Below are 42511 nucleotides of genomic sequence, written 5' to 3' on the forward strand. Positions count from 1 at the left end.
TGTTCTATCCAAAGCCGCCGCCTTGATATTTTTATGCAGTGTTTTTACGCTGTGTTTTTATGCCAAACCTTTAGAGCTCAGTAATTTCTTCTGCCACCGGGCCGTTGTACTCGGTGGGCAGTTCAGTGGGCACACCGGTTACGATGCTGACAATAGTGTTCAGGACCTGCTGCACGGACTTCTCGCCCACCCACAGGTGCTTGCAACCCTCGAAGGGAATTACCCGAGTACGCGGTACAGCCGCGAAACGCTCACGCGCTGCCGGAGGCTGCAGGTAGTCGTCATGCTCGGGCACCAGCGCGTACAGCGGGTTCGAGATCTTGTTCCACTCGTCCAGCTCAGCCGGGTGCACGCGGTGCAACGGCGGGGAGAGCAGAATGGCGCCGGTGAACTCGTTCGCGTATTCGGGCGCGTACTTGAGCACCAGCTCGGTGCCGAAGGACCAGCCGACCAGCCAGGGGTTCGGCAGGGCACGCTCGCGTACAAACTTCAGGATTGCGTCAAAGTCCTTCTTCTCGGCAAAGCCGCCGTCAAAGACACCTTCGCTGGTGCCGCGAATCGAGGAGGTGCCGCGAGTGTTGAAACGCAGCACCGCGATGTTCGACAGCGCCGGCAGGCGGAAGGAAGCCTTCTTGTACACGTGCGAGTCCATGTAGCCGCCGTGGGTGGGCAGCGGGTGGAAGGTCACCAGGGTTGCCTTGACTTCGCCTTCGGGCAGGGCGAGTTCACCGACGAGGCGCTTGCCGTCCGCGGTGGTGACGGTGAAGTTCTCGCGGCGTGCCGGAAGCACAGTACGTGCCTTAATGGGGGTGGGCTCAGCGGCGGTGCTGAAGACGTAGCGGGCGGGATCGAATTCCTGCTCGCGGGTGATATCGGCGGTGTTGCTCATTGCGTTCCTTCAAGAAATGGATTCGAGAATGTGGTTTTGGTCAAGAATGTAGTCTTAGGCTGCACCTCAAGTGCAGTGTTCAGCCTATTTGCGGCGGGTGCGCCAGCAATGCTGATGCCAGTGCCTGCGCTCGTCAATGGCGCGGCTACGGCCCATCGTGTGGCTTTCTTGCCACACCACCAGGTGCGCTGTTCTGGGCGGAATCGGGCGGTAGCATTCGGGGCAGGTGTAGGTTTTTTGGGCGTTGACGGCGGGAATGTATTGCACCAGCCAGTCACCGTATCGGTCACGTTCCAATCGGGGCGCAGGGTCGAGGATCCTGCTGATATCACGCCCTGCGGGTGCTTGACGGTGCCACTTATCGCTGGTGGTGCCGGATGCTCGCCTGCCGGGATGATTCTTACGTGCCATGAGCCCTATTCTACCGCGCCGCTCAGCTATCTCTACCTATCGGTCCTGCCGCTGTTCGCTCTACGCTCTTCCACATACTGGCGTGGTACTCATGTTGAGGCGGTACTCCCCCGCTCTGTGCCGTACTTCCCTGCTGTGCCCCGTCCGCGACCTGTACCAAGCTCAGGTTCCCTATCTCATACCCTCACCTGCTAGAGCCAAACACTCGTACCTGCTAGAGTGGACGGATGCGTATTGTCATTGCTGAATGCTCCGTAGATTATGAGGGCCGCCTCCGCGCCCACCTGCCCCGCGCTACCCGCCTGCTGATGGTCAAGAATGACGGCTCCGTCCTCATTCACTCCGACGGCGGTTCCTACAAGCCTCTGAACTGGATGAGCCCTCCCTGCTCCCTGCTGGTGGCTGAGCGTGAGGACGTTCCGCAGAGCATCCGTGAGGACCTAGAGTCCGATGTTCAGCAGCTGTGGACCGTTCAGGCAGCTAAGAGCGATGACCGCCTCATGATTCGCATCTACAAGATTGAGCACGAGCACGCCACCGACCTGGGTGTTGATCCCGGCCTCATCAAGGACGGTGTGGAGGCTGATCTGCAGCGTCTGCTCGCAGAGCAGATCCACACTCTCGGTGAGGGCTATTCGCTGGTGCGCCGCGAGTACCCGACCGCTATCGGTCCGGTAGACATCATGGCGAAGGATGCGCACGGCGTCTCCGTGGCGGTTGAGCTCAAGCGTGTGGGCGATATTGACGGTGTGGAGCAGCTGACCCGTTACCTGGAGTTGCTCAACCGTGACCCGCTGCTGGCACCGGTGCGCGGCGTATTTGCGGCACAGACGATTAAGCCGCAGGCACGTACCCTGGCTGAGGACCGCGGTATCCGCTGCGTGAGCCTGGACTACGATGCGATGCGCGGCGTGGACGACTCCGCTGACCGTCTGTTCTAGCTGACCGTCTGTTCTAAACGGCTCTAGGCTAAGCAGCTGCACATAGCTTGAGGGGCGCCTCCCGACCATGGGAGGCGCCCCTTTTCAGCCCATCATCTTTCTGCCCGCGCTCTTTCGGCGCACGCGTTCTTTCTGTGCACACTCTCGTTCTGCGTAAACAATCTACCCCCGGATACACCAATCGCCGGTGCCCCTCCCCTTTCAGGGTGGAACACCGGCGAGGTGTACACAGTGGCTAATTCCCGCTGAGGGGAACCAGCTTTAGATCTGTGCGTGCTTTGCAACGATGGTCACGTGATCGTTCGAGACGGTCAAGAAACCTGCGTTGAGGATGGTCTTAATGGGCTCACCATCAACGGGTTCAATGAGCAGCTCGCCGTCCTGTGCCAGCAGCGTGCAGGTGGGGATCATGCCCGGCAGGATGCCGAGGTCACCGCTGACGGAGCGTGCACGAACGTACTTCGCTTCGCCAGTCCACACGACGCGTTCGCGGGAAACAACTTCAACTTTCAGAGCCATGATTACTTAGCTCCAGTCTGTGCCTTGATTTCCTCGTAGCGGCGCATAACGTCGTCCATACCACCAATGTTGTAGAACGCCTGCTCGGGGATGTGGTCGACATCGCCGTTGCAGATCATCTGGAAGGACTCGATGGTGTCCTTCAGCGGAACGGTCGAACCCTCGACACCGGTGAACTGCTTTGCAGTGTAGGTGTTCTGGGAGAGGAACTGCTCGATACGACGTGCACGTGCCACGACGATCTTCTGCTCCTCGGAGAGCTCGTCCACACCCAGAATCGCGATGATGTCCTGCAGTTCCTTGTTTTCCTGCAGAATAGCCTTCACACGAATTGCGGTGTCGTAGTGCTCCTGACCGATGTACTGTGCGTCCAGAATTCGGGAGGTGGAGGACAGCGGGTCAATTGCCGGGTACAGACCGCGCGATGCGATTTCACGAGAGAGCTCGGTGGTCGCATCCAGGTGCGCGAAGGTGGTTGCCGGCGCCGGGTCGGTGTAGTCATCCGCAGGCACGTAAATTGCCTGCATGGAGGTGATGGAGTGACCGCGGGTGGAGGTAATACGCTCCTGCAGCAGACCCATTTCGTCCGCCAGGTTCGGCTGGTAACCCACTGCGGAGGGCATGCGGCCCAGCAGGGTGGAAACCTCAGAACCTGCCTGAGTGAAACGGAAGATGTTGTCGATGAACAGCAGCACGTCCTGGTTCTGAACATCGCGGAAGTACTCCGCCATGGTCAGACCGGTCAGTGCCACGCGCAGACGGGTTCCCGGGGGCTCATCCATCTGGCCGAACACAAGAGCGGTGTCCTTCAGAACGCCTGCTTCTTCCATTTCGACCCACAGGTCGTTACCCTCACGGGTACGCTCGCCAACACCGGTGAACACGGAGGTACCACCGAAGTTACGAGCCACACGGGTAATCATTTCCTGGATCAGCACGGTCTTACCCACGCCTGCACCACCGAACAGACCAATCTTACCGCCCTTGATGTAGGGGGTCAGAAGGTCGATGGACTTAATACCAGTCTCCAGCATTTCGGTGGAGCCTTCCAGCTCTGCGAAGCCGGGAGCGGCACGGTGGATCGGCCAGTAGGTGTCAGCCTTGATCTCGGAGTTCGGCACGTCGAGTGCGTCACCGAGAACGTTGAAGATGTGGCCCTTCACGCCGTCACCAACGGGGACGGAGATCGGTGCGCCGGTGTCGACTACAGCCTGACCGCGGACCAGGCCGTCAGTCTGCTGCAGGGAGATAGCGCGAACGATCGAGTCGCCCAGGTGCTGTGCGGTCTCGAAGGTGATGGTGCGGGTGCGACCGTCGAGGGTCAGCTCGGTGGTCAGAGCGTTGTAAATCTCGGGGACCTGACCGGCGGGGAACTCGACGTCGACCACGGGGCCGATGACGCGGGCAATACGACCCGTTGCGCCCTGAGTCGGTGCGGAGACCGATTCGTTGTAGGTGGCAGTCATATTTCTCACTTACTTAGAAAGTTTGGACAGTTGATGGCTTCGTTGGCGTACAAGTACTAGGAGCCGAGGGCGTCTGCGCCGCCCACGATTTCGGAGAGCTCCTGAGTAATTTCCGCCTGACGTGCGTTGTTCATCAAACGGGTGTACTTGGTAATCAGCGTCTCAGCGTTGTCACCTGCGGTCTTCATCGCGCGCTGGCGGGATGCCAGCTCACTTGCTGCTGCCTGCAGGAGGCAGGAGAAGATACGCGATGCAATGTAGCGCGGCAACAGCGCGTTGAGCACTTCCTCGGCGGAGGGCTCGAACTCGAAGGATGCCGCCTGCTCGTACTCAGCCTTGGTCAGTTCCTGGTCGGGAACGATTTCCTCGCCCATAGCCTTTGCGTCACCCACGTGGATGGGCAGCAGGCGCAGGATCTTGGGTTCCTGAACAACCATCGACTTGAACTCGGTGTATACGATGTGCAGTTCGTCCACGCCGCCCTCTTCGAAGGGCAGGTCGTAGGCTTCGAGCAGCGCGTCACGAATTTCGACGGCAGTTTCAACACGAGGTGCATCGGTGTGCCCCTCCCACGCACGGGCGTAGGGGCGCTCACGGAACTCGAAGTAAGCCTTTGCCTTACGGCCAACCAGGTACAGCTGTACCTCCTGGCCGTTAGAGCGCAGCCTCTCAATCAGAGATTCGGTACGACGCAGGATAGCGGAGGAGTACGAACCTGCCAGACCGCGGTCACTGGTAACAACCAGGATTGCGGAGCGACGGTGTTCGTAGGTTCCGAACTCGTGCGGCTTGTGAATCAGCGGGTGCTTAATACCGTGCTGAGTCGCAACCGCAGTCACCACGCGGGTCAGAGCGTTCGCGTAAGGGCCGGCTGCCTGAGCAGCGTTACGAGCCTTGTTAATGCGGGAGGTCGCGATCATCTCCATCGCCTTGAAGATCTTCTTCATAGACGACGTCGAAGCAATCTTCTGTCGGTAAACCCTAATCTGGGCTCCCATAGAGCTTCCTTTCTCCTTGCTTTCTGCCCCGCCCCAGCCTCATAGCTGAGGCGGGGAGAAGGCGAGGACTAATCGCTAACCGATGGTTTCCTGAGTGATGTCGCTATCGCGAGCTGCCTTGTGCTCCTCGTGACCTGCGTCGACGAGGTGGCTGCTGCCCTCAGACTTGAAACCCTGCTTGAAGTCAGTAACTGCGGACTTCAGAGCTGCAACGGTGTCATCCTCAAGCTTGCCGGAGGAAGCGATATCGGTCAGTACCGAGGTCTTGTGACGCAGGTACTCGATGAAGCCTTCCTCGAAGCGCAGCACGTCGGAAACCTCAATGTCGTCGAGGTGACCGGAGGTACCAGCCCAAATGGAGACAACCTGCTCTTCAACTGCGTACGGGGTGTACTGCGGCTGACGCAGCAGCTCGGTCAGGCGAGAACCGCGGGTCAGCTGTGCCTTGGTAGCGTCGTCCAGGTCGGATGCGAACATTGCGAACGCTTCCATTGCACGGTACTGTGCCAGCTCCAGCTTCAGGGTACCGGAGACCTTCTTCATAGCCTTGGTCTGTGCGGCACCACCAACACGGGAGACGGAGATACCGACGTCGACTGCCGGACGCTGGTTAGCGTTGAACAGGTCGGACTGCAGGAAGATCTGGCCGTCAGTAATGGAGATGACGTTGGTCGGAATGAAGGCGGAAACGTCGTTTGCCTTGGTCTCAATGATCGGGAAGCCGGTCATCGAGCCTGCGCCCAGGTCGTCAGAGAGCTTAGCGCAACGCTCCAGCAGGCGGGAGTGCAGGTAGAAGACGTCACCGGGGTATGCTTCACGTCCCGGCGGGCGGCGCAGCAGCAGGGACACAGCGCGGTATGCTTCTGCCTGCTTCGACAGGTCGTCGAAGATGATGAGGACGTGCTTGCCACCGTACATCCAGTGCTGGCCGATAGCCGAACCGGTGTAGGGTGCCAGGTACTTGAAGCCTGCTGCGTCGGATGCGGGAGATGCCACGATGGTGGTGTACTCCAGCGCGCCGCGAGTCTCAAGGGTGTGGCGGACAGCTGCAATGGTGGATGCCTTCTGGCCAACAGCCACGTAGATGCATCGAACCTGCTTGTTGGGGTCACCCGAAGCCCAGTTGTCCTTCTGGTTCAGAATGGTGTCGATCGCGATAGCGGTCTTACCGGTCTGGCGGTCACCAATGATCAGCTGACGCTGACCGCGACCGATCGGAATCATCGAGTCGATTGCCTTCAGACCGGTCTGCAACGGCTCGTGAACCGACTTACGCTGGGTCACGCCGGGAGCCTGCAGCTCCAGTGCACGGCGACCTTCGGACTCAATGGGGCCCAGGTCATCGATCGGGTTACCGAGGGGGTCAACAACGCGACCGAGGTACGCGTCGCCAACGGGCACCGAGAGGACCTCACCGGTGCGGTGTACGACCTGGCCCTCTTCAATACCGGTGAAGTCACCCAGGACAATCACACCAATATTGCGGGTATCCAGGTTCTGTGCGAGGCCGAGGGTGCCGTCTTCGAAACGAAGCAGCTCATTCGCCATAACCGAGGGAAGGCCCTCGACACGAGCGATACCGTCGGAGGCCGATACAACTCGACCCACCTCAACACGTTCTGCATTGCCGGGTTCGTAAGACGCTGCAAACTCGTTCAGCGCATTACGGACATCTTCGGCATTGATGGTCAGTTCGGCCATCTTGTGTCCCTGCTCTCTCATTGTGGTTGCGTTCCGTCAACGGAACCAACCGAAACTTGCAATTCGGGTTGAACGGGCGGGCAATGCCGCCGCTTCTGCGAAGGAGGCATCAGCCACGCACCCGCTACCCGAGGTATCTTCTAAATCACCGTTGCGACGAACGGTTCAGCGTCGCTAGCTTGAGCCGCTAGCCGATGGAACGAGTCAGGTCGGACATGCGGGTCTCGACGGTACCGTCGATCACCTCGTCGCCCACCTGAACACGCAGACCGCCCAGAACGGCGGGGTCCACCGAAACGTCGAGCTTCAGCTCACGGCCGTACACGGCGTTGAGCGCGCGACCGAGACGTTCAAGCTGTGCCTGCGACAGCGCAATCGCGCTAGTTACTCGCGCAATGTAACGGTTCTGTCGCGTGACGATGATTTCTGCGAACTCATCGGCTACCCGTGCAGCGTGACGGCCGCGGGGGTTGGAGCCAACTCGTTCGAGCAGAAGCACACCTTCGGCGGTGGTGGCGGGGCCACCGAGCGCCACGGCGAGCTTCTTCTTTGCTTCTTTGCTTGCCTGATGGTCGGACAGCGCTTCCTGCGCCTGAGCGTTGGAATCAACGGTACGCACAAAGGTGAGTAGTTCGTTGAGCACCTCGTCCAGGGCATCCACGCCACCGCGAGACTGAGCCGATGCGGTCACGGCGAGCACTGCTGCACGTTCCAGGGCGTTCGCCAGATCAGCATCATCAGACCAGCGCTGAGCCACCGCATTGGTGAGCACAGCCATAGCCTGCGAAGAGATCTTGCCGCCGAAGACGGTGTTAGCGATACCCTGACGTGCTGCTGCATCACGCGAAGAATCGGTGACAGCACGGCGCAGGGTGCCGTTGTGGTCGAGAACATCAACCACAGCGAAAAGCTCGCTCGCCAGGTTCAGGGGCTGCAGGGAAGCGTGAGCTTCCAGCACCTCTTCCACCTTGCTCAGTGATTCAGTAGATACTCCTGCCATTACCGAGCCGCACCTGCGTTCTGCTTCTCGGTTTCAAGGTCAGCAAGAAAACGATCTACCACACGGGCCGATCGCTCATCATCGTTGAGGGCTTCGCCCACAATCTTGCCGGCAAGGGTCGTAGCAAGAGTGCCAACCTCGGAACGGAGGGACACTGCTGCTGCCGCACGCTCTGCCTCGATAGCCTTTGCTGCATTATCGCTAATGCGCTGAGCCTCAGCGGTTGCACGCTCGCGAGCATCGGCAATGATTGCCTCGCCCTCTGCGCGTGCCTCTTCACGAATCTTCTGAGCCTCCAGTCGAGCGCTTTCGAGCTGCTGGGTGTACTCATCGCGAGCCGCTGCAGCCTCTGCCTGTGCCTTCTCGGCCTTGGCAAGGCCACCTTCGATTGCTTCCTTACGGTCCTGGTAGATCTTCTCGAACGCCGGGACAACGTACTTAGCAACGATGTAGTAGAGGATCAGGAATCCGATGAGGGTAATGACAATTTCCCCGACGTCGGGAATCAGGGGGTTCGAAGTTGCCTCCGCTCCCCCTTCGCTTGCCAGATAAATCATGGAGGGAATCCTGTTCTATGGGATGGGTCGTTTAGGATGTGGCAGAGCCGGTTACTTGATGAAGACGAGAACCAGGCCCAGAATTGCCAGCGCCTCGACCAGTGCGAAGCCCAGGAACAGCATGGGCTGCAGGGTCTTCTGGGACTCGGGCTGACGAGCAACGCTGGTCATGTATGCCGCGAAGATCAGACCCACGCCGATGCCGCCGCCAATAGCTGCCAGACCGTAGCCAACCGCAGTGATGGAACCAACCATTATTTTTCCTTTCAACAGTGTTCGACCGGGAACATACCCGGACCGAACAGAGTTTGATTTGAGTTAATAGCCCGCACAGTGAACGTGTGGGTTGCTTTATTCACGCCCAATGACGAACGCGAAAACCTAAAAAACTAGAGAGTTTAGTGTCCCTCGGAAACCGAGCCCTGCAGGTACACAGCCAGCAGCAGAGCGAACACATAAGCCTGGATGCACTGAATCATGAATTCCAGGAAGTACAGGAACAGGCCCAGAGCACCGGGAGCAATAGCAGCCAGGTAGCCGATACCACCCAGGGTCTCAACCATGTAGGTCACCATGCTGGATGCAACCATCAGCGCCAGGTGACCACCGAACATGGTCGCGAAGAGACGTAGCGCGTGAGTTGCGGGACGAATCAGCAGGTTCGAGAAGAACTCGATCGGGATCAGGATGGGGTAAATCCACACCGGCAGACCCGAGGGCATGGTGATGTCCTTGAAGAAGCCGCCCAGGCCCTTGCGCTTGATACCAACGCCAACCCAGGTCAGGTACGCTACGCCAGCCAGCGCGTAGGCGCTACCGGGGTGCGAGAAGGTGGGCAACTGAACAAACGGAATCGAACCGTAGAGGTTGTTCACCAGAACGAAGAAGAAGGAGGCGAACAGAATCGGCACGAACGGCTTGTAGTGCTGTACGCCCAGGGTTTCCTTACCGAGGGAGTTACGAGCAAACATGTAGCCGGACTCAGCGATGAACTGAGTCTTGCCGGGAACCATGGCGCGCTTACGTGCTGCGGTGAGGAAGAAGACCGCGATAATCACCACGGACAGCAGAATCAGTACGTTCTGCTTACCGAAAGCGAAATCACCAATGGTGAAGAAGGGTGGCAGATGCATGTCTTCGGGGGTCGGCGGCACATAGGCTTCCGCGAGGATCAACCCGTTCTCGATCAAAGCAAGTCCTTTCTTGCTACTAGTGGCTATCAAGAGCCCATGTCTGCCTATAAACGACTGACATGCTAACTACATGGATGAATGTGTGACCTGGCGGTCCGCGTTCAATGACCTAACGGTCTTTATTCTGCCTGGTCATGTGGGTAAAGACGAGGGTCAAACCTCCAATAGCGCCAATCAAGACGCCAACCCACACCAGCCAGGTGGTGGAGAAGACCAGGTCACCGAGGTAACCGATGCCTCCCCACACTGCTACACCGATGATCAGATAGAGAATCGACATGACTGCACCGGAGAGACCTCCGTCAGATACCAATTCTCCGGTGGTGCGGAGCTTTTTATCTCCGTCCCACCACTTCTTCTCTTCGGCCAAACGTTTTTCCTTTCAAACACCGATCGTGTTACCGACCATGGTCTTCCGAGTCGGTGTCGAAGTACAAAATTCTCAGTCGTGCGATGCTAACTGTTTCAATAACAATCCACAGAATCACGCCGGTACATGCGCCTGCGAGAGTCCAACCGTGCCTCAGATTCTCGGGGAACGGCACAAACATCAATACCAGACCGAGCAGAGCAATCTTCACGAGGTAGCTCACCACCAGCGATTTGGGTACACCCCAGTCGAAAATGGGAGCAACCAACATAACCAATACGCCCAGAGTGAAGCATATATAGATTATCAGAAAGCCCAATGTTATTCCTAGCGCGCCCACGGGGCCCGCAAACAGGTACGCACTCATCATACCGCCCAACCAAGCCAGCAGAGAGTAAGCCGATACCCTGTAGAACAAAAATTTCCAGGAAAGCTCTTGACTCTCGAAAGAAGAGGCCTTCAAACCTGCTTGAGCACGCTCTCGGCGGTGTTTCTGCTGCTTCTTGCGCTCCGCCGGCGGATACCACAGAACGTCCACCACGCGCCTCCAGAGAGGCTCTGCAGGAGCCTGAGATTTAGGCTGCTCAGAAGCCATTAGTGTTTCTCCCCACGGTTGCGATGAGAAGAAGGCTGAACAGAGGAGCGAGCAGCAGAAGAGCTATCTGCACGGTCTTTCACGGAATCCGGCATGATCGGCTCCGGATGCAGCGAGGTCGGCTCTACGTTCTCAGGAGTCGCCGGAACGCCAGTCGCCGAGGTCAAAGAGCCGGTAGCAGGCTCTGCAGTTGCCGACTTCGCCTTCGGCGCCGAACCCTTCGAATCCGCCGCAAAGCGCTTCGACAGGTCAATCGCAGAAGTAGGTGCCTCACCGCCAAAGAGCTGCGGCATACGCAGGTACACCACCAGCACGGCAAGAGCCACAAGAACCACACCAACAGCCGCCAGCACGGCGCCCGAAGCAAACAAATCAGAGGCAAACGCCAGCAGCACCCACACCAGAATGGTCGTACCGGTCACCACGGCGGTCGAACCAAGGTGGCTGAAACCAACATCCGTCAGACGCTGATAAGTGTGAGTACGGTGCGGCTTGTACCACTGCTCCCCCGCCATAAAACGACGGAACAGAGTCGTACCCGCGTCCGCCAGATACGTCATCAGCGGAGCAAAAGCCAACAGGAACGGAACATCCGCAAACCACGCGCCCACAGCCAACGTGCCCAGCGCCGCGCCCAAAACATAAGAACCCGCATCGCCCAAAAACACGTTCTTACCAGGGCGCACATTCCACGGCAGGAACGCCGCAAAAGCACCGGCAACAGCCACACCAGCCAAAGCCAGCCACGGAAGGTTCACCATCCAACCGGTCAGCGCATACGCCAAACCAGCCACCAGACCGTGAGCACCAGAAATACCGTTAATGCCGTCCATAAAATTCGCCACGTTAATGTAGCCGGCAACAAAAATCGCGCCCAGAATCAGCAGCAGAATGTTCGTGCCCTGCACCGTCGCAAAGCTCACGCTCACCAGTACGCCAATCACCAGCTGCAGGCCCGCACGACGCACAATGCTCACGCCGCGAATATCCTCAAGCCAGCCCAGGGCAAGAGCACACAGAATCGCCGCGGCAATCGTCACCGCCAGCTGCAAAGACTCAGCAGAACGGTACGTCCAGCCGAACAGGGTAGCCGCCACAAACGCCACAAAGGTCGCAGCCGCAGTCGCCAAACCCATACCGCGGTAGGTCGGAGCAGTATGCGAAGAACGCTCATTAGGAACATCCACCATGTTGTAGCGGTGCAAAATCGGGCGCACCGCAAACGGCAAAAGGGCACCCAAAACAAAAGCAAGAGCAAAAATGCTCAACAGCTCAGAAAAGGAGGTCATACCAGCTCCAAGGCATTGGCGCCGCTCCCCTGGACGCAAGCTCCAGAATTGCAGCTAAGGGACGATGTGTGCGTAGTGTGTGTGTGTTTACTTCGTATTCTATAGAACTCTTCAGTAGCCCGGGACTAAACATTACAGATTCTCTCCATACGTTCTGCATATTCTGCGTCCTGAAATGTTCTACACCCGAGAAAGAGAAAACACCGGATACCGCACCCGCCACGCAAGTGCAGCATCCGATGTCATTCCCTAAAGATTAGAACGTCTGCGCATCCGCCAAAGTACGCGGATCAGGGGCACGCTCCAGGCCATGACGCTCATAGCCACTGTGCTCCCGATAGTTCTGAATCCACAGCTCATAATCGAGCTCATCAGGGTCAAGCGCCGGAGCACTCGACCGGGAAATATACCGGTTCTCCTCACTAGGTACCAGCTTCTCGGTACCGCCGAAGAGAGCCTCATCCAGCTTCTCACCCTTGCGAAGACCAATCTCCTTGATCTCCACGTCATACCGCTCATACGCCTGGCGCATCGCCTTCGCAACGTCCAGGATCTTGACCGGCTGACCCATATCCAGCACCATGACCTCACCCGGGCGACCAATCGCACCGGCAAGCATCACCAGCAAGCAGGCATCGGTAATCAGCATGAAGTAACGGGTCGCGCGCTTATCCGTCAGGGTAATCGGACCACCCGAGAGGATCTGCTTCGTAAAGAGCGGCTTAATCGAACCGCGCGAACCAAACACGTTGCCAAAACGAACCGACACGTAGGTGTTGCCGGTCTTCTCACCAAAGTACGCAGTCAGACGCTCCGCCACACGCTTGGACTGACCCAGCGCAGTCTTCGGATCCGCAGCCTTATCGGTCGACACGTTCACGAAGGTCTTCACGCCCACCGCCTCCGCGGCACGCAGCACGTTCAAAGTGCCCAGGGAGTTCGTCTTCCACGCCTCCTGCGGGTACGCCTCCAGCGCCGACACATGCTTCAACGCCGCAGCGTGGAACACCACCTCGGGGCGACGCTCACGGAAAATCTCCAGCAGGTTATCGCCCTCACGAATATCAGCCAGAATGATGCGGTCATCGTCCAGGCTCGACTCGTGAGTAATCGAAACCTTCGTTTCCATCAGCAGAGTCTCATCATGATCAAGCATCATGAGGGTCTCCGGCTCAAACTCGCTAATCTGACGGCACAGCTCAGAACCAATCGAACCGCCCGCACCCGTAACCAGTACACGCTTACCGTGCAGGTACGAACGCAGAATATCGCGGTCAATATCGTAGTTAATCTCGCCACGAATCACGCGCATCAGGTCGTTATCGCTCGCGGTAATCAGACGCTCGCCCATCAGTCGAGCATTCGCGCTACTGATACGCTGAACCTCAACCTTAAGCTTACGCATGCGGTTGCAGAAGGACTCGAAGTAATCCTCCGGCATATCCGAAATCGTCACCAGAATCTTACGGGTACCCGACTCACGAATCACCTGCTCCAGCTCGCGGTAAGTCGTAATCACCGAAATGCCGTGGAACTTCGTACCAGCCTTCAGCTGGTCATCATCGAAGACCGCAACCGGGCGAAGCTTCGCATCCTCATCGTGCAGCATCGAATCCATGACCATGCCGCCGATAAAGCCAGCACCGTACACAATCACCGGCTCACCGGTCAACTCACGCACAGCACCGCGCTCAGTGTAGACGCGCTTCGCCATGCGGGCGCCCGCCATCATAATCAGGCTAAATGCCGCCGCAATCGCAGGCACACTATGCGGAATATGCGGCAGACCCAACAGCTCATCCACAAAGGAGAAAGCAGTCAACGCCGCACCCGCGCTCAAAGCAGCCGCGCCGGCACGCCACGACTCGTCAAACGAACCGTACGAATACACGCCGTTATAAATCTTCACGCCCGCCAGACCAATGACCAGGTGCAGAACCACAGCCAACGTAGCGGTCATCGTCAACGACGCCGGGTGAATAATATCGAACACCGAACCGTTACTGAGCAGCACACTATAGCGGAGCATGTACGCAAACAAAACCGCCAGAACCCAGGCACTCGAATCAATCAGCGCCTGCGCAATCAGCCACCACGGCTTACGCTCATACAGGCGGTTCACCAGCATCGTGCCAGAGTCACCCTCCGTCACCATCGTGCCGCGCTGAGCTGCCTTCTGCATCACCACATGAGCGTGAGGTTTCAACTGAGCCACTACATGCCTCCTTCAGATGCGGTACCAGAAGAACGAGAAGAAGCACGAGCCGTCAAAGACGACAACGCACGAAACGCCGAACGGCGCGCCTGCTCAGGAACAAAACGGTACACACTCCGCACCGCCATATTCTGAGCCCACTGAAGCTTAGAAATACCGTGACCGGTGTACAGTCGACGCTGAATCGCCACATCCTGCAACCAGGCGTCCACTCCCCCGCGCTTCGTGTACGCGCCCGCACCCACGCGGTAACGCACCAGAGCCTCAGGGATATTACCCAGACGATAGCCGGCATCGCGCAGACGCATCCACAGCCACCAATCCTCAGCGCCGGGCACGAACTCGTAACCGCCCAGCTGCTGCACGGCACTCTTCACGAACGCCACGGACGGGTGATAAATCGGGTTACGCGAATCCATCGCGCTGAGCAGACGCGCAGAATCAACAATCGCCTCGCGGGTCGACTCCACCGAAGTATTGCTCTCATTCACCTCAAGCATGGCAGAGCCCAGCACCGTGTAGCCGCCCTGCACCAGGGCAGGAATCAGACGCGCAAAACGAGTCGGCTCAGACAGATCATCAGAATCAGCACGAGCAACCAGCTCATACAAACACGCCTGCAGACCGGCGTTCAGCGCCTCCGCCAAACCAACATTCTGAGCCAGATCCACCACCTGAATCGGCGGGCAATCCAGATTCTCGGCGCGTTGAACCCAGCGGTCCACCACGGCATCCAGCTCGGGGGTCAGCGGACCATCCTTCACCAAAACCAGCTCGGAAGGACGCACCGTCTGGTTCAGCAGATTCGACTCCAACGCCTGATCCAGATAGGAGGGGTTCTCCTTCGCGTACACGCTCATCAGCACCGAAAAATCGGGTACGGAGCTCACGCAACCGCGCGCCTTCTCAGAATCAGCGGGGCTTTCAGCGGATGCCGGCACGCCGTAGCGGCCGGGGAAAGTCAGCGGGTAAATGCCCTCAAGCACCTGAGCATTCGGGCGAGGCGCACGCAAACCATCACGCACACCATTGAGGAAATACCCCAGGTAGGTGCGGCGGTCATCAGTACGCAGAACAGTAGAAATCCACAGGCGCGCCGACGAGCCACCGTACAACAGCTTCTCCAGCGGGTTCAGGGTACGCGAACGGGTAAAGACCCACAGCTTATTGCGCACATCGTTATAGAAACGCGGGCCCGGGTCAGCGTTCGTCGTACCAAAAGTCTTCGTGTGGTGCTTAGCCACAGAAGAAGGCACCGCAATGCCGTCACGGTGATGAATCAGACGAGTCGAAAACTCGAAGTCATCATTCCAAATGAAGAACTCAGCAATCGGCAAACCACCATTACGGCGAATAGCCTGCGCGTCCATCAGAATCGACACGAACGAGGCGCTACGAATCGGACGGGCACCCACCGCGTGCGCACGATTATGACGCTGCTCCCCCGCCGCAAACATCGTGCGCGGAGTGTTCATCGGATGGTCCTCGCCGTTCGTCCACACCACACGAGAGGCCACCACCGCGGGGCGCTGCGAAGGCACCGGCGAATAGTTCAGCCAGGCGGCAACCGCCTCCGACAGGGTGTTCTCGGTCGGCTCGGTGTCATCATCCATAACCCACACCAGATCCGGGTTATGGCGTTCCAGGGCTCGGTCAATACCCACCGCGAAACCGCCAGCGCCTCCCATATTGCTCTCCAGGCGGATGCAATCCACCGGCAGCTCATAGTCCAGGGCGCGCAAATACTCGGCAGTACCGTCCGTGGAGGCGTTATCAACGATCACCACCGCCGCAGGCACACGCTCACCAGAAGCGATACCAGCGAGGGTCTTCGGCAGCAGGTCCTCACGGTTATAAGTCACCACCACGGCGACCGTGCGGGGATACTCGTTCAAAGAATCGCGAGAAGAAGACTGATCGGAAGAAGGCTGGGCAAAAGCGGTCACGTCGCTGTACTTTTCTGCCATAAGTTCTCCCTCCGTGGCGCGATGCGCCTGAATCAGCCGGTACGCGATATACCCATACCGAGCTGGGCGCTTATGGTGTTTCTCGCGCCCGCGGTATTCAACCGTGTGGATATATCACTCAAAGAAAATATTCTACCTGCGGTCTCCACTAGAGAGTGAACCATCACCTCAAAAGACGCACTTTATGACAAATAAACAACCGAATTCAGTTGATTTATCCGCATAGCGGACGCACCCGCACACCCAGTTTTGGGTATCCATCAAGCTACCAGCTTCACAGCCTGTGTTTGCGCTGTGCACCCCGTGCGAAAAAACGACCAGAGACCGAATAAAAACCCACAAATTCCCCATAAACTGTTCAAATATGGGAAAGTTGAAATGACCCCATTTTTCCCCGCAACGTACGCGGGCTCGTGAGAGGTAAAAGAGATGTCCGAATCCAAGTGGAAAGTCATTGGCGCCAGCGGCTTCGTTGGTTCCTCCATCGTCGCGCGTCTAAACGCAGAAGGTATCAGCGTCGACCCCATTGAGGCACCTCGACTCGCAACCCGAGCCCTCGACGTAGACAGCATCATCGACGAAGCAGACCAGCTTGAAGGCATCATCGACTCCCTCGCAGAAGCCTTCGCAGGCGCGCAGGTCGTCGTCAACGCTGCGGGCCTCGCAGCGCCCAATATGCAGGATCTACCTCCGCTCGTCGGCGCAAACGCCCTGCTTCCCGCCGTGATTGCCATCGCCGCGCAGCGCACCGGCGTGCGCCGCGTCATCCACCTCTCCTCCGCAGCTGTGCAGGGCCCGCGCCTCGTGCTAGATGCTTCCGAAGAGACCAACCCGTTCAGCGCCTACTCCTTCTCCAAGGCACTCGGCGAAGAAGCGCTGCTCGACCTGCAGGACTACTTCCTCGAAGGGCACCCCGACTGCGCACCCGAACTGTGCATCCTGCGCGCAACCAGCGTGCAGGGCCGCGGCCGACGCACCACCGAGCTCTTCGCCAAGATGGCCTCCTCCCCCTTTGCCTCCGTTGCCGGTGCTGGCACCGGCAAGTCCCCGGTTTCCAGCGTGCACGCCCTCGCAGAATTCGTGGTCATGCTCGGCACCTTCCCCGGCGAGCTACCCACCATCGTGCTGCAGCCCTGGGAAGGCGCAACCGTTGCCTCCGCGTCCGTGGATGCTGGTCGCCGCCACCCGCGCCGCCTGCCCGAGTGGCTCTGCCGCGCAGCCGTCAAGGCGGGCTACACCGTCTCCGAGCTGATGAATGACAAGTTCGCAGGCTCCGTGCGTAAGGTCGAGGTCATGTGGTTCGGCCAGGGCATCGACGACTCCTGGGCACGCGAAAACAACCTTCTGCCCACCCCTCGCGTGCGTGAAGTACTGCGCAACGCCCACACCGCGCTGGGTAAGAAGAAGGACCGCCGCTTCGACAAGAACTAGGTAGCGTACGTGCGCCCCTAGCAGCGCACAACCTGAGGCACGCAGCCCAGGAGCGCATAACCTGTAGGACTCATAACGAAAGGGAACCCCCGATATATCTGAACGATATATCGGGGGTTCCCTATACGTTTTTATGCTCCGAGCTTTATAACTCGCAGAGGTTTAGAGGTGATCCTCCGGGGCATCCTTCTGCTCAGTCTTTACCTCAGCATCAGTCTTGGTAGCCTCAGTCTTAGCTTCTGCCGACTTAGCCTCATCCTTAGCGGCAGTCTCAATCTTCGACGCGCCAAAGACCAGCGCGCGAGCAGTATCAGCAGGAACCGGGTGGGTCTGCGGCTCATCCGCACGAACTGGCTTCGGAGTGTTGTCACGGTAGCCGCGCGAACGCTCCTGATCCACGCCGGTGCTGAAAGCAGAAGACAGAGCCGAAGTAGCGCCCAACAGGGACGCAGCGACAGAACCGGCAACCGGTGCCGAAGCGCGACGAGCAGGCTCACCGCTCACGGTGTGGGTGCTGTCCCACTGCTCGTACGCCTCATCCAGGTCAGCCTGCTCATCCAGAGCACGCTCAGAAGGAGTCGACTCAGACGGCGTGGAAGAAGCAGCCTCAGCTTCCTCAACCTTACGAGCCGCCTGCTCGTCAGCCTCCGCACGAGTCAGAATGGTCGGAACGACCTCGCGCAGCTCCTCCACCGAAATCGCGCCCTCACGAACCACCACGTAGGGGAAGGAGGTGCAATCCAGAATCGTCGACGGTGCCGGGTCACGCTCAGTCACCACGACCACGCCGTCCTCATTCGGCTCAGACTCAAACGGCTTAGGACGAGCGCCACCGTCAATCACCACGGCAACGTCCTCGCCCAGGGAATCCATGGCGGTCTGTGCGTCCAATGCGGCTTCCTGACCGGTCTTATTCGCGCTCGAAACCGCCAGCGGACCGTGCTCAGTCAGCAGCTTCAGGGCGAACTCATCATCGGGAACACGCACGGCAACAGTACCGCGGGTCTCACCCAAATCCCAGCTCAGCGACGGGTACGCATGAAGAATGATAGTCAGCGCGCCGGGCCAGAAGCGACCACCCAGATCGTAAATATCGTCCGGAACGTCGTCGACCACGCCAGCGAGCGCAGCAAGATCAAAGATCAGCACGGGCGGCGGCATGGTGCGGTCGCGACCCTTATCTGCCAGCAGCTTGGCAACGCCCTGATGCGAGAAAGCATCGGCGGCAATACCGTAGACGGTATCGGTGGGCATCACAATCGTGTCGTGCGCCTTCAGCGCCTCGCGGGCAGCTTCGATGGCCTCGCGGGTCTCAGTTTCAGTCGTTACGGGGTACAGCTTTGCAGTCACGGGTCTTATTCTCTCATGTTTTTCTGGATGCGGCGAGACACCGGCACCCACAACGCGCCATGTGGAAGCACTCTTCCGGGGGTTCACCGTATTTCGCCGGCTCTGAGCTGGCTACTGAGCTGACTACTGGGGCGGACGCGTTGCCTTCATGCAGCCCGGCACGGGCTAGGTGGTGCATTTACTAGTCTAAAGGCTCTAGTGGGCGCGGTTTATAACCGACGCTATGACGCGGACGATTATTCAGGTCACGCACCGGGTAGCAGTCCTCGAAGCCGACACGTGCCAACAGCTCGGCGACGGCTTCTTCCTGGGTGTCGTCGTGCTCCATGATGAACAGACCGCCGGGGGTAAGAAGTTCGAAGGCGCGGGCGGCAATCGCGGAGGGCATCTGCATGCCGTCCTCTCCCCCGCCGTACAGAGCCATGTCCGGGTCGTGCAGGGCGGCTTCCGGGTCGGCGGGTACGTTCGCCGGCGGAATGTACGGAGGGTTCGAGAGCACCGCGTCGAAGGTTCCGGAAAGTTCGGGCAGGGCGGTGAGGGCGTCCCCCTGAACCAGGTGTACGCCGAGCGGCTCCAGGTTCTTACGGGTGTAGGGGATGGCGTCTTCGGAGAGTTCCACCGCGAACACCTGGGCGTTCGGCAGTTCGCTCTTAATTGCCGCCGCGATAGCCCCGGAGCCGGTGCACAGGTCGACGATGCGCAGCTGACCGGTTGTCGAATCGGTGCGTGCGGTCAGCACCTTGAGGGCTTCTTCGACGAGTAGCTCGGTCTCGGGGCGGGGTACGAACACGCCCGGTCCGACTGCCAGTTCTAGGCGGTAGAAGGGAGCGGAGCCGGTGATGTGCTGCAGCGGTTCGCGGTAGGCGCGGCGGGCGACCAGCGCCTCGTACTCTGCGACCTGTGCGGGGGTGAGCCGCTCCCCCATGAGCGCGGCGTGCTGTAGGCGCGAGCGCGAACCGTCGTAGAGCAGGTGCGCGGCGAGGAGCTCGGCGTCCACGCGGGGGCTGGGCACCTGCGCCAGTGCCGCGGTGGCGCGCGTGAGTACCTGCGCGAGTTCTTCCCCGCGCGGGTCGTGCACATTCACCTTCATGAGCTCTCCTTACGCTCTCTCAACAGCTCAAAACCTGTCACAGCATATGGCTAAGGGGCTCCACCGCCGTAGCGGCGAGCCCCTCACCAACATCTCACGTCGATTCAGTGAATCGACAAGAGTCTATATACAGAACCTACGTCTGCACAGAACTACTTCTGCTCCTGGCCCACCTGAGCGAGGCGGTGCGCCTCATCCATCTCAATAGCGGACTGAACCACAGGCTCCAGGTCACCGTTCAGCACAGCGTCCAGGTTGTACGCCTTGTAGCCGGTACGGTGATCCGCAATGCGGTTCTCCGGGAAGTTGTAAGTACGGATACGCTCCGAACGGTCCATGGTACGCACCTGCGAAGCACGGTGTGCCGCGTTCTCAGCGTCAATCTGCTCCTGCTGGTGAGCCAGCAGTCGCGCACGCAGAACGCGCATCGCAGCTTCACGGTTCTGCAGCTGAGACTTCTCATTCTGCATCGCCACCACAATACCGGTCGGCAGGTGGGTAATACGCACCGCCGAGTCGGTGGTGTTCACCGACTGACCACCGGGGCCCGAAGAACGGTACACGTCAATCTTCAGGTCGTTCTGGTTAATCTCGATTTCTTCCGGCTCGTCCACCTCGGGGAACACCAGCACACCGGCGGCGGAGGTGTGAATACGGCCCTGAGACTCGGTCGCCGGAACACGCTGCACGCGGTGCACGCCGCCCTCGTACTTCAGGTGTGCCCACACGCCCTCAGCAGGCTCGTTCGAGGAACCCTTAATAGCAATCTGGGCGTCCTTGTAACCGCCAACATCGGTGCTGGTCGAGGAAATAATCTCAGTCTTCCAGCCCTTGTTCTCGGCGTAACGCATGTACATGCGCAGCAGGTCACCAGCGAACAGAGCCGCCTCGTCACCACCGGCACCAGCCTTCACTTCAAGAATGACGTTACGGCCATCATCCGGGTCACGCGGAATCAGCAGGCGGCGCAGCTTCTCCTGAGCAACCTCCAGCTCCTCCTCCAGACCGGGAATCTCCGCCGCGAAATCCGGATCCTCATCAGCCATCTCGCGAGCAGCCTCAAGGTCATCCTTCAGCGAAGTGTACTTGTTGTACGCAGTCACAATACCGGTCAGCTCCGCGTAGCGGCGGCCCACACGGCGTGCCTTACCCTGATTCGCCTGCACGGCGGGGTCAGCCAGCTGATTCTGCAGGTCAGCGTGCTCATCCAGCAGAACCTGAATAGATTCAAACATTCTGTTCTCTCTTCCATCTCCCGCACTTTACGCCGCACGGGCAGGCACTAGACATCTCACACCCCTCACAACGGGGATGCACAAAACGAACGTCTCACGCGCCCCACCCACATGAGGAGGTGGGGCGCGTGAGATACGAGCCTTAGTCGACCAGACGCAGACCGTTCTTCTGAACCGTCAGAAGGAACTCCACGTTGCTTTCAGTCTTACGCAGCTGGTTGGTCAGAACACCCAGAGCCTGCTCGGGTTCCATACCCGCCAGGGCACGGCGCAGACCCCACATAATCTTGATCTCATCCGGGGAGAGCAGGTTCTCCTCGCGGCGAGTACCAGAAGCATTAATATCAACCGCCGGGAAGATACGCTTATCCGCCAGCTGACGGGACAGGCGCAGCTCCATGTTACCGGTGCCCTTGAACTCTTCGAAGATCACTTCATCCATCTTCGAACCGGTCTCAACCAGCGCGGTAGCCAGAATGGTCAGCGAGCCGCCCTCTTCAATGTTGCGGGCAGCACCGAAGAACTTCTTCGGCGGGTACAGTGCAGCAGAATCCACACCACCGGACAGGATACGACCGGATGCGGGAGCCGCCAGGTTGTATGCGCGGCCCAGGCGGGTCATGGAGTCCAGCAGCACGACCACATCGTAGCCGAGCTCCACCATACGCTTCGCACGCTCAATAGCCAACTCAGCCACAGTGGTGTGATCCTCAGCGGGACGGTCGAAGGTCGAGGCAATAACCTCACCCTTGACGGTGCGCTGCATATCGGTCACTTCTTCAGGACGCTCATCCACCAGGACCATCATCAGGTACACGTCCGGGTTGTTCACAGTAATCGCGTTCGCAATGGACTGCAGCATGAGGGTCTTACCCGCCTTCGGCGGGGACACAATCAGACCACGCTGACCCTTACCGATCGGGGACACCAGGTCCACCACGCGGGTGCCCAGCTTCTTCGGGGTGGTCTCCAGGCGCAGACGCTCCTTGGGGTACAGCGGAGTCAGCTTCGAGAAGACGCGGCGGTTCGCTGCTTCCTCAACGCTCTGACCGTTAATCGCCTCAACCTGAACCAGCGCGTTGAAACGCTGGCGGCTGTTCGACTCACCCTCACGCGGCACGCGAATCGCGCCGAGCACGTGGTCACCCTTACGCAGGTTGTACTTCTTCACCTGAGCCAGGGAGACGTACACGTCGTTGGTGCCGGGCAGGTAGCCGGTGGTACGCACGAAAGCGTAGTTATCGAGAATGTCCAGAACACCCGAAATCGGTGCCAGCACATCGTCTTCGCTCAGGCGAGGCTCGTTCTCCTCGCGGCGGCGAGCCTGCTTCTCAGCACGCTCAGCCTGACGGTCACGCTTGGAACGGCGCTCAGTACGCTCGGTGCGCTCAGCACGCTCAGCGCGTTCTGCACGCTCAGCAGCCTTACGCTCGGCACGTTCGCTACGCTCAGCATTGCGCTCTACACGCTCCGCCTGGCGGTCACGCTTAGTGCGGCGCTCGGTACGCTCACCATCCTGATCGCGGCGACGCTCACGGGTGCGGGTACGCTTCGAGCTCTTCTCACCGTCGGGGGTGCCAAAAGTCATGTCCAGGGCAGCGTTCAGGCTGTCCAGGCTCGCGGTGCCGTCAGCGGTAGTAGCCTTCAGCTCAGCAGAGTTACCGGGCAGGTCAACCTGCTCCGCACGCTCGCCGATACGCTCAGCAGCCAGCTCAGCGCGCACATCCAGCGGAGGAAGCTCAACGGGCTTCTCGTCCTTACGGGTGCGGGTGCGGCGGGTACGCTTCTCCGGCTTCTCGTTATTCTCAGTCTTCTCGGACTTCTCAGCCGATGCGTCCTCACCCTCAGCGGCACGGCGAGCGCGCGCACGCTTCTGAGCGGGAGTCTCGTAACGGGAAGAGCGGGTACGCTTCTCAGCCTTCTCAGCGCCCTCAGCGGGGGCTTCAGCAACCTCAGCGTTTTCGGTCTTCTCAGCCTGCGCCTCGGCGTCCTTCTGGGCGCGAGTGCGGCGGGTACGGCGCAGCTTAGACTCTTCAGCCTTCTCAGCAGCGGGAGCCTGGGCAGCTTCAGCGGCCTCAGCGGGCGCTTCAGACTTGGGCGCTTCAGACTTGGGTGCTTCAGACTTGGGCTCAGCAGGAGCGGCTACGGCGCCACCACGCTGATGCTCCTCAAGAGCCTGAACCAGCTCAGCCTTCTTCAACTTCAGATAGCCGCGGATACCAAGCTGCTGGGCGAGGACACGCAGCTGCGCGACCTTCAAGTTCGCAAGTTCCGGTGCGGCAGCTGCCGTACCGTACTCATCGGTGACAACAATATTCTTTGCCAACTACAATTCCTTTGGTTATAAGCCCTGAAAAATCTTCAGAATAAAGATCGGGCGGGCGCTATAGCGCGGTCAAAGGTTTAGACACTGCCGAAAGAAAACAGCAGTCTGCACCTTCGACTCCCTCGAACCGCACTGGAGGCGGTTCGCGTCTCTTACCGTACACGCTGATTCAGACACAGCGAGCACACACGGAAGATAAGGCGCTCTATCACAAATGTGGGCAAGCCCAAACCATCATCTATACAAACCATCTACGCGAGATGAAGAGGATGGAATGGTCACTTTGAAAGGGCACCCGCCGCGAAACCGAACCTCCAGAAAAGTCTTCCCCTATGCGTCAGAAATAAAGAAAGACGTGAACTCCAAAGGCACTCCCCCGAACTCTGCCGGCTCCCGCCCAGATACACAAAGCATCTGAGGCATCAGGGGAAACGGAAGTACGTTACGAAGGATAGTATCGACGGTCTACATTGAACGACGGGCGAACCTCAACATAGGACGAACTAATAACGTCCTACTGAGTAACTATAACACCTTCAGTGTCAATTTCAAGGGGAAGCACCCGCCAGTTCAAGCGGCAATCCACAATAGCGCTACAAGGGTGAGTCGCCTCAAACTCGGCAATCGCCTCCTGAACCTGTCGCACCTGCTCGTCACCGTGCGCAAAGGTCAAAACAGTAGGGCCAGCGCCAGAAATCACCGCAGCAAAACCCTGACTGCGCAGGTACGCAACCAGCACAGCGGACGGCTCCATCGCGGTCACGCGGTACCCCTGATGCAGGTAATCCACGGTCGCATCCATCAGGTACTCGGGAGCATCAGAGAGAGTGCGCACCAGCAACGCCGCACGAGCGGAGTTCGCCACCGCCTCAACGTGGGGCATCTCCTCAGGAATCAGCGAACGAGCAAGCTTCGTCGACACCTCATAATCGGGCACAGCCACCACAGGGTGAACATCAGGATGCACCGGAATAATCAAGGTCTTCCAGTTGCCCATCTCACCCCAGGACACCGACAGGTTGCCGTAAATCGCCGGAGCCACGTTATCCGGATGGCCCTCCATATCGGAGGCGACCTGTAGCATCTGCTCACGGCTCAGACGGTGCTCCTCCGGCAGCAGACCGCTCGCCGCAGCCACACCCGCAACAATAGCCGACGCCGAAGAACCCATACCGCGAGAATGCGGAATCTTGTTATCAGCAATCAGCTTCACCGGGGGCAGCTCATCCAAACCAGCCGCCGCGAAACCAGCCTTCATCGCCTGCAAAACCAGGTGGCTCTCGTCGCGAGGAACATCCGCGCTACCCTCACCGCTGAGCTCAAACTCCAGGCCGGACTCAATACGCTCAACAACCAGCTCATCATAGAAGCCAAGACCCAAACCCATGCTGTCATAGCCGGGACCCAGGTTAGCGCTCGTAGCGGGAACGCGAACCTTAACGGACGCGCCCACCGGAATATCAGAAATATGCAGAGAAGACATGAGAAGAACCTCGCGATCGGTGACGTAATGAGTGAATAGGTGAAAGATACAAAAAGGGCTGTCATGCAGGTGCACCCCGCCCCGAAAAATCGGGACGGAGTGCACAACGTAGTATGAATAGGCTAGTGCAAATCGAGAATATCTGCCACAGCAACCACGTCGAAGGGAGCCTTAGTCGGCTCAACCTTCACGCCGTTCACAGCCTGCAGAGCCCACTGCGGGTCCTTCAGACCGTGACCGGTCACGGTGATGACGATGGTCTTACCCTCGGGAGCTTCACCGGCGCGGTGCTTCTTCAGCAGACCCGCAACACCGGCAGCCGAAGCCGGCTCCACGAAGACACCCTCGCGGGCAGACAGCCAGCGGTGCGCCTCCAGAATCTCCTCATCGGTGACAGCCTCAATCACGCCGCCGGACTCATCGCGAGCAGCTTCAGCCTTCTCCCACGACGCGGGGTTACCGATACGGATCGCGGTCGCAATGGTCTCAGGAGCCTCAATCGGGTGACCAGCAACGATCGGTGCAGCACCAGCAGCCTGGAAGCCCCACATGATCGGGCGCTTGGTCGCAACCGGCTCCAGAACCTCACCGTCACGGTTGGTGTAAGGCTCCGAGTACTCCTTGTAGCCCTTCCAGTACGCGGTGATGTTACCCGCGTTGCCAACCGGCAGCAGGTGGTAATCGGGAGCGTCACCCAGGGTATCAACGACCTCGAACGAACCGGTCTTCTGACCCTCAATACGGTAAGGGTTGACCGAGTTCACCAGGAACACAGGGTAGTTCTCGCTGAGCTTGCGAGCAATCTCCAGGCAGTTGTCGAAGTTGCCGTCAATCTGAATGATGTCAGCACCGTGAGCGATAGCCTGAGACAGCTTACCCATAGAAATCTTGCCGTCCGGAACCAGCACTGCACAGCGCATACCAGCCTGCAGAGCGTACGCAGCAGCCGAAGCGGAAGTGTTACCGGTCGAAGCACACACAACAGCCTTCGCGCCGTCACGCTTAGCGGCAGTCATCGCGCTGGTCATACCGCGGTCCTTGAACGAACCGGTCGGGTTCATACCCTCAAACTTCAGGTAAACGGTGTTACCGGTCTCAGCAGACAGTGCCGGCGCGTGAATCAGCGGGGTACCGCCCTCGCCCAGGGTCACAGCCTTCACATCGTCTGCGAAAGGCAGACGGTCACGGTACTCATTGATAACGCCCTGCCACACGTGTGCCATTGGCTTCTCCTTCAATCTTGGCGCCCCGCCCGCCGGACCTCCCATAGGTCCGGCGCGGTAGCGGGTACGCGGGTTAGTTAGTGAGCGATGCACCCGCAAGCGAACATCGCACGTTTAGTGAGCGGCGCGTGCCGCACATAGATAATGCTTTTGAGCCTTAATGCTTCTCGGACTCCACGCGGATGACCGAGTTCACCTCACGCACAGTGTCCAGAGCATCAATCACAGCAATCGCACGGCGCAGATCAGAATCCTTCGCCGAGTGAGTCACCATACGAATCTGAGCCGCACCCTCCTTCGGGGTGGACTGGCGCAGCGAATCCACCGAAATACCGTGCTCGGCAAGGATACGGGTAATATTCGCCAGAACGCCCAGACGGTCCTCCACCAGAACACCCACCGAGTAGCGAGAAATCACGTTGTCCAGGCTAGTTGCGTGCAACTGAGCGTGAGAAGTCTCCGGAACACCGGGACCGCCCAGCACCAGGCGACGAGCCAGAGACACGAAGTCACCCAGAACAGCCGAAGCAGTCGGTGCGCCACCCGCACCGGGACCGTAGAACATCAGCTCGCCAGCGTTCTCCGCCTCAACGAACACAGCGTTGAACGCACCGTGCACGCCCGCCAGCGGGTGCTGACGAGGAATCAGGGTCGGGTTCACGCGAATGTTCGCGCCGTCCGCACCCTCGCGCTCACAAATGGCCAGCAGCTTGATGACGTAACCATCAGCATCCGCGGCAGCAACATCATCAGCGGTGATGGAGGTAATGCCCTCAGTGTGCACATCATCGATGGTGAAGTCAGAGTGGAACGCCAGCGAAGCAACAATCGCAGCCTTCGACGCGGCATCGTGGCCCTCAACGTCAGCGGTCGGGTCAGCCTCCGCGTAGCCGAGCTTCTGAGCCTCAGCCAGTGCATCCGCGAAGGATGCGCCGGTGGTGTCCATCTGGTCAAGAATGTAGTTGGTGGTGCCGTTCATGATGCCCAGAACACGGGTCACGCGGTCACCAGCCAGGGAGTCACGCAGGGGGCGCAGAATCGGGATAGCACCCGCAACAGCAGCCTCGTAAGAGAGCTGAGCACCGGACTCATCAGCAGCAGCCTGCAGCTCCACACCGTGCTTAGCCAGCAGCGCCTTGTTACCGGAGACCACGGACTTACCCGCCTTCAGAGCACGCAGAATGCGGGTGCGAGCCGGCTCAATACCGCCAGTCAGCTCGATGACCACATCCGCCGCATCAATCAGGGATTCAGCGTCGGTGGTGTACAGCGAGGGGTCCGCATTCCAGTGGCGGGATGCATTAGTATCGCGCACAGCAATACCGATCAACTCCACGGGGGCGCCAATGCGCTTCTCAAGGACGGCGTTATCCTCGACCAGGATGCGAGCAGCCTGGGAACCGACATTACCGGCACCAAGCAGTGCTACTTTGATCTTTTCAGCCACGATAGTCTCTTTCTACGGTCTGTTCCGGGTTCGCCCCGGTATCTCTTCGGGCTAAGGCACGGATGCGGCGCAGAGCACGCACCCAACAACCACTTTATCAAGAGGCGGCGACGGGGCTGCAGCCTCAAGGTGCGACTTTTACTCTCTGAGATGAGGTATCCCTCACAGTTATGAGGTGAACCTTAGTGTCTGCAGAGTTTTGAGCACTCAAAACCGTGAAGCCCTGCCTGCAATTGCTGCCTCACGGCGTGTATGGCAGAGACGGGAACTCCACGGTTTCATAGCATCTGGGGCGGAACTCTAGATATCCGAACCCATATCCAGCGCCAACATATCTTCCTCGCGCTGACGGCGAATCATCACGCGAGAAGGTTGCCCCTCAGCGGTCGCAATCACCGGCGGGCGAGTCAGGAAGTTATAGTTCGAACCCAGCACATAGCAGTACGCGCCGGTCGCCGGAACCGCCAGAATATCGCCAGCCTGCAGGTCAGCAGGCAGGTAGCAGTAACGAACCACCACATCGCCAGACTCGCAGTGCTTACCCACCACGCGAGAGAGCACCTGCTCCCCCGCCGGGGCACGATTAGCCAGAGTCACCGAATAATCCGATTCGTACAGCACCGGGCGGGCGTTATCGCTCATACCGCCATCCACCGAAACGTAGCGGCGCACACGAATCTCGCCGTTCTCGTCCTCAATGCTCACGTTCTTAATGGTGCCGACCGTGTACAGGGTCGCACCCGAAGGACCAGAAATGGAACGGCCCGGCTCGAACGACATGTGCGGAATCGCCATGCCCAGGCGCTCGCAGGTTGCCGCAACGGAAGCGGCAATCGACTCGGTCACCTCGGTAATGGAGCGGGGGTGATCCGCCTCGGTGTAGCCGATGCCGTAGCCGCCACCCAAATCCAGCTCCGGCAGCGTCACACCCAGGTCACGGTTGAGGCGGTTCATGAACTCCAGAGCGGTAGTAGCCGCTTGCTCGAAGCCCTCCGCTTCAAAAATCTGCGAACCAATATGGCAGTGAATACCGCGGAAATCCAGGGAATCGGTCGCGTTCAGAATCGCGGCAGCCAGAGCCGCGTAAGAATCGGTAGACTCAACACCCCAGTGCTCCAGCTCCTCTTCATCCAGACCAGCAAGCGCGGCGGTGCCGGGCTGCAGGGACATGCCGAACTTCTGATCCTCGTGCGCGGTCGCAATGGATTCGTGGGTCGAGGCATGCACGCCGGGGGTGATGCGAATCAGCACCGGAACCGGGGCGTACGGCTCCTCGCCCTCAGCCACACGCTCGGCGGCAAGCTCGGCGTACACGCACTCAATGAGCTTGAGCTCATCCACCGAGTCAGCCACCACACGACCCAGGCCGTTACGGATCGCGCGGGCAATCTCAGCCTCCGACTTGTTATTACCGTGCAGGGCGATATTCGCACCGGGCACCTGCGCGCGCAGAGCCAACGCCAACTCACCACCGGAGGCGGTATCCAGGCACAGCCCCTCCTCGGTCGCCCAGCGCGCCACAGCGGTGGACAGGAACGACTTACCGGCGTAGTAAACGCTCACCTTCGCACCGTGCGCGGCGAAAGCCTGCTCAAAAGCGGTGCGGTAGGCGCGGGCGCGGGCGCGGAAGGTCGTCTCGGAGAAGACGTACTGCGGGGTTTCGTGCTCAGCAACCAGGTCGCTGACGGTCACGCCATCAATGCAGAGCTCGCCCTGATTATTGCGGGTAAAGGAATCCGTCCAGATCGTGCGGGACAGGGCCTCGGGGCGCTCGGGGTAGGTGAGCCATTCGGGGGCGTAGAGGGCGCGGGCTTCGCTCATCGTATCTCTTTCTTAGCTATCTTGCCGGCATACGCTCAACCCCCGCCCCGGTAGCACCGGGTCGGGGGTTGAAACGAGAGTATTACATGCGCTCGGGTGCGCTCACACCCAGCAGGTTCAGGCCGTTAGCCAGCACCTGCTGTGCCGCGTTGTTCAGCAGCAGGCGGGTACGGTGCAGGTCGGTGACCTCTTCATCCGCCTTGGGGGTGACGCGGGAGACACCGTACCAGCTGTGGTACGCCGAAGCGAGCTGCTCCAGGTAGCGGTTCACGCGGTGCGGCTCGTAGAACTTCGCGGCATCGCGCACAGCAGCGGGGAACTGGCCGAGTACAGCCAGCAGCTCACCGTCAGCAGCCGAGTCGAGCAGGGAGGTATCCACGCCGTCCTCAACTTTCACGCCAGCCTCCGCGGCGTTACGTGCCACAGCGGCGGTACGTGCGTGAGCGTACTGCACGTAGTAGACCGGGTTCTCGTTGCTCTTGGAAGTCAGCAGGCCCAGGTCAATGTCGATGGGGGTGTCCACCGAGTAGCGGGTCAGCTCGTAGCGGGCCGCGTCAACGCCAACAGCTTCGACCAGGTCCTCGAGGGTGACCACGGTGCCAGCACGCTTGGACATGCGGACGGGCTTGCCGTCCTTGACCAGGTTTACCAGCTGACCGATCATGACCTCAATCTGGTCGGCGCGGTAACCAAGAATCTGGGCGATAGCCTTCAGACGGCCCACGTAGCCGCTGTGGTCAGCGCCGAGCATATAAATCGCCACGTCAGCGGGGTTTACTGCACGGGTCATCTTGTCCTGGTAGTAGGCGATATCACCCGCCACGTAGGCGTGGTTGCCGTCAGACTTGATGACCACGCGGTCCTTATCATCGCCGTAGTCGGTGGTGCGCATCCACCATGCACCGTCAGCTTCGAAGAGCTGGCCGTTCTCGCGCATGGTCTCAAGCAGGGCGTCCACCTTGCCGCCTTCGAACACGGAGTTCTCGTGGAAGAACACGTCAAAGTGAGTACCGAATGCCGCCAGGGACTCCTTGATCTGATCGAACATCAGGTGAGTACCGATTTCGCGGAAAATCTCTTCGGGGTTCTCAGCCTCAAGCGCGTCGGGGCGCTGAGCCAGAATCTGGTCCTTAATGTCAACAATGTACGCGCCAGCGTAGCCGTCCTCGGGGGTCTCCTCACCGCGAGCAGCGGCAATCAGGGACCGCACGAAACGGTCAATCTGGGTACCGTGGTCGTTGAAGTAGTATTCACGCACGACGTTAGCGCCCTCAGCCTCAAGGACGCGGGCGAGCGCATCACCGACGGCAGCCCAGCGGGTACCGCCCAGGTGGATGGGGCCGGTGGGGTTCGCGGAGACGAACTCAAGGTTAATGGTCTTACCGGCGAACTTGTCGCTGCGGCCGTATGCTTCGCCAGCCTCAACGATGGTGGCGGCAAGCTCACCAGCGGCTGCGGCGTCCAGGGTGATGTTCAGGAAGCCGGGGCCAGCAATATCTACGGATGCAACACCGGGGATGGCGCCGATCTTCTCTGCCAGAAGAGCTGCTGCCTCACGCGGGTTCTTGCCCACCTTCTTGGCGAGCTGCAGAGCGACGTTGGTTGCCCAGTCGCCGTGTTCGCGGGACTTGGGGCGCTCCACTCGGACGGCGGGCAGTTCAGCGCCCTCCACGAGGGTCAGCTGGCCGGAGGAAATGGTTTCTTCAAGGGCAAGCGCAATGGCTTCGGAGAGTTCTTCAGGAGTCATAACAAACTATTCTAGCAAGCCTTGGCAGGTGCCTGACCCTTTATCTAGTGCTTATCTGATACCATAGGTGGGTTGCCTCTGTAGCTCAGCGGATTAGAGCACCAGTTTCCGGTACTGGGGGTCGAAGGTTCGAATCCTTTCAGGGGCACGATGTTCTTATTCGAGAGGGAACACGGGAGCCGATACTCGCACAGCGGGTGTCGGCTCCTTTTTATATCCGGCCTTATATGCTCCGCCAAGAAACGCCAGACGGTAGAAACACCAGAGCGTGGACACTACCTGCCGCCCTGTTGTGGCAACGCTCGCACCCTTGAGAGAATGGGGAACGCGCACACTGTTCAACTCAACCCGAACTTTAAGCCACGACAGCGGAGGTAAACCCGTGACCACCATGCGCCAGATTCAGCTCACCGAATGGGGCGACGAAAGCGTTCTGCACGAAGCAAACGTGCCCATCCCCTCGCCGGTGCGCGGTCACGTGCTCATCAAGACGGTTGCCGCCGGTGTCAACCCAATTGATGTGACCACTCGCAAGGGTCTGGGTCCCGCCGCTCAGCTGGCAGATCCGTCGTACAAGCCCTTCGTGCCCGGCTGGGATGTTGCCGGCACCGTGGTTGCTACCGCCGGCGACTACACGGGTTTTAAGGTGGGCGACGGCGTATTTGGTCTTGTTGCTTTCCCCTCCCCCGCCGGTGCGTACGCCGAGTATGTTCTCGCCCCGGCGCATCAGCTGGTGAAGGTGCCCGCCGATGTTCCCTGCGCTCAATTGGGCGGCGCTCCCCTGGCGGCTCTGACCGCATACCAGGCGCTCTTCGAAGTGGCGCGTTTGAAGGAAGGCGAGCGCGTGCTTATTCACGCCGGTGCCGGAGGCGTCGGTCACCTCGCCGTTCAGCTGGCGGCGCAGGCTGGCGCTCAGGTTTTTGCGACCGCCTCCGCCGCGAACCACGAGTTTGTGCGCTCGCTGGGTGCCCAGCCCATTGATTACTGCACCGAGGATTTCCGTGCCGTACTCGGCCAGACCATGGACGTGGTACTCAATTCCACCGGCCAGCAGACTTTCCTCGATTCGCTGGAGGTGCTGGTTCCCGGCGGCCGCATTGTCACACTGACCAGCCCCGACCCGCTGGATGTTGCGCGTGAGCGCGGCTTCGAGGCGCAGTGGCTGACGGTTCACCCGGACCGTACGCAGATGCAGGAGATTGCCCGCCTCATGTCCTTGGGCCTGTTGAAGGTGCACGTGGATCAGGTGCTTGATTTTTCGCAGGCTGCGCAGGCTCACGCTCTGGTGGCGACCGGACGCACGCGCGGCAAGATCGTGCTGGTTCCCTAGCGCGGCGCTGATTCATGCAGACTTCTGAGAGCATGTCGAACGCTGAGAGTGCACCCGTCGTTGAGAGTACCGGGTACCGCTCCGGTTTTTACCGCGAGGCGGGCTTTTACGATGCCCACTCGCTACCCGACTACGGTGCGCAGTCGCCGGTAACTCGCGAGGCGTTCGCCTACGATTTCTTCCCCGCGGCTGCTGATTCTTCAACTGCCGAAACTTCAGCTACCGAGCCTTCTTCCCCCGCGCCGATGCTGGTGTGGGTTCACGGTGGCGCCTGGCGCTTCGGCACCAACCAGGCCCTACGCGACACTATCCTGCGCACCCCTGGCGGGGAGCAGCCTAATACCCAGGCGCTCATGCGCGCCGCTTTTCAGCAGGCAGGCTGGGCGGTCGCGTCCATCAACTACCGGTATTCGCATCAGGCGCTCTTCCCGGGTGCCCTGCACGATGTGAAGGAGGCGGTGCGTTTCTTCCGCGCCAACGCGCACGAGTTCGGTATTGACCCGCAGCGCATTGCGGTAGCGGGCGGAAGCGCCGGCGGGCACCTGAGCATGATGGTTGCGCATACGGGAGATTCCGCCGCCGGTGACTCTGCATTTGGGGATTCTGCGAGCACACCCGAGCACGACGAATACTTTGAAGGCAGGGCGGCAAGCGCCTACCCGTCCCATAGTTCGCAGGTGGCGGCGGCGGCTTCGTTTTACGGGGTCAGCGATTTGAGGACCATCTTCACCGATCGCCCTCTGGCTGGCTACGCCCTCGATCATCCCGAGGATGATGGCGCCGAATGGCGACTGCTGGGAAGCACCTACCCGGTGCCCGCAGATGCGTCTACTATCGACGTTTCCAAGGGCGAGCGGGCGGTTCCGGGTGTCTGCATCGAGCGTGCCCAAAAGAACTGGGAGCGTGCACATCCTATTGATGTGGTACGCCCCCAGAAACAAGTGGAAAAGGTCGACAGTGCCTCTGCACAGGGAGTGAGCGGCGGTGCCACTGCCCTCATGCTCGTGCACGGTATTAGTGATTCGTGTGTGCCGTACCAGCAATCGGTGCGGGTGTATCAGGCGCTGCGCACGCGGCAGGTGCCTACCGATTTGGTGCTGGTTCCGGATGCCGAACACGGGGATTCGCGCTGTTTTAGCCCCGATATTGTTCAGCAGATGTTGCTATTTCTCAACCGCGCTGTTCAGTTCAACCGCGGCGTGTAGCTCAACCGTGCTGTGTAGCCTGAGCGGTTCGACAGGTTAGCGAACGCGGCGGTTCACGTATTCGTGTTCAAGGCGGTAACGTTCGAGGTCATCAAAAGCAACGCGACGGTGCGTGTTAATGCGCTCGAACGGAATATCTCCGCGCTCCAGCAGGCGAACAACGGTCGGGCGGGATACGCCCAGGTAGTCTGCCGCCTCCTGCGTGGTCATCAGGCGGTCCTGGCGTACCACGCAGACGTCCTTACGGTCGGCGAATGCGCGCGCTACGGAGGTGAGGGGTCCGTACATTTCGGGGGAAATCTGTACGCGCTCGCCGTCGCCGGTGACCAGGTAGAGGGTTTCTTCGGCGCTGAGGCGGTCGAAGTGGGTGCGCAGACTCGCGTGAACGAGGGCTTGGAAGAGCTCTTCGCAGCGGTGGTGAATTTCTTCGTGCTGTCCGTCTTCGCAGCAATCCAACACTGCAACACGTGTTGCCGGGTACGTCTTTGGTGATGGCATAGTCACTCCTTCGTTACTGTGTTATTCACCACTGTAGCAGTTGAACGAAACTATCGAAAGAAAGTTAAGAAGCGCAGTTAATTCGCATCTACGGCGCATAAAATTCAGATGAATAATTATTAACTCTCTTAATAGCATTTGATGTCATTTATTGTATATTAACTGCTCTCTTGGGGCCTGTATTCCGCCACCGCCCACCCCGGGGTTCCCGCGAACAAACCCAAATATGACAAACAAAGCACACCCCAAGCCCACCGCAGGCAAGGCGAGTACACTGGATAGGATATGTCTGAGCAGAAATCCACGAAGAAACACGCAGATACTTCTAAGGCCCCCCGCACCGCCCCCACCATGGCGAGCATGGCCGCCGCAATCCACGCGGCAAAGGTACGATCCGCCGAAAAAACCGCAGATAAAACTACTGAGAACAATGCGGTAAAAAAGGGTGCACAGAAGAACAGCACCCCGAAGAATAACGCAGACCGCAAGAACTCCTCCCGCGGCGCCTCCGAACGCAACTCCAACGCCTCCCGCTCCAATCGACGCGCAGGCGCCAACAACCGTGCCCGCAAGCAGGGCAACCAGCAGGGCGACAACAAGAGCAGCCAGCAGAACCGCCCGGCACCGCGCCGCTACGAGCCGTTCATTCCCGAGGTCATCACCTACCCTGAAGAGCTGCCCGTCAGCGAACGCCGCGAAGACATCATGAACGCGATCCGCGACAACCAGGTCGTCATCATCGCGGGTGAAACCGGCTCGGGTAAAACTACCCAGATCCCCAAAATGTGCCTCGACCTGGGCCTGGGAGAGAAGGGCCTCATCGGCCATACCCAGCCGCGCCGACTCGCCGCACGCTCCGTCGCCGAACGCATCGCCGAAGAGCTCGGCCAGAAAATCGGTGAAACCGTCGGCTACCAGGTTCGATTCACCTCCGAAGTGGGCGAACACAGCGCTATCAAGCTCATGACCGACGGCATTCTGCTCGCCGAAATTCAAAACGACAAGCTGCTGCGCCGCTACTCCACCCTCATCATTGACGAGGCGCACGAACGCAGCCTGAACATTGACTTCATCCTCGGCTACCTCAAGCGCATCCTGCCGCAGCGCCCGGATCTGAAGGTCATTATTACCTCCGCGACCATCGACCCGGAGCGTTTCGCGCGTCACTTCTCTCCCAGCTACGTGCCGGGCAAGGGCATCGTCGACGAAAACCTCAGTGCCGAAGAACGCGAAATCGCCGAAGCAATCCTGCCCGACGACGCACCGCCCATCATTGAGGTGTCCGGCCGCACCTACCCCGTGGAAATCCGCTACCGCCCGCTCGATGAGGAAGACTACCTCAGCGACGACGAAATCGAAGACGACCACGACCCCACCGACGGTATCCTCGACGCCATCAAGGAACTCTCCAAGGAAGCCCCCGGCGACATCCTCATCTTCTTCTCCGGCGAGCGCGAAATCCGCGACGCCAAGGACGCAATCGAGGCGATGGTTCTCAAGTCGCCGCGCCTGAACTACGAGGTGCTGCCCCTGTACGCGCGCCTTTCCCTCGCCGAGCAGCACCGTGTGTTCTCCCCCGGCACCCGCCCGCGCATCGTGCTCGCCACGAACGTTGCCGAAACCTCGCTGACCGTGCCCGGCATCAAGTACGTCATCGACACCGGTACCGCACGCATCTCACGCTACTCCGCGCGTACCAAGGTTCAGCGCCTGCCCATCGAACGTATCTCGCAGGCAAGCGCCAACCAGCGTTCCGGTCGATGCGGCCGCGTCAGCGACGGTATCGCCATCCGCCTCTACTCCGAGGAAGACTTCAACTCGCGCCCCGAGTTCACCGACCCCGAAATTCTGCGCACCAACCTCGCCGCCGTCATCCTGCAGATGATCGCAATCGGCGTGGTCCGCGAACCCGGCGACATTTCGCGCTTCCCGTTCGTGCAACCGCCCGCATCCCGCGCCATTAACGACGGCGTGAACCTGTTGCGCGAACTCGGCGCGCTCACCGAACGCCCCCGCCAGCCCCGCAAGGGACGCGGCAACAGCGCCACTCTCACCGCCATCGGCCGAGCCATGGCGGCATTCCCCGTGGACCCGCGCCTGGCCCGCATGATCATCGAGGGCGGCCGCCGCGGTTGCGCCAAGGAAATGATGGTGCTCGCCGCCGCCCTGACCATCCAGGACCCGCGCGAACGCCCCGCCGACGTACGAGCTGAAGCCGACGCCATGCACGCCCGCTTCGTCGACGACACCTCCGACTTTTCCTCCTTCCTGTTGCTCTGGGACTACATCAACGAGCAGCAGGCGGCGCTGTCCTCCTCGCAGCTGCGCAAGATGTGCCACCGCGAGTTCATCAACTACCTGCGCATCCGCGAATGGCAGGACCTGTTCGCCCAGTTGCGCGAAATGGGACGCACCGCCAACATTCACGCCAGCGGTGGACGCGATATTAATGCCTCCGCCCACGAAGTCGACATCCACAAGAGCCTGCTCACCGGCCTGCTCTCGCACGTGGGCGTCAAGGAAGAACGCGAAAAGGACTCCAAGGGACGCAACCGCGGCCCCCGCGAATACCTCGGCGCACGCGGCACCAAGTTCGCGATTTTCCCCGGCTCCGGCCTGTTCAAGAAGGGCCCCGACTGGGTGCTCTCCGCCGAACTGGTCGAAACCTCCCGCCTGTGGGCGCGCACCAACGCCTCCATCGACCCACAGTGGATCGAAGAAATCGGCAAGCACCTCATCAGCGTGCAATACTCCGAACCGCACTGGTCCCTCAGCTCCGGCGCGGCAGTCGCCTACGCCAAGGGCACCCTCTTCGGACTGACCATCTACGCCGACCGCCCCGTGCAGTACGCCCGCGTAGACGCCGCCGCAGCCCGCGAACTGTTCATCCAGTCCGCCCTCGTCGAAGGCCAATGGCACACCCAGCACAAGTTCTACCTGCGCAACCAGCGCGCCCTCGCCGAAGTCGAAGAACTCGAAGCACGCCTGCGCCGCCGCGACCTGCGCGTGGACGACTCCGTGCTCTTTGCCTTCTACGACGCCCGCATCCCCGCCCACGTGACCGATGTGCGCGCCTTCGACAAGTGGTGGAAGCAGGCACGTCTCGAAGACGACAACTTCCTGGACTTCAACCCCGAGAAGCTCATCAACGAGGAGGCCGCCGACTACGACGACTCCCAGTTCCCGCGCCAGTGGGTGCAGCGCACCGACAGCGGCGAACTGACCCTCGACCTGCGCTACGAATACGCCCCCACCGCCGGCGTGGGAGGTGCACGCACCGACGCCGCAAAACGCGACGGTGTGGCTGTGCAGGTGCCTATCCTCTTCCTCAACCAGCTGAGCCCCGAACCGTTCCGCTGGCAGATTCCCGGCCTGCGCCACGAGCTCGTGACCGCGCTCATCAAGTCGCTGCCCAAGGCGATTCGACGCAACTTCGTACCCGCACCCGACGTAGCACGCGCCGCCTGCGCCGCCCTGGAAGAGGACTACTCCCCCGCAACCGACGAGCTCATCCCCTCCCTGGCACTCGTACTACGCCGCCTGCGCGGCGTCGTTGTCGAGCCCGAAGCCTTCAACTGGGACGCCGTGCCCGAACACCTGAAAATGGGATTCCAGGTGCGCAACGCACGCAACAAAATCCTGGGCGAAGGCAAGGACCTGCGCGCCCTGCAGCAGCAGCTCCACAAGGAAATTCGCGGCGCCCTCGCCGACTCCCTCGGCGCATCCGACGACACCATGGCAAAAATGGTGGCGCTCGCGCAGGGTGGTTCGGGTAACTCGGGTAGCTCCGCGGCTTCTGCCAAGAAGGGCGCGAAGAACGCTCAGAGCGGCACCGCTCAGGTAGCCGATGCGCGCGGTTCGCAGGTACGCGAAATCAGCGGCCTCACCGAATTCCCCGCCGATCTCTTCCCCAACGGAGAAATCCCCCGCAAGGTACAGCGCATCATCGCCACCCAGGCAGTCAACGGATACCCCGCCCTCGTCGACGAAGAAACCAGCGTGGGCCTGCGCATCTTCCCCACCGAAGCCGAACAGCTCCACGCACAGCGCCGCGGCATCATCCGCCTGCTCCAGCTGCAGGTGCCCTCGCCCGTACGCTACGTGAGCGAACACCTCTCCCACAAGGAGAAAATCGTCTTCACGCAGAACCCGCACGGCTCCATCGACGAACTCATCCGCGACTGCACCGTCGCGGCACTCGACCACCTCGTGCCGCACACCCCCATCTTCACTCACACCGAATACAGCGAACTCTACGAGCACGTGCGTGCCGAACTCATCGAGACGGTCTTCGACGTCACCAAGCTCGTCGCCGAAATCCTCTCCGAAGCCACCGCGCTGAAGAAGGCAATCAAGAAGGCAACCTCGCTGACGACCATGCACGCCGTCTCCGACGTGAAGGCACAGATGGAGAACCTCGTCTACCCCGGATTCGTGGCGAAAACCGGCTACGACCAGCTGGTTCACATCCCGCGCTACCTCAAGGCCGCCCAGGTGCGCCTGACGAAGCTCGGCCCGAACCTGCACCGCGACAACCAGCTCATGCTCACCGTGCAGGACCTGGAAGACTCCTACGATAACGCGGTCAAGTCGCTACCGGCAGGCACCATCGTGCCGGATGCGCTCCGCCGCGTGAACTGGATGATTGAGGAGTTGCGCGTCAGCTTCTTCGCCCAGGAGCTCGGCACCGCCTACACGGTGTCTGAGAAGCGCATTGCGAAGGCTCAGCGTGAGGCGCTGGACGCCATCAAACGCTAGCTTGTGAGATTACGTCTTGTGCGGATGGCGGTGTTCGTCCTCGCTCCTACTCAGGTGTAGGTGCGCCGCATGTTTCCTCCGCGCCTACGCAGGGGCACCCGTCACCCGGACGCTCCGTCCTCTCCTTGCTTCGCTGCGGAGAGCGTCCGGGTTGACACCCTGAGGGCGCTTCCGGAAAACACGGCTGCACCTGCAGCACAAGCAAAGAGCCCCCACACGAGGTAATCGTGTGGGGGCTCTTTGCCGTTCACAGCGCAAGCTAAGCCGGGAACCTAGCGCGGAAAGGCGGTGTCGTCCGCAGCGACATCAGGGTGCCCGAGCTCTGCGAGGGCGGGTGCCCCTGTAGGAGCGAGGACGAACACCGCCTCTCAGCGTGAGAAACGGTTAGGCAGCCGCCTCGCAAAAGGTCACCGTCACGGAGCCGTTACCGCGCTCGCGCATCCACTGCGGCGCGTTCTCAGCCGAAACAATCGCACCCTCACTCACGGACGGGGCGATGTACGAGCCGCCCGCGCCACCGGCGCCGCCCTGCATCGTGTAGCCGATGCCCTGACGCACGCCGGTCGGGCTGTTCAGCCACTTCTGGGTCAGCACAATCGAGGAGACAGACTGTGCCGCACCGGAACCGCCACCACCGTAGCCTGCGCCGCCACCGCCGGACACCACGGACTGGTAGCCGTTGAAGTTCTGCGCGTACGCGCCCTCGTCGTTGTAGACGTCCAGGTCCCAGCTGCGGTCCTCGTAGGTGCCCTTCTCGTGCACGCTGGCGGGGTTCTCATCCAGCTGGTAGGAGTACGCGCCCGCACCATCGCCGCCGTTGCCCGCGAAGCCACTCGTGCCCGCGTTACCGGCAACAAACTGGCTGAACAGCACCTGGTTGTTGGTGGTTTCAAAGCCAATGATGGGGCCGCTTGCCGGCAGGGTGCCCGCCGCGCCACCGGCACCGCCAACGCCCGCTGCGCCACCGAAACCGGAGTTATAAGTCAGGACTTTAGAGCGTTCAGCGTTGTAGACTTCGTAGCCGGAGGTGCCGTTGGAACCTGCCGCCGCGGAGGCGCTACCCGCCGCGTCGAACTGCGGGGATGCGTCCGAGCCGAGGGGCGCCACACCGGCGTCGATCTGACCGTTGAAGTTGGAGTACCAGGGGTCTGCGTAGGACACGCCGGAGGTGGTCATGCCCGCACCGCCACCGCCACCTGCTACAGCTACGATGACGCCGTCGATGAGCAGTGCGGAGGAGCCACCGCCTGATGCGGCGTAGACCTGGCTCTTGGAGTTTGCCGGGTCCGCGTACTTAGCGTCAACCTGCGAGGTGATGGTGGCGGGGATGGTGTAGGCGGGTACGGAGCCGCCGTTGCCGTAGCCTTCACCGCCTGCGGTGGGGGTGAGGGAGCCGTCACCGATACCGCCTGCCGCGGCGATGATCTGCACGGTGGAGCCGGGGGTTACGGGGATGATGCCGCTGACCTTCGCGCCGGAGCCAGCGGGGGTCATGCGGTTGTTGGTGCCGCCTGCGCCGCCGACCAGTTCAAAGCGGAGCTTGTGGACGTTGTTGGGCACGGCGAAGCTCTGAACGGTCTTGGCGCCTTCATCGGTACCGGAGATGCTGTACGCCGGGTGTGCGGCGAGCGTGCAGTCTGCAGCGACGGACGCTGCGTAGGAGGGGATGGTTGCGGAGGCGGCGACGACGGGTGCCGCCCAGGCTGCACCGGCGACGAGCTTGCGGCGGGTCAGGGATGTAGACATGGTATGCCCTTTATTCAGGTGGGGTGATGTGTTTGTGGCGCGGATGCGGGAGCCTGAAGGTCTGTGCCTCTGCGCCGAGGAAAAGCATACCTTGAACCTCAGCTTTAACATAAATCCCTGGCTAATGCACAGCAGGGGAACCCATGGATACCTCGCGCCGCTCCCATCCTGCGCTCCTGCAGGGGAACCCACCGCACCCGGACGCTCCGCTCTTCCTTGCTTCACTGCGGAGAGCGCCCGGGCGGGCACCCTGATGTCGCTTTCGGAAGGTGCGGCTTTATGCGAGCCGCAGGTTCCGTCCGCGCACGCAACGCCAGCAGAGGGTCTGCAGATTATCGGGCTCGTTATTGCCGCCTTCGGATAGCGGGACCTTGTGGACAACCTCTAGGATGAGGATTCGTTCACGCATGATGGAGTTGCCGCATCCGGGGTTTTGGCAGGTGTAGTTGTCGCGTTCTTTGATGCGTTGGCGTAGCTGGGCGGTCATGAGGGTGCGTTCGCCGCCTTCGGGCCATGCCCAGCGTATTTTGCGTTCGAGGGTTTCGGAGAGCGCGTCGAGGGTTGGGGTGTCGAGGGTGACGGTGACGGCGCGGTTTTCTTTGCCGCCGGGTGAGGTGTATTCGAAGCGGTAGACGGGGTACGGCACGGTCAGCCCCACGTGGCAGACGTTGAGTTTGTTCCAGAACTCGTCGGCGTAGATTTTGGTGATGAATTGGGGCGGGTTGATGTGTGCGAGCATGTCGTCTTCGCGGCGTCGCACGTTGTCGACGGCGGTTTCTAGACGCGCGATATCGTCGGAGAGGCGCTGTACGTCTTTGAGGGTTTGCAGGTCGGCTTCGATGTGGAAGTATTTGGTGAGGCTGCCGATGGGGTCCCGTTCGGCTTCGAGAACGACCTGTTTTGAGGAGTTGTAGACGTGCGGGTGGCGTTCTTCGGGTTTCTTCCGTAGCAGAGTCTGCCAGGTTTTAGGTCGCTGAGTCTCGACGGTGGCGAGGTGGCTGTACATGCCGTTGGTGGAGGTGCCGAGTTCGAAGATTCCGTGGGTGTAGATGTCGTGTACGTAGCTGGCGACTTCGTTGTATTCGCTGGCGAGTGTGGCGGTGCGTTGGCGGTGCGTCTGGAATTCGGGGGTTGCGAAGTACCGGTTTTTGCGGATGGTCATGATGATGCCCGCGATGAGCACGATGATGACGACGCCGAGGATGACGTACCAGAGGGAGAAGACGAAGCATACGGCGAAGAAGATGCCGAGCCCTTTGAGGAATTTCATGGGTGTTCCTTTGTGATACGGCGGTGTATCTGTGAGTGTAGATTTCCTCCATTAGGGTATCGGAGGTGGGTACTGTGTGCAAAGCATTTGGTCACGTTGGAGGTGTATAGGCTTCCGCGCCGCTCCCTTCCTGCGCTCCTGCAGGGGAACCCGCCACGCCCGGACGCTCCGCTCTTCCTTGCTTCGTTGCGGAGAGCGCCCGTGCGGGCACCCTGATGTCGCTTTCGGAAGGTGCGGCGCTAAGCCGCAATTTCAACCCACCTATTTGGCGGAGCCAGCAAAAGACTGAAAGAGCGACAGCCCCTCTCCCCTTTAAGTTCGTTATGCCGGTATCGCGCACACAAGCCCTGCGCTTACTAATCTGAGGCTGGGTGTTTTATTTACGAAGTGGAGGGAATGGTGTCCTCCGCAGTGACATCAGGGTGCCCGAAGCGAAGCGA

32 protein-coding genes and 1 tRNA gene are annotated in these 42511 nt (G+C 60.3%); 6 read left to right on the top strand and 27 right to left on the bottom strand.

Annotated features, from left to right (window positions below; translation table 11 throughout):
* Positions 1-70: 70 nt before the first annotated feature.
* Positions 71-889: an alpha/beta hydrolase gene (locus tag HMPREF3055_RS08495; RefSeq protein WP_049340650.1), complete on the bottom strand. Its 819-nt coding sequence runs from the start codon at positions 887-889 to the stop codon at positions 71-73.
* Positions 890-973: 84 nt separating this feature from the next.
* Entirely contained in the window at positions 974-1300 is a 327-nt protein-coding gene (locus tag HMPREF3055_RS09155; RefSeq protein ID WP_080562540.1) for an ATP/GTP-binding protein, read from the bottom strand.
* A gap of 227 nt (positions 1301-1527) precedes the next feature.
* On the opposite strand from HMPREF3055_RS09155, the gene nucS reads away from it, so the two are divergent.
* Positions 1528-2241 (top strand): endonuclease NucS, encoded by a 714-nt coding sequence (nucS, locus tag HMPREF3055_RS08500; RefSeq protein WP_005506450.1) that lies wholly within the window; start codon positions 1528-1530, stop codon positions 2239-2241.
* A 261-nt stretch (positions 2242-2502) separates the two neighbouring features.
* Here the strand turns inward: nucS and HMPREF3055_RS08505 are convergent, their stop codons facing one another.
* The 13 genes from HMPREF3055_RS08505 to HMPREF3055_RS08565 form a co-directional block, all read right to left on the bottom strand.
* Positions 2503-2760 carry a F0F1 ATP synthase subunit delta/epsilon gene (locus tag HMPREF3055_RS08505; RefSeq protein WP_049340652.1) on the bottom strand — a complete coding sequence of 86 codons (258 nt, stop codon included), beginning with the start codon at positions 2758-2760 and terminating at the stop codon, positions 2503-2505.
* Between the two features lie 2 nt (positions 2761-2762).
* Positions 2763-4226 carry a F0F1 ATP synthase subunit beta gene (gene atpD, locus HMPREF3055_RS08510; RefSeq protein ID WP_005507810.1) on the bottom strand — a complete coding sequence of 488 codons (1464 nt, stop codon included), beginning with the start codon at positions 4224-4226 and terminating at the stop codon, positions 2763-2765.
* A 56-nt stretch (positions 4227-4282) separates the two neighbouring features.
* Positions 4283-5224, bottom strand: a complete 942-nt coding sequence (locus HMPREF3055_RS08515) for a F0F1 ATP synthase subunit gamma (protein WP_049340654.1) — start codon at positions 5222-5224, stop codon at positions 4283-4285.
* A 75-nt stretch (positions 5225-5299) separates the two neighbouring features.
* Positions 5300-6925: a F0F1 ATP synthase subunit alpha gene (gene atpA, locus HMPREF3055_RS08520; protein WP_070738842.1), complete on the bottom strand. Its 1626-nt coding sequence runs from the start codon at positions 6923-6925 to the stop codon at positions 5300-5302.
* Positions 6926-7112: 187 nt separating this feature from the next.
* Positions 7113-7925, bottom strand: coding sequence for a F0F1 ATP synthase subunit delta (locus HMPREF3055_RS08525; protein ID WP_049354850.1), 813 nt, complete (start codon positions 7923-7925; stop codon positions 7113-7115).
* Positions 7925-8482, bottom strand: a complete 558-nt coding sequence (locus HMPREF3055_RS08530) for a F0F1 ATP synthase subunit B (RefSeq protein ID WP_049326923.1) — start codon at positions 8480-8482, stop codon at positions 7925-7927. The genes HMPREF3055_RS08525 and HMPREF3055_RS08530 overlap by 1 nt, the downstream gene beginning before the upstream one ends.
* A gap of 51 nt (positions 8483-8533) precedes the next feature.
* Positions 8534-8737 carry an ATP synthase F0 subunit C gene (atpE, locus tag HMPREF3055_RS08535; protein ID WP_005506461.1) on the bottom strand — a complete coding sequence of 68 codons (204 nt, stop codon included), beginning with the start codon at positions 8735-8737 and terminating at the stop codon, positions 8534-8536.
* 143 nt (positions 8738-8880) lie between these two features.
* Positions 8881-9672, bottom strand: a complete 792-nt coding sequence (gene atpB, locus HMPREF3055_RS08540) for a F0F1 ATP synthase subunit A (RefSeq protein WP_049347485.1) — start codon at positions 9670-9672, stop codon at positions 8881-8883.
* A 112-nt stretch (positions 9673-9784) separates the two neighbouring features.
* Positions 9785-10045 carry a hypothetical protein gene (locus HMPREF3055_RS08545; protein ID WP_049347487.1) on the bottom strand — a complete coding sequence of 87 codons (261 nt, stop codon included), beginning with the start codon at positions 10043-10045 and terminating at the stop codon, positions 9785-9787.
* Between the two features lie 28 nt (positions 10046-10073).
* Positions 10074-10640, bottom strand: a complete 567-nt coding sequence (locus HMPREF3055_RS08550) for a hypothetical protein (RefSeq protein ID WP_052265079.1) — start codon at positions 10638-10640, stop codon at positions 10074-10076.
* Positions 10640-11929 carry an MraY family glycosyltransferase gene (locus HMPREF3055_RS08555; RefSeq protein WP_049358658.1) on the bottom strand — a complete coding sequence of 430 codons (1290 nt, stop codon included), beginning with the start codon at positions 11927-11929 and terminating at the stop codon, positions 10640-10642. Before HMPREF3055_RS08555 ends, HMPREF3055_RS08550 begins: the two co-directional genes overlap by 1 nt.
* A 256-nt stretch (positions 11930-12185) precedes the next feature.
* Positions 12186-14144, bottom strand: a complete 1959-nt coding sequence (locus HMPREF3055_RS08560; protein ID WP_070738843.1) for a polysaccharide biosynthesis protein — start codon at positions 14142-14144, stop codon at positions 12186-12188.
* Positions 14144-16111 carry a glycosyltransferase family 2 protein gene (locus tag HMPREF3055_RS08565; protein WP_070738844.1) on the bottom strand — a complete coding sequence of 656 codons (1968 nt, stop codon included), beginning with the start codon at positions 16109-16111 and terminating at the stop codon, positions 14144-14146. Before HMPREF3055_RS08565 ends, HMPREF3055_RS08560 begins: the two co-directional genes overlap by 1 nt.
* A gap of 429 nt (positions 16112-16540) precedes the next feature.
* On the opposite strand from HMPREF3055_RS08565, the gene HMPREF3055_RS08570 reads away from it, so the two are divergent.
* Entirely contained in the window at positions 16541-17542 is a 1002-nt protein-coding gene (locus HMPREF3055_RS08570) for an NAD-dependent epimerase/dehydratase family protein (protein WP_049358652.1), read from the top strand.
* A 162-nt stretch (positions 17543-17704) separates the two neighbouring features.
* Here HMPREF3055_RS08570 and HMPREF3055_RS08575 read toward each other — a convergent pair whose 3' ends face one another.
* The 9 genes from HMPREF3055_RS08575 to argS form a co-directional block, all read right to left on the bottom strand.
* Positions 17705-18892 (bottom strand): L-threonylcarbamoyladenylate synthase, encoded by a 1188-nt coding sequence (locus HMPREF3055_RS08575; protein WP_070738845.1) that lies wholly within the window; start codon positions 18890-18892, stop codon positions 17705-17707.
* 181 nt (positions 18893-19073) lie between these two features.
* Positions 19074-19982, bottom strand: a complete 909-nt coding sequence (gene prmC / locus HMPREF3055_RS08580; RefSeq protein WP_049340673.1) for a peptide chain release factor N(5)-glutamine methyltransferase — start codon at positions 19980-19982, stop codon at positions 19074-19076.
* A 152-nt stretch (positions 19983-20134) separates the two neighbouring features.
* Positions 20135-21217: a peptide chain release factor 1 gene (gene prfA / locus HMPREF3055_RS08585; protein WP_049337341.1), complete on the bottom strand. Its 1083-nt coding sequence runs from the start codon at positions 21215-21217 to the stop codon at positions 20135-20137.
* A gap of 142 nt (positions 21218-21359) precedes the next feature.
* The gene (rho, locus tag HMPREF3055_RS08590; protein ID WP_070738846.1) at positions 21360-23543 is read right to left on the bottom strand and encodes a transcription termination factor Rho; all 2184 of its coding nucleotides are present in this window, start codon (positions 23541-23543) and stop codon (positions 21360-21362) included.
* A 514-nt stretch (positions 23544-24057) separates the two neighbouring features.
* Positions 24058-25026, bottom strand: a complete 969-nt coding sequence (gene thrB / locus HMPREF3055_RS08595) for a homoserine kinase (RefSeq protein ID WP_060823648.1) — start codon at positions 25024-25026, stop codon at positions 24058-24060.
* 122 nt (positions 25027-25148) lie between these two features.
* Positions 25149-26249, bottom strand: coding sequence for a threonine synthase (gene thrC, locus HMPREF3055_RS08600; RefSeq protein WP_070604619.1), 1101 nt, complete (start codon positions 26247-26249; stop codon positions 25149-25151).
* Between the two features lie 157 nt (positions 26250-26406).
* A complete protein-coding gene (locus HMPREF3055_RS08605; RefSeq protein WP_070616553.1) occupies positions 26407-27696 on the bottom strand; it encodes a homoserine dehydrogenase in 1290 nt (429 codons plus the stop codon).
* 300 nt (positions 27697-27996) lie between these two features.
* Entirely contained in the window at positions 27997-29517 is a 1521-nt protein-coding gene (locus HMPREF3055_RS08610) for a diaminopimelate decarboxylase family protein (RefSeq protein WP_070738847.1), read from the bottom strand.
* Positions 29518-29599: 82 nt separating this feature from the next.
* Positions 29600-31264, bottom strand: coding sequence for an arginine--tRNA ligase (gene argS, locus HMPREF3055_RS08615; protein ID WP_070738848.1), 1665 nt, complete (start codon positions 31262-31264; stop codon positions 29600-29602).
* Positions 31265-31338: 74 nt separating this feature from the next.
* Between argS and HMPREF3055_RS08620 the strand changes: the two genes are divergently transcribed.
* From HMPREF3055_RS08620 to HMPREF3055_RS08630, 3 genes are all read left to right on the top strand, one after another.
* Positions 31339-31412, top strand: a tRNA-Arg gene (locus HMPREF3055_RS08620).
* A gap of 234 nt (positions 31413-31646) precedes the next feature.
* A complete protein-coding gene (locus tag HMPREF3055_RS08625; protein WP_070738849.1) occupies positions 31647-32594 on the top strand; it encodes an NADP-dependent oxidoreductase in 948 nt (315 codons plus the stop codon).
* Between the two features lie 14 nt (positions 32595-32608).
* A complete protein-coding gene (locus tag HMPREF3055_RS08630) occupies positions 32609-33799 on the top strand; it encodes an alpha/beta hydrolase family protein (protein ID WP_070738850.1) in 1191 nt (396 codons plus the stop codon).
* 36 nt (positions 33800-33835) lie between these two features.
* Here HMPREF3055_RS08630 and HMPREF3055_RS08635 read toward each other — a convergent pair whose 3' ends face one another.
* On the bottom strand, positions 33836-34297 hold the full coding sequence (locus tag HMPREF3055_RS08635; RefSeq protein WP_005506503.1) for a helix-turn-helix domain-containing protein: 462 nt from the start codon (positions 34295-34297) through the stop codon (positions 33836-33838).
* Positions 34298-34582: 285 nt separating this feature from the next.
* Between HMPREF3055_RS08635 and hrpA the strand changes: the two genes are divergently transcribed.
* Positions 34583-39055, top strand: a complete 4473-nt coding sequence (hrpA, locus tag HMPREF3055_RS08640; protein ID WP_070738851.1) for an ATP-dependent RNA helicase HrpA — start codon at positions 34583-34585, stop codon at positions 39053-39055.
* Positions 39056-39439: 384 nt separating this feature from the next.
* Here hrpA and HMPREF3055_RS08645 read toward each other — a convergent pair whose 3' ends face one another.
* Together HMPREF3055_RS08645 and HMPREF3055_RS08650 are read right to left on the bottom strand one after the other, a co-directional pair.
* Positions 39440-40801, bottom strand: a complete 1362-nt coding sequence (locus HMPREF3055_RS08645; protein ID WP_070738852.1) for a hypothetical protein — start codon at positions 40799-40801, stop codon at positions 39440-39442.
* 277 nt (positions 40802-41078) lie between these two features.
* On the bottom strand, positions 41079-42071 hold the full coding sequence (locus HMPREF3055_RS08650) for an HNH endonuclease (protein ID WP_070738853.1): 993 nt from the start codon (positions 42069-42071) through the stop codon (positions 41079-41081).
* Positions 42072-42511: the final 440 nt, after the last annotated feature.

The sequence above is a fragment of the Rothia sp. HMSC061C12 genome, assembly GCF_001815755.1.
In the GTDB taxonomy this organism is placed as follows: Bacteria; Actinomycetota; Actinomycetes; order Actinomycetales; family Micrococcaceae; genus Rothia; species Rothia mucilaginosa.

Coding starts and splice junctions, on each gene's coding strand:
- HMPREF3055_RS08515 (WP_049340654.1), bottom strand. CDS start 5,224: ATGGGAGCCCAGATTAGGGTTTACCGACAGAAGATTGCTTCGACGTCG.
- HMPREF3055_RS08550 (WP_052265079.1), bottom strand. CDS start 10,640: ATGGCTTCTGAGCAGCCTAAATCTCAGGCTCCTGCAGAGCCTCTCTGG.
- prfA (WP_049337341.1), bottom strand. CDS start 21,217: ATGTTTGAATCTATTCAGGTTCTGCTGGATGAGCACGCTGACCTGCAG.
- HMPREF3055_RS08505 (WP_049340652.1), bottom strand. CDS start 2,760: ATGGCTCTGAAAGTTGAAGTTGTTTCCCGCGAACGCGTCGTGTGGACT.
- atpE (WP_005506461.1), bottom strand. CDS start 8,737: ATGGTTGGTTCCATCACTGCGGTTGGCTACGGTCTGGCAGCTATTGGC.
- HMPREF3055_RS08650 (WP_070738853.1), bottom strand. CDS start 42,071: ATGAAATTCCTCAAAGGGCTCGGCATCTTCTTCGCCGTATGCTTCGTC.
- HMPREF3055_RS08565 (WP_070738844.1), bottom strand. CDS start 16,111: ATGGCAGAAAAGTACAGCGACGTGACCGCTTTTGCCCAGCCTTCTTCC.
- prmC (WP_049340673.1), bottom strand. CDS start 19,982: ATGAAGGTGAATGTGCACGACCCGCGCGGGGAAGAACTCGCGCAGGTA.
- atpD (WP_005507810.1), bottom strand. CDS start 4,226: ATGACTGCCACCTACAACGAATCGGTCTCCGCACCGACTCAGGGCGCA.
- HMPREF3055_RS08495 (WP_049340650.1), bottom strand. CDS start 889: ATGAGCAACACCGCCGATATCACCCGCGAGCAGGAATTCGATCCCGCC.
- thrC (WP_070604619.1), bottom strand. CDS start 26,249: ATGGCACACGTGTGGCAGGGCGTTATCAATGAGTACCGTGACCGTCTG.
- HMPREF3055_RS08555 (WP_049358658.1), bottom strand. CDS start 11,929: ATGACCTCCTTTTCTGAGCTGTTGAGCATTTTTGCTCTTGCTTTTGTT.
- HMPREF3055_RS08525 (WP_049354850.1), bottom strand. CDS start 7,925: ATGGCAGGAGTATCTACTGAATCACTGAGCAAGGTGGAAGAGGTGCTG.
- argS (WP_070738848.1), bottom strand. CDS start 31,264: ATGACTCCTGAAGAACTCTCCGAAGCCATTGCGCTTGCCCTTGAAGAA.
- HMPREF3055_RS08570 (WP_049358652.1), top strand. CDS start 16,541: ATGTCCGAATCCAAGTGGAAAGTCATTGGCGCCAGCGGCTTCGTTGGT.
- HMPREF3055_RS09155 (WP_080562540.1), bottom strand. CDS start 1,300: ATGGCACGTAAGAATCATCCCGGCAGGCGAGCATCCGGCACCACCAGC.
- thrB (WP_060823648.1), bottom strand. CDS start 25,026: ATGTCTTCTCTGCATATTTCTGATATTCCGGTGGGCGCGTCCGTTAAG.
- atpA (WP_070738842.1), bottom strand. CDS start 6,925: ATGGCCGAACTGACCATCAATGCCGAAGATGTCCGTAATGCGCTGAAC.
- HMPREF3055_RS08530 (WP_049326923.1), bottom strand. CDS start 8,482: ATGATTTATCTGGCAAGCGAAGGGGGAGCGGAGGCAACTTCGAACCCC.
- hrpA (WP_070738851.1), top strand. CDS start 34,583: ATGTCTGAGCAGAAATCCACGAAGAAACACGCAGATACTTCTAAGGCC.
- HMPREF3055_RS08635 (WP_005506503.1), bottom strand. CDS start 34,297: ATGCCATCACCAAAGACGTACCCGGCAACACGTGTTGCAGTGTTGGAT.
- HMPREF3055_RS08610 (WP_070738847.1), bottom strand. CDS start 29,517: ATGAGCGAAGCCCGCGCCCTCTACGCCCCCGAATGGCTCACCTACCCC.
- nucS (WP_005506450.1), top strand. CDS start 1,528: ATGCGTATTGTCATTGCTGAATGCTCCGTAGATTATGAGGGCCGCCTC.
- HMPREF3055_RS08630 (WP_070738850.1), top strand. CDS start 32,609: ATGCAGACTTCTGAGAGCATGTCGAACGCTGAGAGTGCACCCGTCGTT.
- HMPREF3055_RS08645 (WP_070738852.1), bottom strand. CDS start 40,801: ATGTCTACATCCCTGACCCGCCGCAAGCTCGTCGCCGGTGCAGCCTGG.